The sequence below is a fragment of the Rhodopirellula sp. SH410 genome, from assembly GCF_055811895.1.
Genome location: NZ_CM147949.1, coordinates 4,898,015 through 4,955,685 on the forward strand (window position 1 = coordinate 4,898,015; position 57,671 = coordinate 4,955,685).

38 protein-coding genes and 1 pseudogene (2 of these 39 running past the window's edge) are annotated in these 57,671 nt (G+C 57.4%); 15 read left to right on the forward strand and 24 right to left on the reverse strand.

The window, feature by feature from the left end:
• Both SH410x_RS17880 and tnpC read right to left on the reverse strand, forming a co-directional pair.
• On the reverse strand, positions 1 to 1,293 hold the start of the coding sequence (locus tag SH410x_RS17880; protein ID WP_473669494.1) for a CRTAC1 family protein. It extends 1,704 nt beyond the left edge of the window; 1,293 of the gene's 2,997 nt are visible here — the first part of the coding sequence; its start codon is at positions 1,291 to 1,293; its stop codon lies beyond the left edge, outside the window.
• A 920-nt stretch (positions 1,294 to 2,213) separates the two neighbouring features.
• Positions 2,214 to 3,638 (reverse strand): IS66 family transposase, encoded by a 1,425-nt coding sequence (gene tnpC / locus SH410x_RS17885; RefSeq protein ID WP_473669496.1) that lies wholly within the window; start codon positions 3,636 to 3,638, stop codon positions 2,214 to 2,216.
• Positions 3,639 to 3,752: 114 nt separating this feature from the next.
• Here tnpC and SH410x_RS17890 point away from each other — a divergent pair, with 114 nt between their 5' ends.
• Positions 3,753 to 4,982: a DUF1559 family PulG-like putative transporter gene (locus SH410x_RS17890; protein ID WP_473669498.1), complete on the forward strand. Its 1,230-nt coding sequence runs from the start codon at positions 3,753 to 3,755 to the stop codon at positions 4,980 to 4,982.
• Between the two features lie 280 nt (positions 4,983 to 5,262).
• Positions 5,263 to 8,340 carry a CRTAC1 family protein gene (locus SH410x_RS17895; RefSeq protein WP_473669500.1) on the forward strand — a complete coding sequence of 1,026 codons (3,078 nt, stop codon included), beginning with the start codon at positions 5,263 to 5,265 and terminating at the stop codon, positions 8,338 to 8,340.
• 204 nt (positions 8,341 to 8,544) lie between these two features.
• Here the strand turns inward: SH410x_RS17895 and SH410x_RS17900 are convergent, their stop codons facing one another.
• From SH410x_RS17900 to SH410x_RS17950, 11 genes are all read right to left on the reverse strand, one after another.
• On the reverse strand, positions 8,545 to 11,400 hold the full coding sequence (locus tag SH410x_RS17900) for a BatD family protein (protein WP_473669502.1): 2,856 nt from the start codon (positions 11,398 to 11,400) through the stop codon (positions 8,545 to 8,547).
• Between the two features lie 79 nt (positions 11,401 to 11,479).
• Positions 11,480 to 12,733 (reverse strand): hypothetical protein, encoded by a 1,254-nt coding sequence (locus tag SH410x_RS17905; RefSeq protein WP_473669504.1) that lies wholly within the window; start codon positions 12,731 to 12,733, stop codon positions 11,480 to 11,482.
• Between the two features lie 110 nt (positions 12,734 to 12,843).
• Entirely contained in the window at positions 12,844 to 13,911 is a 1,068-nt protein-coding gene (locus SH410x_RS17910) for a vWA domain-containing protein (RefSeq protein WP_473669506.1), read from the reverse strand.
• 33 nt (positions 13,912 to 13,944) lie between these two features.
• A complete protein-coding gene (locus SH410x_RS17915) occupies positions 13,945 to 15,018 on the reverse strand; it encodes a vWA domain-containing protein (RefSeq protein ID WP_473669508.1) in 1,074 nt (357 codons plus the stop codon).
• Positions 15,019 to 15,032: 14 nt separating this feature from the next.
• Entirely contained in the window at positions 15,033 to 16,034 is a 1,002-nt protein-coding gene (locus SH410x_RS17920; protein ID WP_473669510.1) for a hypothetical protein, read from the reverse strand.
• Entirely contained in the window at positions 16,031 to 16,906 is an 876-nt protein-coding gene (locus SH410x_RS17925; protein WP_473669512.1) for a DUF58 domain-containing protein, read from the reverse strand. The genes SH410x_RS17920 and SH410x_RS17925 overlap by 4 nt, the downstream gene beginning before the upstream one ends.
• Before the next feature lie 154 nt (positions 16,907 to 17,060).
• Positions 17,061 to 18,068 carry an AAA family ATPase gene (locus SH410x_RS17930; protein ID WP_473669514.1) on the reverse strand — a complete coding sequence of 336 codons (1,008 nt, stop codon included), beginning with the start codon at positions 18,066 to 18,068 and terminating at the stop codon, positions 17,061 to 17,063.
• 337 nt (positions 18,069 to 18,405) lie between these two features.
• Entirely contained in the window at positions 18,406 to 19,392 is a 987-nt protein-coding gene (gene corA / locus SH410x_RS17935) for a magnesium/cobalt transporter CorA (RefSeq protein WP_473669516.1), read from the reverse strand.
• 155 nt (positions 19,393 to 19,547) lie between these two features.
• Positions 19,548 to 19,916, reverse strand: a complete 369-nt coding sequence (locus SH410x_RS17940; RefSeq protein WP_473669518.1) for a hypothetical protein — start codon at positions 19,914 to 19,916, stop codon at positions 19,548 to 19,550.
• 271 nt (positions 19,917 to 20,187) lie between these two features.
• Positions 20,188 to 23,760 (reverse strand): mechanosensitive ion channel domain-containing protein, encoded by a 3,573-nt coding sequence (locus tag SH410x_RS17945; protein WP_473669520.1) that lies wholly within the window; start codon positions 23,758 to 23,760, stop codon positions 20,188 to 20,190.
• Positions 23,761 to 23,811: 51 nt separating this feature from the next.
• Positions 23,812 to 24,747 carry a phosphoribosylaminoimidazolesuccinocarboxamide synthase gene (locus tag SH410x_RS17950; RefSeq protein WP_473669522.1) on the reverse strand — a complete coding sequence of 312 codons (936 nt, stop codon included), beginning with the start codon at positions 24,745 to 24,747 and terminating at the stop codon, positions 23,812 to 23,814.
• Between the two features lie 181 nt (positions 24,748 to 24,928).
• On the opposite strand from SH410x_RS17950, the gene SH410x_RS17955 reads away from it, so the two are divergent.
• The 3 genes from SH410x_RS17955 (at position 24,929) to SH410x_RS17965 (ending at position 28,799) form a co-directional block, all read left to right on the forward strand.
• A complete protein-coding gene (locus SH410x_RS17955; RefSeq protein ID WP_473669524.1) occupies positions 24,929 to 26,683 on the forward strand; it encodes an endo-1,4-beta-xylanase in 1,755 nt (584 codons plus the stop codon).
• Between the two features lie 269 nt (positions 26,684 to 26,952).
• Positions 26,953 to 27,543 carry a carboxypeptidase regulatory-like domain-containing protein gene (locus tag SH410x_RS17960; RefSeq protein ID WP_473669526.1) on the forward strand — a complete coding sequence of 197 codons (591 nt, stop codon included), beginning with the start codon at positions 26,953 to 26,955 and terminating at the stop codon, positions 27,541 to 27,543.
• A gap of 164 nt (positions 27,544 to 27,707) precedes the next feature.
• Entirely contained in the window at positions 27,708 to 28,799 is a 1,092-nt protein-coding gene (locus SH410x_RS17965) for an IS630 family transposase (protein WP_473668492.1), read from the forward strand.
• Between the two features lie 889 nt (positions 28,800 to 29,688).
• Here the strand turns inward: SH410x_RS17965 and SH410x_RS17970 are convergent.
• On the reverse strand, positions 29,689 to 30,786 hold the full coding sequence (locus tag SH410x_RS17970) for a DUF1559 family PulG-like putative transporter (protein WP_473669528.1): 1,098 nt from the start codon (positions 30,784 to 30,786) through the stop codon (positions 29,689 to 29,691).
• 395 nt (positions 30,787 to 31,181) lie between these two features.
• A complete protein-coding gene (surE, locus tag SH410x_RS17975) occupies positions 31,182 to 31,943 on the reverse strand; it encodes a 5'/3'-nucleotidase SurE (protein ID WP_473669530.1) in 762 nt (253 codons plus the stop codon).
• A 220-nt stretch (positions 31,944 to 32,163) separates the two neighbouring features.
• Between surE and SH410x_RS17980 the strand changes: the two genes are divergently transcribed.
• A complete protein-coding gene (locus SH410x_RS17980; RefSeq protein WP_473669532.1) occupies positions 32,164 to 33,462 on the forward strand; it encodes a metallophosphoesterase family protein in 1,299 nt (432 codons plus the stop codon).
• Positions 33,459 to 37,388 (forward strand): ATP-binding protein, encoded by a 3,930-nt coding sequence (locus SH410x_RS17985; protein ID WP_473669534.1) that lies wholly within the window; start codon positions 33,459 to 33,461, stop codon positions 37,386 to 37,388. The genes SH410x_RS17980 and SH410x_RS17985 overlap by 4 nt, the downstream gene beginning before the upstream one ends.
• A gap of 21 nt (positions 37,389 to 37,409) precedes the next feature.
• Here the strand turns inward: SH410x_RS17985 and SH410x_RS17990 are convergent, their stop codons facing one another.
• From SH410x_RS17990 to SH410x_RS18020, 7 genes are all read right to left on the reverse strand, one after another.
• Positions 37,410 to 39,131: an Hsp70 family protein gene (locus SH410x_RS17990; protein WP_473669536.1), complete on the reverse strand. Its 1,722-nt coding sequence runs from the start codon at positions 39,129 to 39,131 to the stop codon at positions 37,410 to 37,412.
• Positions 39,131 to 41,335 (reverse strand): C-type lectin-like domain-containing protein, encoded by a 2,205-nt coding sequence (locus SH410x_RS17995; RefSeq protein ID WP_473669538.1) that lies wholly within the window; start codon positions 41,333 to 41,335, stop codon positions 39,131 to 39,133. The genes SH410x_RS17990 and SH410x_RS17995 overlap by 1 nt, the downstream gene beginning before the upstream one ends.
• Before the next feature lie 364 nt (positions 41,336 to 41,699).
• Positions 41,700 to 42,845, reverse strand: coding sequence for a hypothetical protein (locus SH410x_RS18000; protein WP_473669540.1), 1,146 nt, complete (start codon positions 42,843 to 42,845; stop codon positions 41,700 to 41,702).
• 22 nt (positions 42,846 to 42,867) lie between these two features.
• On the reverse strand, positions 42,868 to 43,296 hold the full coding sequence (locus SH410x_RS18005; protein ID WP_473669542.1) for a response regulator: 429 nt from the start codon (positions 43,294 to 43,296) through the stop codon (positions 42,868 to 42,870).
• Positions 43,296 to 44,558: a serine hydroxymethyltransferase gene (locus tag SH410x_RS18010; protein ID WP_473669544.1), complete on the reverse strand. Its 1,263-nt coding sequence runs from the start codon at positions 44,556 to 44,558 to the stop codon at positions 43,296 to 43,298. Before SH410x_RS18010 ends, SH410x_RS18005 begins: the two co-directional genes overlap by 1 nt.
• Before the next feature lie 109 nt (positions 44,559 to 44,667).
• Positions 44,668 to 45,774 carry a DUF1570 domain-containing protein gene (locus SH410x_RS18015; protein ID WP_473669546.1) on the reverse strand — a complete coding sequence of 369 codons (1,107 nt, stop codon included), beginning with the start codon at positions 45,772 to 45,774 and terminating at the stop codon, positions 44,668 to 44,670.
• 320 nt (positions 45,775 to 46,094) lie between these two features.
• A complete protein-coding gene (locus SH410x_RS18020; RefSeq protein WP_473669548.1) occupies positions 46,095 to 47,744 on the reverse strand; it encodes a DUF1598 domain-containing protein in 1,650 nt (549 codons plus the stop codon).
• Between the two features lie 480 nt (positions 47,745 to 48,224).
• On the opposite strand from SH410x_RS18020, the gene deoC reads away from it, so the two are divergent.
• From deoC to SH410x_RS18040, 4 genes and pseudogenes are all read left to right on the forward strand, one after another.
• On the forward strand, positions 48,225 to 48,974 hold the full coding sequence (deoC, locus tag SH410x_RS18025) for a deoxyribose-phosphate aldolase (RefSeq protein WP_473677337.1): 750 nt from the start codon (positions 48,225 to 48,227) through the stop codon (positions 48,972 to 48,974).
• A gap of 77 nt (positions 48,975 to 49,051) precedes the next feature.
• Positions 49,052 to 50,518, forward strand: a complete 1,467-nt coding sequence (gene cls / locus SH410x_RS18030; RefSeq protein ID WP_473669550.1) for a cardiolipin synthase — start codon at positions 49,052 to 49,054, stop codon at positions 50,516 to 50,518.
• A 426-nt stretch (positions 50,519 to 50,944) separates the two neighbouring features.
• A pseudogene (locus SH410x_RS18035) lies at positions 50,945 to 52,187 on the forward strand (DUF1559 family PulG-like putative transporter).
• A 46-nt stretch (positions 52,188 to 52,233) separates the two neighbouring features.
• Positions 52,234 to 52,437 (forward strand): hypothetical protein, encoded by a 204-nt coding sequence (locus SH410x_RS18040; protein ID WP_473669552.1) that lies wholly within the window; start codon positions 52,234 to 52,236, stop codon positions 52,435 to 52,437.
• A gap of 130 nt (positions 52,438 to 52,567) precedes the next feature.
• On the opposite strand, the gene SH410x_RS18045 is transcribed toward SH410x_RS18040, so the two are convergent.
• Both SH410x_RS18045 and SH410x_RS18050 read right to left on the reverse strand, forming a co-directional pair.
• Positions 52,568 to 53,458, reverse strand: coding sequence for a class I SAM-dependent methyltransferase (locus SH410x_RS18045; RefSeq protein ID WP_473669554.1), 891 nt, complete (start codon positions 53,456 to 53,458; stop codon positions 52,568 to 52,570).
• Positions 53,455 to 54,024, reverse strand: a complete 570-nt coding sequence (locus tag SH410x_RS18050) for a DinB family protein (protein WP_473669556.1) — start codon at positions 54,022 to 54,024, stop codon at positions 53,455 to 53,457. The genes SH410x_RS18045 and SH410x_RS18050 overlap by 4 nt, the downstream gene beginning before the upstream one ends.
• Positions 54,025 to 54,398: 374 nt before the next feature.
• Here SH410x_RS18050 and SH410x_RS18055 point away from each other — a divergent pair, with 374 nt between their 5' ends.
• The 4 genes from SH410x_RS18055 to atpA all read left to right on the forward strand — a co-directional run.
• Entirely contained in the window at positions 54,399 to 54,653 is a 255-nt protein-coding gene (locus SH410x_RS18055; protein WP_473669558.1) for an ATP synthase F0 subunit C, read from the forward strand.
• Positions 54,654 to 54,754: 101 nt separating this feature from the next.
• Positions 54,755 to 55,468 carry a F0F1 ATP synthase subunit B gene (locus tag SH410x_RS18060; RefSeq protein WP_473669560.1) on the forward strand — a complete coding sequence of 238 codons (714 nt, stop codon included), beginning with the start codon at positions 54,755 to 54,757 and terminating at the stop codon, positions 55,466 to 55,468.
• 96 nt (positions 55,469 to 55,564) lie between these two features.
• Positions 55,565 to 56,185 carry an ATP synthase F1 subunit delta gene (gene atpH / locus SH410x_RS18065; RefSeq protein WP_473669562.1) on the forward strand — a complete coding sequence of 207 codons (621 nt, stop codon included), beginning with the start codon at positions 55,565 to 55,567 and terminating at the stop codon, positions 56,183 to 56,185.
• A 122-nt stretch (positions 56,186 to 56,307) separates the two neighbouring features.
• On the forward strand, positions 56,308 to 57,671 hold the 5' portion of the coding sequence (atpA, locus tag SH410x_RS18070) for a F0F1 ATP synthase subunit alpha (RefSeq protein ID WP_473669564.1). Its footprint extends 154 nt past the window's final position; only the first 1,364 of its 1,518 coding nucleotides appear in the window; the start codon lies at positions 56,308 to 56,310; the stop codon falls past the right edge of the window.

The window sequence follows — 57,671 nt, forward strand, 5'->3', positions numbered from 1 at the left end:
AGGCAGTTGCCACGGCGTCTGCACACTCAGTTCGTTGCGAATTGCCATGAAGCGCTCACGCAAGTCAGGCAGTTTTTCCTTCGGGAGTGAAACCGCGATTCGCGCCCAGCCCTCAGCTTCCCAGACACGCCCCAGATCGAACATCGCGTCGGCCACTCGCATGCATGCTGCCTGAGACTCGCCGAGTCGCTCGAGATGGATTTTGACGGCGTCGCGAAGTTCTGTTTGTTTGATGATCAGCTCGCTCACGCGGGCCGCATCTGCCGTTCGTTCCAATTGGTGCAGCGAGACCAGCAACTGCGTCAGCATCTCCGGGTGGCTGGTACCGTCGCGTCGTAGCGACTCCCAGAACGCTTTGGCAGCCTGTTCATGGTGCCCCTGCGTTTGCTCCCAGCGACCGACCACCATCCAATAGTGAGGTGAATCGAGAGCCGAGGCAGGGGCCGCAGCCTGCCAAGCGGCGAGTTCTTCCCACCGACCGAGTTCCAACAATGCTTGCCCATACAGGTTGAAGGCCGGCAGGAACTGTGGTGACATTTCCACGATAGGTGCGAGGCGTTGGGCGACCGAGGCCCAGTTTTGCTGCAGCGCATCCAACTTCGCCAAGCCGAACTCGGGGCGTCGATCTTCACCCGAAATCGCGAGTATTTGTTCGCAGGTCTCGGCATCCGGTTCCACGCGGGCGGGATCTGCCAGCAACAGCAGTGATTCAGGATCACTCTGCCCCCGCTGAACGAGCCACCGCATGGCGGGAATCGCCTTTTCAGGGACCCCGCAGGCGGCCGCCATTCCCGCGAGGTCATAGCGAGATTGCGCATCGCTGGGAAATCGCTCGCCAACCTCCTGCAGCGCGTCAATCGCATCGTAGGGACGCCCGGCTTGGAGAAGACTCCTGTACCAACTGTCCAGTAACTTTCGATCGGCCGCAGCACCCAATTCGTCGATCGCGGATTGGTAGAGGACTGCCGCAGCGGCGGCATCACCACGGCGGCTCGCCAGGTGGCCGGACAACTGTAGGGCTTGGGGATCATTTGGATCCGCCAACAAGCATTGTTTCAGCGCCTCGTCGGCCACTTCAAACTGTCCCTGAGCGATCGCGCGACGGGCGACCTCGATGCCGCCAGGAGGGGGCCCGGGAACGCTCGGACGGACCGGCTTCGCGTCAACGGCCAGTCCATTTGTTGAACCAGGACGCTCGCACCCTACCATGACCAGCAGTGCGCACAGGCCAACCCCACCCCAACCGGCGGTGATCCAGGTTGGCCGTTTGTTCGATAGAAAGTGGTTGAGCACGGAGGGACTTGCTAAGCAAAATGAACGATTGGCGTGAGTGAGGCCCCACACAGTGTACCGAAGCGTTTGGCCGGGCGTCTCTCCAAGCGTCAACACCCAACACACTAATGCTTGACTTTAGAAACATTAATACAACTGCCTGAAAATCCACAGTTCCCAACCCGCGAACGGTTGACAGCGGGGACCATTCCAACATAGACTAGGGACTGAAGCAATTTGATCTTATCTTAAATCTATGTAAAGGTGTTTTTCATGTTACGTCTTGGACTTCTTTCATGTTCGCTGTTCTGTCTAACGTTGATGGGTTGCGGCGCGGACACAGGCACCTCTGTGCCAGAGGGCATTCAGCCGCTTACCGAAGCGGAGCAAAAGGCAAATGACGATTATACAGCCTCGCAACAGATTGACCCTCGTACAGGCCAACCCAAGGGTTAGAGCTCGTCGACTCTTGACAAACGCAAATGCACTTAGCTTGCATTTTTATGAGTAATTCTGCGTGTGTTGACGATAAAGCGTTCTCAATTCTTCTACTACTTCTCTTCTTCTCTGGATTTTTGTAACCGTTCACGGCCTACGGCCATGAACGAGTAGTGTCTGATGATCCGAAGCGATGCATCGTGCTCAGTCAACGGACTGTCCTGTCAAGCTCACTGACATCTCTGCTGCGATGGATCTATATGTCGTGACAATTGTATTGATGTGATGTTCGTGATTTCCATCCACCTTAAACGCTCGTGGTCGTGAGTGGAAGGTTTTCTCAGGCATCTCTGAAGTGTCCAATGATTTTTTCAATCCGGCGGGCTGCCGTCGATGCACGCACTTCGATCGGTTGAGCCCTTTTTGCCCATTGGACGCAGGAGCCAATCCTCCGAAAATCCACCATTCTGGATCTCCACCGCTGAAACTACAGCAGAGTGAGGCTACGAACTATCACAGGAGGCTGGCAGTAGACTCGGCGACGGCTCGCCCCGAAGAAACTGGCTCACCGACTCAACCAGAAATTCAAACACGCTGCGACCTTGCTGCTCGCAGGTTACCACCACGGTGCAGATCCGTTCAAACCAAGCTTGACCATTCTCGCCACGCGTTCCTTGCGTCATCCGGCGATGAATCGCCACAAACCGAATCGCCTGCTCGGCCAGATTGTTGGTCGGGCCGATCTGCGGGTCACTGATGAAGCGAAAGTAGTCTTCGAAGTGATCGTAGAAACGCTTTGCCATGTTGGCGGCGTGTTGTGTATCGGGTTGTTCGCCAGTCGCATTCCAAACGATCTCATTGCGGATGCGTTCGAGCGACTGGCGAAACGTTGTTTCGCTGGCGAACTCATCGCGGCGAGCAATCGTCTTGAAAAGCTTGCGAAAGTCTTCACGCAACCGCTGCCCGTAAACCTGGTTGGCGTGCTCAGGGTGGCTGCACAGAAACTTGATGTCGCGAATCAGGTGAGCGATGCAGAACTGCAGCTTGACGTTCTTATCAAGTCGCATGTATTTGTGGTATGCCGAGAAGTAGTCGCAACCGATCGTGCCATCGAATTCGGCTCCCAGCGTTTCCAGCAACACCTTGCTGCCGCGACTCGGAGAAATCCTAAAAACGGTAAACAGGTAGGCACGAAAGCACCAGGTCCAGAGTTTATTGCCGTCGTCTTTGTGACCCGTCTCATCCACATTGAGATGGCTCTGCTGGGAGATCGCGTCCAGCAATTCTTGATAGGGATCGGCGATGCTCTGGCTGACCTTGCCGACGAGCTTTTGAATCAAGCCACGACTGAGCGTCACGCCGACGATATCACGGAAATACTTTCTGATCTTCGTAATTGACATGTGGCAAACGCCTTTGAGCCAACCGATCAGAGCGGTCATCTTCGGCCCTACCAATCCAGCCCGTTGAATGTCATCGGGCAAGGCACAGTGATGCGTTTTTCCGCAGTCTTGGCAGGTTTGGCCGACCCGTCGGTGCTCGGTGATCGTGATTGGTTTATCGATCAGCTCCACGCTCTGGAGCGTCTTGTAATCAAGGTCGCCTTCGCATAGCGAACCACCACAGCAGGGACACTCGTCGTAGCGATACTCAAGGATGAGATCGACTTGCTCATCCAGAAAGGATTTCCGCTCGTGGCGTTGATGGCCGAGTTGTCCGCCCCGTTTTCGTTTGGGAGGGCGGCCTGGCTTTTTTCGTTTGGGTGGTGGGTTGGTGATATCGCTCGAAGGTGGCTTGGACGATGTCGCCGAGTTTTTGCTTGCCTTGGCAAGTTGATCTTGGATCGCGGCAAGCTGCTTCTCTAGCTCAGCTATTCTGGCAGCTAATTGGACGCACTCTTGGCACTGGTTGCTTGCTTTTCCATCCATGATCTCAGCATTCTAGCCGGTGTCGCCAAATCGACCGATAGCAATTTCACTGCAGAAATCCTGAAATCTCGATGCGTTCAGGGCCGAAGGCCGTGAACGGTTACGGATTTTTTTATGAACCGAAAATTCGAATTTCGTTCGCGACAGGCATTTACGCTTGTTGAATTGCTGGTGGTGATTGCCATCATCGGCGTATTAGTCGGGCTACTCTTGCCCGCCGTCCAAGCTGCCCGTGAGGCAGCCCGACGTATGCAGTGCAGTAACAATTTCAAGCAAATTGGACTTGCGATGCACAACTATCATTCGAGTTACGACAATCTTCCCATGTTGTCTGGGGGAACGGATAATAGGGGTACTGTCAATAATAATTTTTGGTTGTCATGGCGTATTGGTCTGCTTCCGTACATGGAACAGCAGGCCCTGTGGCAGCAAATCAGCAATCCGTATGTCTATGACACCTCAGGAAACCCGACCCAGAGTTTCCCTGCGATGGGCCCCGTTCCGTGGCACCAAGGCTATGTTCCTTGGCTAACCCAAGTCGGCTCGTATCGCTGTCCCAGCGACCCCTTCACTCGAGCGAAGGGATCTAATGAAGTTGCCTATGCAAACTATTCGGCTTGTGCCGGTGATGCGACCATGGAGCAGCAGCACGGTGGTATTCAGGACAATGGATCCGCCGCGAATGATGGCACATGGGGTGATCCTGGGTCTGGCAAGTGGTCACGTGGCTTTTTCCGTGCACGCCACTTCCTCGGCTTTCGTGACATCCTCGATGGTTTGTCCAATACCATCGCAGCAGGCGAGAACGTCGTCTATCAAGGCGACCTGTCAATCAAAGGCGGCATCTACACCGCTGGAGGTAACGCCAATGGGGCGGTCAACACGCCGCCAGGAACGTGGCAGTCGACAATTGTCGACCCTGAGAATCCGCAACAGTACCTCCGTTCATTGTCCGTCAGTGGCGGCGGCGGTACCGTGGGAGTCGACCAACAGGTCCACCACCACCAAGGTCAACGCTGGACCGACGGTCGCTTGCCGTACAGCTCGATTCAAACTGTGCGTCCCCCCAACAGTTACAGTGTGCAGCAGGCTGAAGGTAACACCGGTTACTTCTCGGTCGGCAGTTATCACCAAGGTGGGGCCCATGTGCTGATGGGCGACGGAGCCGTCAAGTTCATCACGGACTCGATCGAGGCTGGTAACCAAATGTCTTATGCGATCGGCTCCGATCCGACTACGGGTGGCTATGGCACGAAGGGTGATGCGGGGCGAAAGAGTCCCTTCGGACTCTGGGGTGCCCTCGGCACGCGTAATGGTAAAGAGCCTGAAGCGTCCCTTCCTTAACGAACGCGTCCAAGTTTAAGATTGCTCGTTTTTGAAACGGGGATGGCCTATGGTCATCCCCGTTTTTTTTTGCCGTCAAGCAATGTGGGAAGATCACTCGGCATCGCTCCTCGATGCATCATGACGTTCCAGCAAGCCGTTTCCGGGATGGGTTCGCTCTGACGGGCAGCCAATGTCATCGACTTGATGGCTCACCCGACACCAGCGTGTGTCCACTATATTGGTAGGATACCTATCAGCTTCCCGCCCTCATGCGCTTCCACCGAACTCGGAGAGTATGTTGTTCCGACATTCGTTGCCCGATCGTTTTACCGTTGCTGCAGTGCGGGCATCGGTACTTCCCCTAGCGGTCGCGGTCATGCTCACCGGGTGCCACCGCGAAACGCCTGAGAACCACCAACCGATCGGGGGCAACCGGAAATTGGCGGATCAGTCGAGGGAGGAAGACGCAGCGGCTTTCGAGACGTCTCCGGCCGAATCAGATCCATTGCGAGTGGCAGTGAGCCATCTGCAGCGTGGGCAAACGCAGGAAGCGTTACAGATTGTCAGCGACGTACTCGGCAGCCAACCTGACAATGCGCAGGCACTCGATCTGGCCATCGAAATTCACGCTGGACGAGGAGACTTTGCCGAGGCCGCTGATTTTGGTGCACGGTTGGCAGTCCTCGAACGTGAAGGTGCGTCCGCGCTATTGGTGAATTGTTTTGACTGGAACCTGCGGGCAGGACGATACGATCAAGCGGAAGCCAATTTGCTCACCGCAATTGAGATGGCACCCCATGACATCGAAGCCCGTCGCTTGCTCGTGCAGCTATACAACTCACAAGGACGCCGCTTCGAGACTCGCGTGCATGTGGAGGAACTGATCCGGCGCAAAGCGGTCGCTTGGCCCGAGATCCTGAGCTTGATCGATTTGAGAGGTCCTTTCACGCTCGTGTCCTTTGATGATGTGATCGATCAAACGAAGACCTCTTTGTTCTTGCTCGGTAAAATGCGGACTGCCTATACGGGTTTCGATAGCGCACGCGATGAAGTGATCTCGACCGTCCAACGCATTGTCGCTGCCTGTCCCAACAGCACAGCGGCGGCAGCTTTTTACGGGCGTGTCCTGGTGGAGAACGGGCGAGATGAGGAGCTGGAACGATGGTTTACTAAGTTGCCCCCAGGGATTCAGCAGGAACCTGAATACTGGACCACCCTCGGGGCTTGGTTACAGCAAAAAGGACGTCACCCCGAGGCGATTCGAGCCTATGGCGAAGCGCTGCGGTTGGACTCGGGGAACCGCGAAGCGATGCGTTCGCTCATCGTGTCGCTCGACAAAGTTCAGGCCGAGCAGCAAGCCGTTGCAGTGAGAAAGCAACTGGCCATTTTGGATCAAATTTTCCGTACCGCTCGCGATGCCGATGCCGAACAGGCGATGTCAATCGCGGCAGAACTGCAAAAGCTAACCCGACCGTGGGAGTCACTCGCGTGGATGATGCACTCGGCGGAAATCAAAGGGAATCTGAGACAGATCATTCCTGAATTGAATCAGCGTGCCGCTCAGGTATCGCAGTGGGAAGCATCCGCAACACCGGATCGTATCGCTGACGCTCGGCTGAGAAAACTATTAGGATTCAATCTCGACGACTGGCCACTGCCCGAGCTCGACAAGATCTCAGCGTTCGGGCCTGAATCCATTGCGTCAGCAGAAATGGGCATTGAATCATCGGGCCTGGAATCAGATCCCCCCGCAGTCGCAGCGACACTTCGATTCGATGACATAGCTCGCGACGTTGGTCTGGCCGTTACCACTCAGACCGGTTGGTTTCGAGAACCAGACAGTTTCTACGCGTACCAGGTCGACGGCAGCGGCATCGGCATTCTCGACTATGACCTGGATGGCCTGCCCGATGTCTATGTGATGCAGTCGGACGGACCACCGAATGATCCGCTCGGCTCCAACCCCAACGAATTCTTTCGAATGCTGCCGGACCAATCCTTCCTGGACGTCACCGCGCAAACGGCAACAGGCGACCGGAACTTCGGGGCGGGTGTCGCGGTCGGTGATGTGAACCAAGACGGTTTTCCCGACCTGCTGCTTGGCAACGTGGGCGAATCCGTTCTGTTGATCAATCAAGGCGACGGAACCTTTCGAAACGCCAGTGATTTGATCCAAGAGAATCCAGCGGTCTGGACATCGAGTTTCGCGATTGCGGACCTCGATGGCGATCATTTACCGGAGCTGATTCAGGTCAACTATATCGATGATGAAACCGCGTTTGAGATCAAGTGCACCGGAGGCTATTTGCTTTGCCAGCCACAGCGATTTCAAGCCGCTTCGGATCGATTGCTAAAAGGAAACCCCGATGGAACTTTCTCAACCTGGAAATCAATTACGACCCTTGCCGATAATCCTAAGTTGGGACTCGGGGTCGTCGTCGCTAACTTCGATAGGCAGCACGGAAATGATTTCTTTGTTGCCAACGATGGCGATTTGAACCACTACTGGACCAGCATTCCCGCAGAGGGCGAAGCCGATGAACCGTTTGAATTGGTGGAATCAGCTGGCTTGCGAGGCTGTAGTATTGGACAAGGCGGGATCAGCCAAGCGTGCATGGGTATCGCGGCGGGCGATTTCAACCGTGACGGGATGTTGGACATGCACATCACTAATTTCTACCACGAACCTGTGAATTTGTTTATTCAAAATCGATTGGGTTTTTTCTCCGACCAAGCTTCGCGTTTTGGGTTGGACGCGCTTTCGATTTCTGTTTTGGGGTTTGGCACCCAGGCCCGTGACTTTGACAACGATGGCTGGCTCGATATCGCAACGCTCAATGGTCACGTTTTCGACGCCTCTGACCAACAGATTCCGTTTCGCATGAAGTCGCAATTGATGAAGGGGGCTCGGAGCGGTTTCACACTGGAGCCACCGGAGATGGCGGGCCCCTATTGGGAGCGAGAGCACTTGGGTCGCGCCCTCGCGACTTGGGACTGGAACGGCGATGGGCGCATGGACCTAATCGCCAACCATCTCGATCAACCGATCGCCGTACTGCAAAACAATTCAGCGGCGCAGAACTGGTTGCAACTCGAACTGGTGGGCACACCGAGCGAGCGAGACGCCATCGGTGCCACGGTCGTCGTGACTGCGGATTCCCAATCATGGACCGCATTTCGCACCGCAGGCGACGGATACATGGTCAGCAACGAACCCGTACTCCATTTCGGCATCGGTGAACACGAAACACTTAGTCGCGTCGAAGTGAACTGGCCCAGCGGCCAAACTCAAACCTTCGAAAATGTGGCTGCGAATGCTCGCTACCTGCTGATCGAGGGCGCTGCTGAACTGTACCCGCGGGAGCCCACGCGGTAGCGTTTGCAGCAATGTGGCGGACTGCCTCGCTACTGCAACCGAAAAATGTAAAATTCACCAACAGGAAAACGAGGCTCAACCCAACTCTCATTTCAGGCTCATCCGACCGAACTTGCGATGACGTTCGCTTCTGCGAACGCCGTCGACTTGCGTCGGATGAGCCTCCTTTTGAGGGCTCTCGCGTCACGGCGACTCCACGCTCGCTTAGGTTGCGGACACCATTTCCAGATCGCGATCAGGGATCCAGCCGGTGTGCCCTTCGACGGTGCGAATGCGTGACCATGTTCCTCGATGGCCCAATCGCTCGACACGATGCCCCTGTGCGGTGTCGAGGGTGACGACGGCGTCAAACTCGTCCCCATCACCAGCGTGCAGACTCACGTTGTCCGTCACGATGACCGCATTCCAAGGGAAATGCGGATTCGTTTTGGTCAACGACACCGACCCCAGCGACGTTAGCAATAGGACGAGCGGGAGAGCTACGCACCTCCCAATCGGAAGCGAACGATGAAAGACCCATAGGGTTAATAGCCCCCAGAAGGCAAGCGACGAAACCGCAAGCGTCCAGATCACCGTCTCTTTGCCCACAAAGTCCACCACTCGATCATTGATCGCACGGATCCCCGTCACGGAGGTTGCTTGGGAGTTGATTTGCTCAACCTTTTTGTTCGCAAAAGCGAGGTTCTTTTGCGTCTGTTGATTGGCGGGATCGAACACGAGTGCCCTCTCGTAGTTCGCGATGGCATGACCGAGTTGTCCCGTCTGCAAATCAGCGTTGGCTAAATTGATGTAGAGCTCGGCGTTGCGGATACCACTGTCCACCAACATTTGATACTTCGTCCGGGCGACCGTCAGTAACTCCTTCGCGTCGGCGGAGTCCGATTTTGACTTTGCGATCCCTTGGTCGTATGCCTCAGTTGCTTCGCCTAACAGGGTCGCCTGTTGTTCCGGCGTTAGTTGCAGGGACGCGGTCTGAACGTCCGTTGTCGCGGCGTCAGAAGTGCCACTGGCAGTAGCCACCGGAGCAGGGGCGAGCGTGCTGGGGGTGTCCCCAGCGATCGACGTCGTCGCAGCAATGCCGCCTATCGTGATAGCGAGTAGCAGACTGGCGGTGCGGTGCAGGGTGGGTGTTGTTGTTCCTGCGGCCGCTTGAGGTGGTCGTTGCAACTTCGTTCGTTTGACCCGTTTCATCTTGTTCGCACTGATCGCAGCATCCACTCGGTCGACCAGCGACTTCGCTGTCGCAGCGAGATGGTCTAAAGGTGCGGTGTCCATCGAATGACTAGGGGCCATGAACGACTCCGCTTCTCCAGCGACTTGGTACAGTCCGGCGAGCCGCAACTCGCCTACCGCTTGCGTCGCCAGAGCAACTGAACCGGCGGCGGTGTGACCTGAGCGTACACCGCTGCGCTTTAGGATGAATACGGCCACTGCATCCTTGATGTCACCCTCCTCCTGGGCGTGATCGATCGAGCTCAGGCACTTCGCCTTGGGACTGCGGAAACTCGGCATGCGAGCGATCAGCAAGGCCCAGCTATGGAATACCATGGCGCCGATCCAAATCAACGGTGGGACAATCACAAACGCCCACCACGCATTCGTCGCGGCCCGCGGCGATTGTGTCACAAGGACACTTGTTCCACTGTGATTGGAAAAGTCTGGGAGACTGCGATCCGCCGTCGCTTGCGGCGCGTCGGGTGACGCACCACGGCCACTGCTAACGATTGCGTCGAGTGCCAAGGTCTCCGACGCGTTGACCGTGATGGCGATGGGATCGCTGGTGACGGTTTCAAACTTTTCAGTATCCGGATTGAAGAAACTAAATCGAATCGATGGGATCTCATTCATTCCGGCGTGACGCGGCCGAATCGTGGTCGAAAAAAACTTGGCGTCGTCTTTGACGAATCCAGCCAATGACTCATCAGGCACTTTGAAATCTTTCGTCAATTCAGGCAGTGTCGCCAGTGGCGGTGCCTGCACCAATTCCATGGGGCCTGTCCCCTTGATGTAGATATTGAGTGTGATCGGGTCGCCCGCGTCCACCGTCGTCGGCGTTGCTTGAGTGAGAATACGGTACTGCCCCACCGCGCCGCGATAGTCGTCGGGGCGTCCCTTCGTTGGGACCGGCAATACCTCCGTTGCGTCCACGCGGACATCACCCAAGATCGGGCGTGACTCCGTAATTGCGAGGCGGCGACCAAACGGTGAACCGAAAAAATCATCGTTCATCATCCGGGACATGGGCGAGCGTCCTCCGAAAAAGTCCTCGGCAAAGGAGCCGCCAAAGGGCGAGCGTTGCTCGCCCAATGCGGTGGGATAGTTGACCACAATTTGCACGTCTTCCGCGTCAATACTTCCGGCTCGTTTCGGATAGACCGTGGCGTTGATGCGGTACAGGTAGTAGCTGCGTTCATGTCCCGTCCCGTCGTCTCGCAAGACTTCTTCGCCGCCTGGCCGTTGTCCATTTTCCGCCAGCGTTTTCATCCGATCAGTGAATCCCCCCCACAATGTGGAGTTTGAAATCGTACTCCACATGTCGCCTTCACTCAGCGTTTGACCTGTGGCTGAATCGCGAAACGGTTTGATCCAAATGCTGAGCGTCAGATCGAGCGGTTGTCCGACGAATACTTTCTGCTTGCCGCCTTCAATCTCCACGAACATCAAATCACCGGTTTCGCTCTTGGTCGCGACAAAACGCTGTGGCTTCGTCGAGATCTTCTTCCCATCGACCGTGAGTGTCATCTCAGGAATGACAAAACTCCCCTCCCGACGCGGCGTGACAAGATACTGCATCGTCACGCTACGGCTTTCACTTCGCCGTCCGTTGATAATGGTTACTTGCGACATTTCTCGAGGTGTTCCCGTCGAACGGATCTCACACCCATCGACGCTCGGCAGCTCCGGTTCGTGATAGTCGGTGGCATTGACAACCGAGACCTGCAAAACGATGGGCTGGCCCACGTAGGCCTCTCGCGTGGAGAGCTGAGTCTCGACGTCGGCGGCACGTGCTGTCACCCCCAACAATGCCAGGAGAAGAACGGAATTCAGAATAGGTTTCATGATAATTGCTTTCAAAAACGGCTGTGAATGATGCTGGCTGCCTTGTCGTGTGCGGGCCCGTTGTGGAATGAGTCGCGAATCACCAATCGCGTTCGGTCGGAACGTGTCGGCTGCGTTCGAGTTGTTCTTGACGCAAACGCCGCAGCATGTCTCGGTCTCGGACCGCTTGCAGCATCTTCAACGCCTCCTCTTTCGTCATCGGCGAGTCTTCATCGCTTGGGATCGCGACCGTACCGCCGCCTTCTTCCTGATCCTTCTGATCCTGCATCTCGTTGGCGGGCGTCAGCTCACCCGATGGGGCGGCGTTGTCTTCCTGTGGTGGTGATTCAGGCTGTTCTGCAGGGGAGGGTTCACCGGCCGATTGCGACGGGCGGTCTTCGGCACTCTGACTGGAATCCTGCGGTTGATCGGATGGTTCGCTCTTGTCGGATTGCTCGTCCTTGTCGGACTGCTCTCCCTTGCCGGACTGTTCGCGATCGTTCGCTTGCTCCTCTTCATCGGATTGCTGCTCAGACTGCTCCGACTCAGAACCGCTCTCCTCGGACTGAGAATCGGACTCCTGCTGGTCTTCCGTCTGCTCCGACTCGCCGTCCTGAGATTGAGAGTCCTGGTTCTCTTGCTCTTGCTCTTGCTCTTGCTCCTGACCTTGCTCTTGTTCCGACTCTTGCTGGGATTCTGAATCTCCGCTCTCGGAGCTCTCTTGCTGGTCCTGCTGCTCAGAACTCTTCTGGTCTTGTTCCTGACTCTCTTGTTCTTGCTGCTGTTCCTGCTGTTCCTGCTGTTGCTGTTGCTGTTGCTGTTGCTGTTGCTGTTGCTGTTGCTGTTGCTGTTGCTGTTGGTCTTCCAATTTCTTCCGCAGTTCCACTGCGAGTTCAATGTTGGCGCGGGCGTCAACATGGTTGGGATTGGCACGCAGTGACGAGCGGTAGTGTGCGATGGCTTGGTTCAGCGAATCGATTGCGGCCTGCGGGTCCGATTCGGCGTTCGCGACGGCATCGGTGTAGAAACAGTTACCGAGGTTGTAGCGAGCGGCGGCGGCCAACGAGGAGGTAGTCGCTGTCGACGCTTCGCCGAAGTGCTCCTTGGCAGCGTTCAAATCACCTTGACGGTACTGGGCAACACCGAGGTTGTATTGCACCTGTTCCCGGGTTCGTTCGGTAGGTGGAATTTCGCTGTAGTTTTCGATCGCTTGGGAAAACTCGCCGTTGCGAACCAGTTCATTTGCAGCATTGATCATGGCGGCCGGATCCACCGCTGTGGGGGAATCCGCCGCTACGGGGGAAGCAGCCGCGCAAACCAGCATCGCGATCGAGAGTCGTTTAACAGTGTTCATGTTCATAGCGTGCGTGTCTTCTGAAGTGTGATGAGAACTCAAGAGCGTGAGCGGGCGTCGAGGTCAATCTCTTGGATGAGCGAGCGACGGGGGTTCCTTCGCAAGTACGGCTAAGCAGCTCGCCCGAGTTCATCGACGACGGGCTGCGCGGCATGGTCCCGCTCGGTGCGTATTTTGGCGGACCGAGTGGACCCAAATACTTCGAGCATCAACAGCAACAGTGCGGGTACCGCAAACCATTGATATCTCGCGATGTAGGTATTGATCGTGGCATCTTCAAAATTCTCTTGCTCGACGTTCGCAACATAGCGGTGGTAGACGTCCGACATGTTGACGTGTCGCGTTCCAGCGGGGATGTATGCCCCGTCGGATTCTTCGGCGATCTGTTGCAGAATCAGTCCATTCATTTTGGACCAAACCTGTTCGCCCTTGTATCGAACATAGCCGCCACGGCCGTCCTCGGATTCCGGCACCCGAGCACCTTGGTCCATGTCGCCGAGTCCCACAGTGAAAATCCGAATGCCCTGTTCGGCGTAGAGCGTTTTCGCCACTTCGACCGGCTTGCTCTCCTGATCTTCACCGTCCGTGAAGACGATGATTGCCTTGTGATCATGAGTCTTGCTGAGAAATCCGTTCGCTGCGGCATCGAGTGCGTCGCCAAGACGCGAGCCCCCACTACGAACGGTCTGTGGGCCGACCGAGTCGAGGGTTTGCTTGAAGTCGTTGTAGTGGCTCGTCAACGGCACGGACTGTCGAGCGTCGCCAGCAAACGCAATCAACCCAACTCGGTCACCGGCCATGGCATCGACCATGTCTTTGATCTGTTGTTTGGCACGGGCGAGGCGATTGGGTGACGCATCCTCAGCGAGCATGCTGCGTGAGACATCGAGCACGAACATGACTTCAATTCCTTTTTGGGGGACTTCACGCAAGGACTTCCCCCAGCGAATGTCCGTTAACGCGATCACAAGTAGCAGCAAACTGGTTATTACGAGTGTGGCCGAGACCCAATGCCGGGCCGCATCGCCACGCGGCAGGATGCGTTTGCGAAACTCGCGGGTGGCAAATTGGTTCGCCGCGCGGTGTCGAGCGATAGTCGCCCAAGCCGTCAATGCCATGCTGATCGCAACGACGATGAGCAGGTAGAGAGCGTTTGGGTTTCCGATTTTTATATCCATGGGAGAGTTCTCATTTCAGATGATTGCTAGGAGTCACGCAGTCATCTCGCGTAACCAGGTTTGTTGAAGGAGGAGGCGAGCGGCTAGCAGCACAAACGCGATCATCAAGAGTGGTGGAAAGGAAATGGCACCGGAGTAGGACTGCACGGCCAACTCGCGATAGTCAACGAAGTGCTTGGCTTCTACGTTTGTTTTTTCGAGTTGATCGATCTCTCCGTAGATTTTGGCGAGTGAATCGGTGTCGGTGGCGCGAAAATACTTTCCACCCGTCACCTCGGCGACCTTGGTGAGCGTTGCTTCATCGATGTTCACCCTCATCCACTGCATCCTCTGACGTCCAAAGGCATCGACCACGGGAACAGGAGCCTCGCCCTTGGTACCCACACCGATCGTGTAGACCTTGATCCCCATCGTCGCCGCGAGTTCCGCAGCGGGAACGGGATCGAGCTCACCCGCATTGTTTTCACCATCGGTGAGCAGAATGATTACTTTGCTCTGTACCTTCTGTTTCTGCCTCGCATCGAGCGCGTTGAGCTTTTCAACCGCCAGTGAGATCGCATCGCCAATGGCGGTGCCATCTTCACTGCGGTCGGTGACAATCCGAGTACGGTTCAGTTGCGATGCTAGGAACGCATGATCGAGCGTGGGTGGTGTTTCGCTATCGGCATAGCCAGCGAAGGTGATCAGCCCAACGAGGTCGCTAAATCTCCCCGCGAGGTCACGAGTGTCGTCGCCTTCGACAAACTCACCGGCGACCTTCTTGATAGCCGTTAAACGATCGACGGGCTCACCATCAATTTCAAAATCCAACGCTTGCATGCTGCCGCTGCGATCGACGACCATTTCAATCGCGATCCCTTCGCTCTCGGCAATCGTTTGCTCGCGTCCTTCCCGCGGGCGAGCCACGCCCAAAATCATCAAGACGATCGCACCGAGAGTCAACGCCGAGGGCAACCATGCCATACGCTGGCGCAGCGTGGGAGTCATTTGCTGGGCGATCCGCAGGCTACTAAACCTGACAGCGTTTCGCCGCCGCGGTGCGAACAATCGCCATGCGAAAACAGGCAGAAGTAAGAGCAGTAATAAATACCAGGGTGAATACAACATAAGTGATGATCTCCTTACCTCTGCTGCGAGGATGCGATGGCTTGTACAAGTTCACGAGACTGTTCAATTGCGGTTTTGACTTCATCTTCGGTCAACTGCTGACCGGCAAATTTCGCGTCGTCCGCAAGCGAAAACAGCTCTCCCATGCGGGCGGTGATGTCCCCACTGACGTTGTGTTCGGACTCGATCCTCTGCAACACCTCGGAGGAGGTGTGCCCTGCCTCATCGATGTTGAGCTGCAACGAGAGATAACCGCGAAGGATCTCGGATAACCGCACCGTCGCCGCATCGACGCTCGCCGCACCGGCACTCATCGCGAGTTCCAAGTCGTCGAGTTCGTTCAATGCCCACGTCCTCGGTGTCACGCGACTGCGACGGCGAACGACCACCACGCCTGCGACGGCCAGCAGTACCAGGCCTGCGGCGCCGCCGAGTGCCCAGCCCACGTTACTCCGCGAACGCTCGACAGGAACACTTGCGTCGACCACCGTTTCAATATCGTGAAACCGGGTGGGGTCGGCACGATCCTCGAGCACACTGGCGACGTGGATCGCAAGTGGCTCCGAACGCGTGACATGGGATGCCTTCATGTCGACTTCATTGCCGACCTGAATATGAATTTCGAGTTCGGGGATTTGCAAATCACCGGTGTGGATCGTGTCGAGCGTCATCCGCCGGGTCCAGGTTCGGTCAGTGCTCGAGCCCGGCTGCGGAATGTCAAACTGGTCAGACGTATTGAGAATTTCGAAGTCCCCCAGTTGTTTCCCGCTATCAGGAAACATCACCTTGGAACCTGCCGGGGCCACGACAGTCCACCACACCGTAAACGGCTCGGCCACCCGCACCGCAGTTGTCGATGCTTTGATGGAGATCGTTGGCGCCGCGGCGCCGACAACGGAGGCGATCGTCGACAACGACAACACCAGGCATCCCACCGCAATGAGGGTTACCAATCGCTTGGTTGGTCGTCGGGAGTTCGATAGCCGCCGACTTTCACAGTCACGACGTAAAATCATGCTCGGTTCTCTCGTAGATGAAAATATTTATGTAACGGCTCGACGATATCCGAACCGGTTTCAAGATGAAGTGGCATCAACCGCAAGCGTCGAAAGAGATGGTCGCGCGCGTCACATTCGGCACGATACAGCTCGGTGAAATGCTTTCGATTCTTTTGACTGGCCGTGTCCAACGTGACGACTTCGCCGGTCTCTTCATCTCGCAGTCGCACCAAACCAACGTTAGGCATTTCGTGCTCTCTTGGATCGGCAATCACGACGGGTATAATGTCGTGCTTCCGAGCGGCAATCTTCAGGGCTCGCTCGTAGTCGCGATCCTGAAAATCACTGATCAGAAACACCACCGTGCGTCGCTTGCAGACCCGATTGAGGTGCTCGATGGCTTGGCGAATGTCGGTGCCCGTGCCGATAGGTTGACAGTACAGCAGTTCACGGATGAGCCGGAGCACATGCCGCGAGCCCTTCCGGGCGGGAATGCTTTTTTCAACATCATCGGTGAACAGGGTCAGGCCGACTTTGTCGTTGTTCTTAATCGCGGACATCGATAGCAGGGCACCGAGTTCGGCGACCAATTCTCGTTTGGTCTGCGTGGTGGTTCCGAGCTTTTGCGAGCCACTCAAATCAACCAGCAAGTGCACCGCCAGCTCACGTTCCTCACGAAACAATTTCACATAGGGCTGGTCGCTGCGAGCGGTCACATTCCAGTCGATGGCGCGAACGTCGTCGCCAACTTGGTACGGGCGGACCTCTTCAAATTCCATCCCACGGCCCTTGAACGCCGAATGCCAGTTACCCGCCAGCATCTCGTCGACTTGATGGGACGTGCGAATCTGGATTCGACGTATCTTTTGGAGAATTTCACGTGGGATCATGGTTGCATTGCTGTTTGGATGAGAGGTTGTCTACATACGCGCCAAGTCGAACGCAATCTTGCAGCGACGCTCGCCCGAGCGCCGCCGAGATCGCAGAATGGTTTGCGATTCCGCCCACCGTCGGGGCGACGGTGGCGACGTCAATTTGAGCGTCCTACGGGGTTGCCACATGATTTAGGATTTCCGTGACGATCGAATCGCTCGTTCGTTCTTCCGCTTCGGCTTCGTAGGTCACCATGACCCGATGCCGCAGCACATCGAGCGCGATTTCCTTGACATCGGCGGGAGTGACGTAGCCACGACCGGCCAGGAACGCGTTGGCTTTTGCTGCCAGTGCCAAATTGATCGTCGCACGAGGCGAGCCACCGAACTGAATCAAATCGCTGAGTTTCAATCCGTACGCTTCGGGTGTTCGTGTCGCCATCACCAGGTCGACAATGTAGTTCTCTACTTTTGAATCAACATAGATTTCGTCAACGAGTTCTCGAGCAGCCAGAATCTCACCGGGTGAGGTCACTGCTTCGACCTCAAACTTGGCCGACGTTTTGCTCATTCGCTGCAGAATCAGGACCTCCTCGTCGCGGTTGGGGTAATCCACGATCACCTTCAGCATGAACCGGTCCGTCTGGGCTTCCGGTAGTTGATAGGTGCCTTCCTGTTCGACGGGGTTCTGCGTTGCCATCACGAGGAACGGGTTGTCGAGCGGAAACGTCTCCAAGCCAATCGTGACCTGCCGTTCCTGCATCGCTTCGAGCAGCGCGCTCTGCACCTTTGCGGGAGCGCGGTTGATCTCGTCGGCAAGAATCAGATTGGAAAAGATCGGCCCTTTCTGAACCACAAAGGTCTGGTCCTGAGGCCGGTACACCTGCGTTCCGATCAAGTCAGCAGGCAGCAAATCGGGCGTGAACTGCAATCGCTGAAATCCCGTGTTGATTGCCTTGGCGAGACTCGCCACCGCGGTCGTCTTGGCCAAGCCCGGGACGCCCTCGATCAAAAGGTGACCGTTGGCGAGCAGCCCAATCAACATCCGATGGATCAGCCGTTCCTGCCCGACGAGCACGTGATTGACCTGCCCGACGATCCTTTGAAAAGGCTCGTTCTGCTTTTTGATTTCGTGTGTGAGTTCCGTAATCCGTTCGCGAGTGGAGGATTGTTCGAGCATGGGAAGTGCCTATGGAAAAAGTCGAATGGCTAGAAAGTTAACGTCGCGGGTTGACGGATATGGCATTAAGCACGAGCTGTGCCAATCGCGTAAATATTCCGAAAACACCGTAAAACACGCAGTATTTCGCGCGAATTTCATTTTCGCAACGGGGCAGATTTCCGGGGTGGGGAATTATGACCCACCGAGTCACCCGTAGCGATTCACTGTGCTGCGAGCACGCGAGCGGATGAGACAGGGGACCACTGTCCGGTCCGGGAAGTCGGTTCGTTGAGCGTTCCACGGTCGCTCCCTCGGGACAAGGGTCCCAAGCGACGACTCGAGTGATCCGACGTGACTACAGCCAATCCACACTACGAAAACGGATGTAGAGTACCACGCACATCAACGCCATCATCACCAGCGAGGCGGGATACCCCCACGCCCACGCGGTTTCGGGCATGTACTTGAAATTCATACCGTACAAGCCCGCGACCAAGGTGGGCACCGCGAGGATTGCGGCCCACGCGGCAAGACGCTTGGTATCATCGTTCTGGGAAACGGATATTAATGCCAAGTTACTTTCCAGAGCGGTCTGCGAAAGTTGTTGCAGACTGTCCACCAAGCCTGCGATACAGACGACATGGTCATGGATGTCTTGGAAATAGGGCCGCGCGTCAGGAGAAATGAGTTCGGAGTTCGTCCTGGCGAGCCGCGACGCGACGTCAATCGAAGGGGACACGGCCTGCATGATCGCGAGTAAATCGCGGCGGAGGTGGTAAATCCGGGCCGTCACATTGCGTTCGGACTGGCCATTGAAAATGTGGTCCTCCAATTCATCGAGCTCTGCCTCCAACGCATCGATGATCGGGAAATATTGATCGACAATAAAGTCCATCACGGCATGCGCAACAAATCCCTCACCCTTGGCGAGTAAGTTCGGTGTCGACTCGCAACGCGTCCTGACTCCCTCGTGCGACTGGAGCGAGCCATGCCTGACCGTGATCACGTAGCGTGGGCCAAGGAACATGTGCGTTTCACCGAACTCGATGCGATGTTCGCCGCCGGCCGAAAGCTTCGCGGTGCGCATGACGATGAACATCGAGTCATCGTAAACCTCCAGCTTCGGACGCTGGTGGGCGCAACGGGCATCCTCGATCGCCAAATCGTGCAGGCCAAATGCCCGCTGGATGTGTGCGAGCACCTCTTCACTCGGCTCGTACAATCCCACCCAAAAAAATCGATCCGAGTGACTCCATGCGTCCCCAAGGTCGGCAATCGGCACGTCGGCTACACGGACACCGTTATGGTATGCCGCGGAATTGATCACACTTCGAAAGGCCATGTACTGTGTCTCAGGAGCGTATCGCGGACGGGTCGGTCGCTATTGTACGACCTAACCCATCGCCGCCATACGCCCCACGGGCCACTCGTTAACGAGCAAAACAGGGCTTGCGTTGCTCGCGGGTTCGCCGATCGACAGTCGAACCCGCTCACCACTCACCAACCGAGTCCGTAGCCTGGGTTGCCGTAGCCTCCGAGTCCGCCGTAGCCTAATCCGGTCCCGAACCCAATCGACACTCCGCCACCGCGATACCCCGAATAGCCGTACGGATTGGCACCAAAACTCCTGTACTCGTAGCCGTAGCCGGGAGCCCCGTAGCCATAGCCTCCATAACCGGCGGAGTAAATCGAACCGGCCCCGTAGTAGCCCGCGTATCGCGGTGGAGCATAGTAGACGGCTACCGGTGCGCGATGCGCGTACCCGGTTGCGCAAGCGCGTCGGTGGCCATGAAATGCCTCAGCCTGTCCCGAGACGGCCCAAGTAGCCAGGGCGATAGCGGCAGTAAAAATCAACGTCCGAACCATGATAGACCTTTTTCGTGCGACCATAAATTGAAAACGAAACCCAGCCGATTGATGCATTTGTCGTGCCAAATTCTCCCGAAATCGGCTCTGTTTCTCCCGGCAGCGACAGTCTAACCTTGACAATCGCATTCCACAAATAAATCGTTGGGTCGTTCAGCCACGATTCGAACACATCTGGCCTCCGCTTCCGTCAAACCAGCCGGAGAACAGACTGCCACGCACCTAGTGGCGTGTTGATTTCACATGCCGTGTCGTGTGAGCGACCGGGTGGCTAACGTTCCTCAGGGCTCGATGTGCTATCACGCGGCCGTTCGATGGGCAGTGCCTGAGGATTGGACTCCACCTTGATGTGGACGTCCCGCTGAGGGAATGGAATGTTGATTTTAGCGATTCTCAAAGCGCGGAGAATGGACGCATTGATCTCGTGGGTGACGCCGATTCGACGGTCCAAATTGGCGAGGAAAAATCGGACGGCAAAGTTCAGTGAGTTGTCGCCGAACTGCTCCAGATTGACCAGCGGCGCGGGATCGGCCATGACATCGGGATGCAAGCCAACGACGCGTTCGAGAATGCGGCGTACCTCATCAGGGTCAGCGGCATAGTCCACGCCCACATTGATCGTCACCCGATTAATCACGTTCGACAACGACCAGTTCAACACTTTCTCGGTGATCAAATCCTTGTTCGGCACCACGAGTTCTTTGCGGTCCCAACTCGTCACCGTGGTCGCTCGCATTTGAATTCGCGAGACGACACCCGTGGTATCGCCGATGGTGACGACATCGCCCACGCGCACGGGGCGTTCGAGCAGCAAGATGATTCCCGACACGAAGTTCGCAAAGATCTCCTGCATGCCAAATCCCAGGCCTACCGACGCCGCCGCCAGAAGCCAGCCGAGTTGTTGGTAGGGCACGCTCAACATATTCATGACAATCAAAACGCCGCCAACAATCAGCACGTAGCGGAGTATGGTTGTCCAGGCATACCGCGCACCGCTGTCCAGCGATGATCGCTGCAAAACGACCATTTCCAAAGCACCGGGCAGTGTCCGGATCGCGTAGGCCGTCGCCGCGATGACAGCGGCGATGTAGAAAATATCTTTCAAGGTGAAGACATGAATCTCCTCACCCGTCCCCATGCTTCCTACCCGTAGTCGATCCAGAATATCCAGGGCGGGCAGGACGTCACTCCAGATGAGCGCGAGTCCGGCGAGCGAAATCACCGTTGCGAGTGTGGATACAGTTTGCCGGGTCTGTCGATCGAGAGTAGGGAGATCGGCCCTTTCATCTTCGACCAGTTCAATACCAACCTCCTCGGACAGCGAATCCGTCTCGCTGGTTTGTGCGGCAGCTCGTTGCCTCTCGCGTTTCTCTCTCGCTTGCTTGATCGAGATATCCCGGTACCGCAAGCTCAGCCAACGGAATACCGACGCCACCAACAGCACAACGACCACGAGTAAGATCAACGAAAACTGAATCGATTTACCCAACCGAAACGCGGTATCGAGGTAACCCAGGATCGACATCCCGATGAGCAACGTTGGCACACTGAGCATCAGGACCCACACGTAGTACCGGCTGTGGTAAAGCGTGGAATCGGGACGATCACTGCCGATCTGAGCAAACATCTCGCTGCCCGGCCGAAAGACAAAGTGGTTGAAAACGGCGAACATGGAGAACAAACAGACGGAGGTCAATCGCTCGGTCAGAGTACGTGCCTCTTGGTCTGGATTCCCATGTCCGAGCACGAGCAAAAAGGCGCCGAGGGCACCGAGAACCATGTACCATCGCAGGTGAAAACGCAACATCTTCCGCACCGCTTCGTTCCAGCCGAAGTGTGCGTCCCCGAATCCGTCCTTCCGACATACCTCACGTAGCAACGTCCGCGGTGAGACAAACAACGCCACCGAAATCAGACCGGCGCCAACGCCATCGACAAACGGATCGACGGTTACGCGATCGACGAGCAGCACGCCCATGAATAGGAAAACAGCTGGCAAGGCAATCGCTAGCAAAATCGTCGCGACGAGAGTCTCGATCGTGGGTCGAAAGGCCGCTTTGTATCGTCGTGCTTTCTTCGACGCGAGATCGATGGTTTGTCGAAGTCGTGGACGTGCCCAGAACAACGCCGCAATCGCCATCAACGCCAGGAAACAGTTCATCGGATAGCGCGCGATGTTCCCCAGCGCTTGATCGATCACACGCCTCCAGCTGTTGGGCTGAACAAACCATTGGATCGCCTGCGGCGCCGATCGCAGTTCGCCCGTGGTGAACGCTGGCGAGCTACGGATCCAAAACACCTGCTCGTCGATGAAGTGGATGTAGAGATCAATTTCCTGCAGCAAGAGCCGTCGTTGTGTATCCCCGTTGAGCAGCGTTTGTAAAACGGTATTCTGCGATAGCAGCGTCGCACTGAGCAGCTCTTTGCGAGTTTTTAAAAGCGAAACTTGATCGGGGCCCGCGTCATCGGGGATCCCCGAGGCCGACGACGCGTCTCCCGAACCGCTACGAGGCGTTAAGGAACGAGCGGAAAATGAATGGTCGACCGCGGAGCGTTCGACCACAATTTCAGACTGTAAATTCCCGCTCGTTCCTATCCCCGCAGGGACGCTCGAGAGCGATTGAGCCGCTTCGATCTGATCGTTGATACTGCTCAGTGCGTCTTCCAATTGAAACGACGCGACCTGGAGGTCCTGGATGCGATCCTTCAAGTCCTCATAAGGCAGATACTTTTGGCGGAGCTTCTCGTACTCGCTACGCCGCGTCCGAAGCATCAGTCCCAGGGCGTCGGTCAAGCCCACCGCCTTGACCCGCTCACGCGATGTTTTCAGTTCCGCCTGGGCGGCTTGAGTCGCTTCGCGAATATCGTCGAGTGCTTCGTTGGCATCGGCTGCTTGACTGATCAGCTTCTGGTGCAACTCACTGAGCTGAATGTTGCTCAGCGCGATTGACTTCAGCGGGCCGCTAACTTTGCTCAAGTCACCTCGCAGGTCGTTGGTGGTATCCTGCACCTCGGCCTTCTGTCGTTTCAGCAGCGTGGCTTGAAGCAAATCGATGCGAGCTCGGAGTGTCTCCACTCGCTGGTCGGCGAGACGCCTGCGGAGCGGCAGTAACTCTGCTGTTGACGTGTAGGCAGTCTGTTCTTGTTGCAACTCCTCGATGCGAGCCTCGGCGGCGAGCGAACGCGCTTGCAACGAAGAGACTCGAGCGTGCGTCTCAATCAGCTTCTCGTTGACGGGCGTCGATAGCGTGAGTTGTTCGGTGGTATCCGTGAGGGTTTGTTGCGCCTTGGCGAGTTCACCAGGAATCTCGGCAAGCCGCTGCCGGCGACGCAATGGTTCGCTCGCAAGGGTCACCACAAGATTGGTCGCAGCGGCTAATTCGGCGTTCGCAGTCGCCAGCGTCTGTGAAATGGAATCGGACTTTTCATCGGGCTGAATATCCAGATCCGTGCTAGCGGGACGCTGCAAATCCGCGGTGATCGTTTGGAAATCGGTTTTCGCGTCCTGCGTCATCTTGGCGAAGCGGGCTGCGTTATTCTTGCTCGCTGCTGCCGCCTGCAGATTCTGCTGGGCCGTTTGGTAAACCTGCTGGAGGGAGGATTTCAGCGTCGGGTCGAGCGTGGAGTCGGATGCAACCTCCGCTTGGCCGTTCGAAATCGCGATGGAAACGTCTGTGCCTGACATTCCGTGGTTCGGTGCAGCGACGGAAACAGCGTCTGCCGTCGTTGGAGATTCAGCGGTTGACGATTCAGCCGGAACGCTCCCCTGCCCCTCCTGCGCCCACGCAATACACGGGCTGCCGAGAATGGCAATAAACAGCAGGGTCGTGATTCGTAATTTCATCTAATCCCGATTCGTAGGTTGCAAACGCTGCCGTAGACCGCGAATGCCATGCTACGACCGCAAGCGATCGGCACCTTCGCGGTAGCGGTCCGCGGTCTTTTTGATGATTTCATCTGGTAGCGGAGGCGGCGGGCTATTGCGGTCCCAGTCCGAGGCTTGCAACCATTCTCGCACGAATTGCTTGTCAAATGAACGTTGGGCTCGGCCGGGTTCGTACTCGTCCGCAGCCCAGAACCGGGAACTGTCCGGCGTCAGAACCTCGTCGATCAGCATCAGGCTCCCTGCACAGTGCCCAAACTCGAATTTGGTATCAGCGATCAACACGCCTTTTCGAGCGGCGATTTGAGCCGCATCTTCGTAGATGACCAGGCTCATGGTGCGAAGTTGGTGTGCGGTTTCGGTGCCGAGCTGCTCGGCCATCACCTCGATGGGCACGTTCTCATCATGGCCCTCTTCGGCTTTGGTAGCCGGCGTGAAAATCGCAGTGTCGAGTTTTTCGCATTGCCGCAGGCCTGGTGGGAGTGCCACGCCGCAGATCTCACCGCAGTCTTGATATGCGAGCCAGCCACTGCCCTCGAGGTAACCCCGCACGACACATTCAAAAGGGACCACGTCGGCTTTGCGTACCACCATCACCCGTCCTTCCAACGGAGCCGGGTCGACGCGTTCGGCAACCCGCGTGGGAACCTCGGTGCCGATCAAGTGATGCCGCAGCGGCGTTCCCGCGTCAGCCAATCGCCCGCCGATTTCTCCGGCATCAATCGCGTCGAACCAAAACCGGCTCATTTCGGTCAACAGCTGACCTTTGCCGGGAATACCCGATGGGAGGATATAGTCGAATGCGCTAATACGGTCGGTACTGACAATCAGCAGACAATCGCCTAGATCGTAGACATCGCGGACCTTCCCCTGCCGGCGAGGAAAAGGCAGGCTCGTTTGCAGTAGAGATCCGGCGGGATCGAACCGGTAGACTTCTTGAGATGGCATGTTCATTCCTCAAATTTCGCATAGCCGATCGCATTTGAACAGATAGCTTCTCGATGTGCAAAAATCGGCCTCTCTCGCGACATCTCGCCGAACCGACTACCATAGAAGCCTGCCGACCGAAATGGCGGCAGCATTTTCGATTTTTCCATTCATGCACACGGCACCGAGAAATTTGACAGCCATGGGTCAGATGCACTTCCATGTCCCAGATGCGGCGGCCGTTTTTTTCCATGCGAGCCGCTGGGAGGATGCCTATCTGTGTGGAATGGAAGGTGTTCCGTGGCAAACCCGCAACGTTTTCCGCCCGCACGAGTCCTCCGGCGTCGCCGCAGTTGACTCGGCACGCAACCTGCCAGAAGACTTTCGCTCATCGGCTGAGGCGGGGGGACGCTTGACGTTGACACGCAGCGTTGACACGTCCGCCAAATTACTGATCACGTGTCCGATCGACTCCATCGGATACCGGGTATTGACGACGTGTTCACTCCGCTGCCTCGACGCTCCGCATCAATTGATCGTTGAGTTGGCGCGTGGGAGCTGCCACCGGGTACGATCGCAAGCGGATATTTGGCAGCGAGGTGGTCTGTCGCTGAGTGATCGTTTTGACGAATTGCTCACCCGCGGGACAGTCAGTTTCCTCGATGCGTTGCAACCTCGGCCGCAGCAACGTAGTAAGGACGAGGCGACCGGCCGGGCCTTGGCCGTTTGTGAAGCGGAAATCCATTCGACGCGTGCGGCAATCCAAGCGATCTCGCTACTCGAACAAGCCGCGGCGGAATTGACGAAGTTATTCGCCGCCCAGTCGATGGCGTTCCGCCGTACCCGCGAGCCACGCCTGAGCACGATGATGGCTGCGGGTGTGCTGCCGAGCGACACGACGGTACCGCCCTCGGGCAATGCAAACCAGGGCGCAGCGCGGCAACGGCCGGGGCCGGCCGTAACGAGATCGAGCTCGCCCCAATCCGTCGACAAAACACTCGTTGGCCTCGATGAGGCTCCTCAAACAATCTTCAGCGAGATCACTCAGGCGTTCAACGCGGTCGCCGTCCGAATCAGTTGGGGAGAAATTGAGAATGCGTCCGGAACACCGGACTTCGCCTCTGCGAACCGAATTCTCGATGAGTGCGCCAGCGTCGGCATGCGTGTGATTGGCGGTCCTGTGATCGATCATCGCGCGGGAATGCTGCCGGACTGGTTGGCGCTCATGGACAACCATTTCGACCAGTTGATGTCGGCGATGACAAAATTCGTAGAAGCTACGGTCATGGAGTTTCGCGGCCGTGTGCACTTATGGAACGCCGCCTCGGGACTGAACATCTGCGGGCCCCTCGGGCTCGATGATGAGCAAGTCATGCGATTTTCGATCGGCGTTCTGCAAACGATCCGCCGCTGCGATCCGCAGACGCCGGTCGTGATGTCGATCGATCAACCCTGTGGCGAATACCTGGCGCGGCACGCGGACGGCATTTCGCCGCTTCATTTCGCCGACGCGCTCCTGCGCAGTGGTTTAGGACTGGCCGGCATCGGGTTGAATTTTCGATTTGGATACAAGGAGGGTGACACGCAACCGCGCACACCACTCGAATTCGCACAGCTCATCGATCGCTGGGGAACGCTCAGCACGCCACTGCTCGTGCAGCTATCGGTCCCCGCCGCTCCAGGCATCGATCCAGGAGCGCGAATCAAGACGTCTCCGGTATCGCTGGCCCCTGAGATGAACGGTCAAGCGGCCGCCTGGGCACGCCAGCAATACGATTATGCCCGCCCCTTAATCGAAACCTTGCTCGCCAAGCAAATTGTTCACGCGGTTGTCTGGGATGGCGCCTCAGATCAACTCCCGCATGTCATGCCCCACACCGGCGTGATCGATAGCAAGGGCGCCCCGCGACCGCTGCTCGCCTACCTGGCAGGACTGCGGGACGAGTTGTTGATGTAGTTGCCGCTCGTTTGCGCCGTGCGTCCAGCGGCCCTGCGTCCCACTCTAAATCCGCCGGTCGTGGGCACGATCAAATCACCTTATCTTGATATAGCGTGTGATTATGTGTCTCAAGTTGATGCGGCACTCTCAGAAAGCGATGCGACAACTTTTTTGACGCAATGAGACGTTATATTAACGCCGTTGGTGGGTAGTTCTAAGCGGGGCGATGTGCCTCCGAGAAATCTGCTCACATTGCTCAGAACTCGTACCGCTAGGGATCACGAAAGATGATATTCAAGAACGCAAGCTGGATGGCATTGGCTGGAGTCATGTTGGCGACCTCTGTCACAATCACGGGATGTGGTGAATCTCGCCCCGAAGGGATGCCTGAGACGTACCCAACCTCCATCACAATCACTCAGGGAGGCGCCCCGCTGGCGGATGCGAGCGTCGTGCTTTTCCCCGAGGATTCGGCTTTGACGCGTTGGCCCGTCGGTGGAACCACCGATGAGACGGGAACAGCGGTGATGATGACGTCCACAAAATACGTGGGTGCTCCCGCTGGAAAATTCAAAGTGATCGTCAATAAAACCGTCACCGAAGGCGATCCCTATCCAAAACACCCGGGACAAGGTGCCACCCGTGAGCAGATTAATGAGTACGATCGCATGTTGAAAACGGGAAAGTTTGAGATGTACAAGGTCGTGGCGAAAGAGTACCGAACAGCGGGCACAACAACACTCAGCGTGGAGATCGCGTCCACGGGCGAAAACAGTTTCACCGAAGACCTGGGCGATGCTGTGAAAGACATCGATGCAGAGGCGACTGCGGCGTCCGCCGGCGAGGCGTATGCCCCCATGGGCAGTAGTCCCGAATAAGCAACCCTGCAAAATGACAATCAAAAGAGCGAGTTGGATGGACGTTTTTCGTCCATCCAACTCGCTTTCTTATTGAGTAAGCACATCTGGGTAAGTATTTCGGTATAACTGGCAAGCTTTTTGCACCCATGTTGAGTTGGGAATCCTTTCTGATTTGCTAGCAAATGCTCGATGGTCGAGATTATGCGAAGCATCATGTTTCTCCCTGTTTCACGAACCGGGAGATTCAAATGGCACGCCCCTCTACAAAATTCGCACAAATTGGCTCAGTCGAGCAAAAACAGCAACTGACGGAAATGTGGAAAAGTCATCATTGCCACTATACGCGAGTTCGTGCGCACGCAATCTTACTCAGCGACCAACAGTACGAAATAAGTTCCCTTGTCGATATCTTTGGCGTGGATCGAGATTCGGTATCCAGTTGGATTGACAGATTTTCAGAAGGCGGCCCCGACGCACTTGAAGACTCCGAGCATCCCGGTGCGCCGCCGATACTCAACGCCTCAGAGCAGCAAACTCTCCGGCGACTACTTCGAAAATACCCGAATCGACCAGCCAAGGTGCTGAAAGAGCTGAAAGAAAAAACCGGCAAGGAAATCAAGCGACCCACTCTGCGAGAATACGCGAGGCGGTTTCGGCTGAGTTGGAAACGTTATCGTCGAAGTTTGCGGCAAAAACGGGATGAAAAGAAATTTCAATTGGCCAAGGAAGAGCTAGCCGAGTTTCTCGAAGAACCGGATTTGAACGTTGTTTACTTTGACGAGGCGGGTTTCTCGCTCAAAGGAGTTGTTCCCTACGGATGGCAACCGATCGGTCGACGCTACGAAATACCCGTAACCGGGGCACACGGCAGCAACGTTCAAGCGATTGGGTTTCAGGGTCAAGACGGTGAAACCCACACCTATCTCCACAAAGGCTACGTGAACAGCGAAATGGTGATTGCAATTTTCGATGATTATTGCCAAACAATCGACGGTCCAACTGTTGTGGTCCTTGACAATGCCTCAGTCCACACGAGCGGAGCATTTCAAACTCGCATGGAAGACTGGGCAGAGAAAGGACTCTACATCTACCATCTGCCGCCATACAGTCCAGAGCTGAATGCAATTGAAATGCTTTGGAAAAAACTCAAGTACCAACTGCTCCCCGCTGGCGCCTGGGAGCGCTTCAGTACACTGCTAAACACACTTACGAAAACACTCAATGAGTTTGGAGAAGTGTCGTATATGCCTACGCTTTTTAATTATGCCGAATAAATTCACCCGACGTGCTTACCTGCTGCTAAATCGATGTATCAAGATAATCGATGTATCAACATAACAGGCCAGCGGGATTTTCCACGAGCACAGAAATAGTTGCTACCGAGTGTTGGATCGCCAGAACTGCCGCGCCCAGCGTCCCGTGTTTCTAATGCGATGAACCCTTAAGCATTCGCGTACAAGTAAGGAACGTGGGATCAATAACTGGCGTAGTGGATCTTGTTAAAGATCCATCCAGAACAGGATCTTTAACAAGATCCACTACGGTAAACCCGTCACTTATTGTTCCTGGTGTCCTAAACACTCAAAAATCCATTGAAGCAAACACTCAACAACCCGTGATATCAACGCTGTAACCGCGGACCGATACCCATGCAGTGTAAGGGGAACGACTTCCGCGTGCGTGCTTACGAACGAGCAATAAGTGGCCGAACGCTCCGCGGTCGGAATGGCCGAACGCTCCGCGTTCGACCATAATTTCAGACAGAAATTTTACGCTCGTTCTGATAACAGCATGCATGACGCATACCGGGAGCAATGGCCCAAACTCTGCGGGGACGCTGGCGTGAGCAGGGATCATCCAGCCGACAGCGTGCCAGTATCCGGCCACCCCCCCGGCAAGCAAACGCTTGCCAGGAGGCGTTTTGGATCACTCGGCACAGGAGCTCATGCCGTGAAAACCCCGCAGCCTGGAGGGCTGCCACTTAATTCCGAGTAGAACCTGTTCGGCTAGGTTTAGCCTGGTCCGCGAAATTTTTGGGGCTGCAATGCTTTTGCATTGCGCAGGTTTTCTTCTGCATCCCCGCCTCATGAAGACCAGACCCAATGGTCCAGGTTTACCCTCCGGCGCTAATGAAGCGCCAAAGAGTCAAACGCATGCTTGCGTTTAGTAATCCTGAGGCGTTTCGCCGCCCTGGTGAGTCCCCAGAGCCCCCCAAACGCCGTAGGGGCTTGCCCCTGCAACAGGTTGGGTTTGCGTGAGGTCTCCGCTGTCAATGGAATCGGTAATAAACCGCACTGAACCGTCTAACAGGGAACCGTGGACACCACCGGGATGGAAGCTATTGGGTGTAAAAATCGCCGCCCAGTAGCCCGTGGGGCTGTCCCAGCAACTTGGACCATTAGGCGGAATGACCGTATGGAAACCATTCCATGGCGTCCCCGCCTGGAAGAAGTTTCCACGCCAGCTATCGCAGGGGTTGAGGTACAACTGGCGGTTCACTGGATCAACCGCGCTCGTTACGCAAACGTCCGGATGGATGATCGGCTGAGCACCATCGGGATCGAGCAACGCGGCGTTGTAGCCGGAACTACCTTTGACTTCGAGCGAGTAGTTGCCCGTGGCAGCACTAGCGGATTCGCTGAAGGCAAGCGTGTTGCTGGTGCCATCGAGAATGTCGCGAAATTTAACCCATGACTCCAGGTGGAATGGTCCGCGATACCGGGCTTGAACGTATTTGTTATTGACGTAGTTAGGGTGGTGCCATGCCGCATCGAGTTTCAGCATGCCATCGCCCATGTTGAACATGTAATTAATTCGTGCATTGTTCGCGTAGGGCGACGGCTTGGACGAATTCGGCGACGACGGGCAGATCACCCCAGACAATACCGATTCATATTCTTCGCCATTGAACATCCGCGTGAAGGCGCTGGTGGACAGTGCCAACCGACGCTGGATCGTTTCATATCGTGCCTGCTGTTCAATGTAGGGCAGCAGAGCAACGGTTATCCCTGGGTAGTACCGAGCATAATTTTGCCCTTTGGGCAGCACGCCAGCCGCTGGGAACGTGTTGAACGAGGAATGATAGTTGTGTAATGCCAAGCTCATCTGTTTCAAGCGGTTGCTACACTGCATCCGCCTGGCCGCTTCACGAGCAGACTGTACAGCAGGCAACAGAAGGCCCACGAGCACACCGATAATTGCGATGACAACCAGTAGTTCCACCAGAGTGAACCCACGGGATCGCTTACATTGTTTCGTCATCTAATTTACTGCACTTTTGAGGGTTTAGTGAAAAATGAGATGCCTTGGGGGGGGCGGGGCAGAATGCCAAGGCACATTATAATCGCAACACAATACCGCAACGCAAACCCAGTGTAATCTATCGCCCAACGACGATCCATTGAATTACGTCGTAGGCGAGATTCTGCCCGTAGCAAAATTCGTTTACCGCGGACGCAGCGAAAATTCACTGACAAGGGCGAATTTGGGGGTCTCGGTCGGCGGATCGTTTGGGCGGTCGAAGCCCCGTACAGCGTCGGTTGCAGACGTGGAACTCATCAAGCGAACGTCGAGACGAGGGAGCCGAGAAGAGGGAGCGGTCGGGTCGGAGGCGGGCCGGAAAAAAGGGGCGGCCGAAATGGTGCGCGGGTATTTCCTTAGCCGCGGATCTGCCAACCGTTCATCTTCTCGAGCAACTCGCTGCGGGTGAGGTTGAAGTGCAGGGGTGTCAATGTGGTGTTGCCGCTGCGTAGCTGGATCACGTCAGTCATTTCCGCCGGTGGCTCGTCGGGCTCAGTCCACAATGCCCAGTAGTAGTCGCGGCCGCCGGGGTCTTGCCGTTTTTCATAGCGACGTCCGTACTGGGCCAGCCCCATCGGGACAATCTTCACTTCGCTGGCCGACTTGGTGGCCGCGGTGGGAATGTTCAGGTTGAACAACCCCCCCGCGGATTCTTCGTGCTGGATCAATTGCCCGATCACATTCCGAGCAATCACCGCTGCGGCATCGAAATCGGAGTCGTCGTCGCTTTCGAGCGAGACCGCTACACTGGTGACACCGAAGAACGCACCCTCGATCGCGGCCGCGACCGTGCCCGAGTACAGCACGTTGATTCCGGCATTCAATCCATTATTGATACCGCTGACGACCAAATCGATGGGGGCGTCGGCGAACAGTTCTGCCAGCGCGAGTTTGACACAGTCCGCGGGCGATCCTTCGACGGCCCACGCCCAGTGGCGTCCATCGCGATGAATCGACTTGGGGACAAGTGGCGTCAGGAAGGTAATCGAATGCCCCACACCACTCTGTTCGGTTGCTGGGGCAACGACGATCACCTCCCCCAGATGTCGGAGTTGCTGCCCTAACGCAGCGAGCCCAGGAGCATAGACGCCATCGTCGTTCGTCAACAAAATTCGCATGGTACCGGCGGTGTCCTACTTGTCGTTCTGGTTTGAAAAATCCCAATCTCGCAGAAAATGGCGAGATTGGCTAACCCGGCTCAGAGCGTGAGCAAAACTTCTGCGAGTTTCCCGGCAAATTGATTTTGCTAAATATTGGGAAACTCGTTAAAGTTTCACGGCATGATGCCATTTTGACGCGGTCGACTTGCCGCGACGCGACGTTTTCAGGGAGGAAACGATGTCGGGAGAATCTTTTCGCTTTATCCACGCCAGCGATTTTCATTTAGAGACGCCGCTCGGTGATTTGGATCAACTGCCACCGAATTTGCGAGATGCCCTGGCGACGGCTCCCCGAGACGCGGCGGCCGCTGTCTTCGAAGCAGCGCTGGCGACGAATATCGATTTCCTTGTTCTGAGCGGCGATTTACTGCATCCGGTCGCCGCCGGCCCGCACGGCATGTCCCTGCTGCTGGACAATTTCGAGAAGCTGCACGCGGCCAAAAAACCGGTCTATTGGGCCGCCGGAATCGCCGATGACCCCAAACAATGGCCAGAAGCGGTACCGCTTCCGCCCAACGTGACACTGTTTCCACGAGACAAAGCACTGTCGATCACCTATGAGCGGGCGGGACGGGCGATCTGCTCGCTTGTCGGCCGCTCGAGCGAAGGCCGATCGTCGCTGCACGTGCCCGGTTTCCAAGCCGAGGTCAGCGACGAATTCACCATTGGCGTCGGCTATGGCGCCGCCGATGCGAATGCATTGTCCGCCGGCCGAATGGATTACTGGGCACTCGGCGGAGCCCACAATTACAACGAAATCGAGGGTGGAGCACCAGCCGGAGCCATCCAACCGGGATCACCACAGGGCCGCGGGCTCGACGAGAGCGGGCCGCACGGGTACTGCGTTGTCGACGTCGATGCCGAGCACACGGCGCGAGTGCATCGCGTTGAATCAGACTCCTTTCGATACTGCCAAGAAACAATTGACGCCGAGGAAATTCGCAGCGTCGGTAGCCTGCGCAACCTATTGGGGCAAAAGATCGCCACACTCGCCAATGAAAATGGCGGCCGGCATCTGCTCGTTGCATGGGACGTCAGCCTATCGGACCCCGAAATGATCTCGGCGGTGGGCGACCCGGTCGAACTGCTGCGACAACTGCGCCGCGATCATGGCAACGGCAATCCCGCCGCTTGGACGACACGCCTGACGGTGCGACCGCCCAAAATTTATCCGAAGTCTTGGCGTGAAGAAGACACGATTCTCGGCGACTTTTTGCGAGCGAGTGACAAGTTCCGCAAATCCGGATCAGGGACAGCCAAGGGCGTCTCCGCCAAAGATTCCGCGGCGGGCAGCACGCCGTCTCGCCAGATCAATCTGATGCCGTTCACCGAAGAACACGCCGAACTCTCCAGCACGGCAGCGACGTTGCTCGGAGATCTGCCAGCCCAACATCGCGATGAGACGCTCGACGAAGCGACGCTGCTGGGCGTTGAATTGCTTCGCGGCGGCAAACCATCCTGGGGACGCAAATCATGAAAATCAAAGATATCCAAATTGATGGTTTCGGTGTCTGGACCGGGCTGAGTGTCGACTCGCTCAGCGAAGGCATGACGTTGTTCTACGGCCCCAACGAGGCTGGTAAGACGACGTTGATGCAGTTCCTCCGGGCGATGCTGTACGGCTTCACCCCCGAGCGGCGCTCTCGATATCTGCCACCGATCTATGGCGGCACACCCGGTGGGGCGATTCGTGTCACCGGCCCCGGCGGCGGTTATGAAATCCGTCGGCACAGCCAATTAACCGATGCGGACACGGTCGGGCGTTTGAGCGTGACGGGCACCGATGGTCTCAGCCAGGGTCAACATCGCCTGAGCATGCTGCTCGGCCAAATCGACGAGCCCATCTTTACGAACGTCTTCGCGATTGGAATTCGCGAGCTGCAGGAACTCAGTTCGCTCGATGACACCTCGGCGGCGGATGAGCTATATAAGCTCAGCAGCGGTTTGGACCGGGTCTCGCTTGTCGATGTGCTGCGCAGCCTACGCGCAGGGCGGGGCGAGTTGGTTGGCAAGGGTGCTGCCTCACCCGCCGAAGAAGATGCGGCCGTGAACCGACTCACTGGCATGCTCAACCGGCGAGAAAAGCTGCGTGATGAAATCCATAAACTCAGCGGGCAGACTCGCCGTTGGAGCGAATTGGCGACGCAGCGGCGTACGCAAAGCGAAGAGATCGACTCCCTCCGCGGCCGGATGGTTGCATGGGAGCGGGAGGCACGCTGTGTCGAAATTGCAACCAGCGTATTCGAACCATGGCAAAACCGCGCCAAGATCGATGCGAAGATCACTGCGATCCAGGGCGAAGTCAATCTGCCTGACGAGGCGCCCTCGCAGCTCGTTCAGCTGGAGGCGTCGATCGAGGAACGCAAGGCAAAGGTCGAAGAAATTCGCAGTCGCCGCCGTTCACTGCGAGATAAAGCCGATCAACTACCGGTCAATAAGCGGTTGTTTGATCTGCAGGGCCGCATCGAAGCCGCCACGCAGCAAGCCACCTGGGTCGAAGCACTCGAGGAACAGATTGATCGGATCGATGTCCAAATCGACAAGGCCCGCAAACTCGTTGCCGCCGACGCTGACCGACTTGGCTTGGATGAACACGAACGAACGCAAATCGCCGAAGGTGACCTGACCGCTCTGCCCGATCTCTCGCGGCAAACCCTATCGACCCTGTCGGGGCCAGCCAAGAACGTCAAAGAGCAGTCGTTCCTTCTCAAGCAAGCGCGGACCGAAGGCAAGACACACAAGGAACGAGCCGATAAACACGCTGCGAAATTGCAGGACATCTTAACTCGGGCCCACGCGACTGATTTGCAACAAGCGATCCGCCGCGAGAACGACAATATCTCCTCTCTCCGGCATCGCATCCAACTCGGCACGCACCTGGAAAAGCTGACGAGGCACTTTCGTGATCTCGAACGTGAGTCCATCGAGCTGACGACGGACGAGGCGCTGCCGGTTGACCAGATGTTCCAGTTGGGACTGCCGTTCATGTTCGGCGGCGTTGCCGTCGCCTATGGCTTGTTCAACGTTTGCCAAATCACGATGTTCGTGGCGCGGCCGAATCCCACCCACGGCATGTTGTGGATCCTGTTCGGCGGAATGGCATTGCTGCTGTTTTACCTCAGCCGTGAGAAGGGGCAGCGCAGTACCGAGGCAGATCTCGATGATTGTGAACGACAGATTGAGAGTGTCCGGCGACAGATCCGCGAGATCGAGTCCGAGCGAGAAGACCATAATTCACACCTGCCCGCCAGCAACGAAGCGCTCGAAGCACGACTGCGCGAATCCGAATCGCTGCTCGCTGACCTTGAAGAATCATTGCCGATCTATCACTCCCATGAAGCCGCTCAGCAAGCCTACAAGGCCTCCTATGCTCGCGCCACCCGGGCCGCAGACGATTTGAAGACGGCACGACGAGAGTGGACCCAAACACTCGATCATCTCGGGTTGTCGACGACACTGTCCCCCAAGAGCATCCGCGCGCTCGGTGATGGCTACGAAACGCTGCAGGCTAGCTTGCGACGCATGAATGACCTTCGTGAAGAACGTGAGCAACGCCGACGCGAGAGACAAACGATCGCAAAACGAATTGAAACGCTTTACGTCGAAGCTCTCGACGCGTCGGAAGACGCCGCCGCATCGGCGCGAGATGCCACTGAACCAAACGAAACGGACAAAGCACGCTTTCGAGGAACGGACTCACGCGCGACCAAAGGCGCAGCGCTCGAGAAAGACGATCACGTCTCCGGATCGCTGAAATCGCGATCGAATCCGCTCGATCAACTGAACCATCTCCACGAGGAACTCGCACGCCAGCAGCACTGGATCAAACAGCGTCGTGATTTGAAGGCTCAGGATCTGCAGCACAAGAAACAGCATGCGGTCCACGCCAGTGCAATTGAACGCGCCGAACAACAACGCCGAGCCCTGTGGGCCAAGTGCGGTGTCGCGACCGCCGAGCAGTTCTACCAAATCGTTGACCGCAGATCGACGCTCGCACAATTGCAAAGCGAACGCGACGAACTCGACAAACAGATTCGAGCGATGGTCGGGGCATCGATCCAGTACGATGATGTGGCTCGCGAAATCGAAGGTGTCAAATCGACCGACCTCGAACGCCGCTGGGAATCGCTGACAACGAGGATGAGCGAAACCGAAACCCGAATCTCCGCAATGCAAACGGCACAGGGCGAACTCGCCGCTAGCATGAAACAACTCGGTGACGATGATCGCTTGATGACCGCACGTCTCGAACTCGGATGTGTTGAACGCAAGCTCGACCAGCTCGCCCGCCGCTGGCAGACGCTTGCCATGGCGAGCAGTCTGCTGGAAGACGTGTGTGGAACCTTTGAGCGAGAGCGTCAACCAGAGACACTCCGCGAAGCCTCGTCGTTCTTGCGTCAATTGACCGACGGCAAGTACACACGAATCTGGACACCGCTGGGCACCAACCAGCTCAAGATTGACGATAGCGAAGGGAACTCACTGCCCCTCGATGTGCTCAGCCGAGGCACAGGCGAGGCGGTCTTCATCGCACTGCGTTTATCGCTGGCGGCCGCTTATGCCCGCCGTGGCGTGATGCTGCCCTTGGTGCTCGATGATGTCTTGGTCAACTTTGACGGTGCCCGTGCTGAGCATGCCGCGCGGACACTGCAAACGTTTGCTGAACTCGGACATCAGGTGATGATGTTCACCTGCCACGCACATATCGTTGATATCTTCCATAAAATTGGCGTGGAAGTCCGCGGGTTGCCAGCCCAGGGTGCCGCTGGACGCGCCCATCTCCTGGCACCACCCGAAGCCGCTGTCGAGGAACTCCAAGAGGAGGAGTACGAACCAGAAGCCGCTGAAGAAGAAGTATACGAAGAGGAAGCCGAGGCAGTCGAAGAGCCGCAACCGGTTGCGGAAATCGTTCCGGCCCCGGTCGTCGTTCCGCCTCCGGCACCCGCACCGCTGCCGGTTATCCGCCCCGCCTCACTCGTCCTCGAAAATCTCGCGTCCACTCCGGTGGCGGCCAAACCACCCAAGTCGCGATATCAGTTTGCGTTTGAACGACTGCATCGCCAACATCGCCGCCGCAGGGCGCCGCAAATTAAGTTGGAGCGAATCGAGCCGGCAAAGCCTGAACCGTTACCGCGCGTGCGAGTGATCCAGGAGCCTGTGCCCGAGCCGGTCGTCGAGACCGAAGTCGCCGAGGATGCGATCGGATGGGCCTGGTTCGAACGCGAGCCCGCCGATGGCCACATCGATGCTGATGAAGCAGCTGCCCAGGCAGCCCGCAATCAATGGCTGGCCGAAGAAGATCGCGTGTATGAAACCGAGACGGCCGACGAGCCGCTACGACATGCGCACCGCGACGACACCAACAGCGAAGAACGATCCTGGTGGCGCGCCGAAGCAAAGTAGGCGGATCGCTGAGCCGGTCGCCTATTTCAAAAAATCATCGATGTCGAACACGTCTGTGAAGTCGACTTCGTCGGGCACCTCGCCCGCTGACGAAACACCGTTCTGATCGAGATCATCGTTCTGATCGAGATCATCAGCGGCGGCTCCGGTGCGGTTCCGAATTCGCTTCCCCCACTCATCGAGCTTGCGATCGGACACTCGGGAGTCGCGTTGGATATCGATTTTGGCAGCCTTACCCAGACTGGGGATGGTCGCACAAACCTTGAGCCGGCCATTGTTCGCGTACTGAAAAACGACGTTAACTTGCGTCCCCTCCGGCAGTCCCGGCGGCAAGCCGCGAATCACACACTTGCCGATTGGCGTTGCGTGATTACCACCGGCATCGCCGCCCTCGACCACTTTCACCGCCACGCTCCTTTGCCCATCTTCGGCCGTGGTGAACGCAGCCCCTTGTCTCGCTGGAAGGGCTGTGTTGCGGGGCAGCAGGACTTTCGTGCGTTGCATGCCGGTTGCTTTTTCTAATCCCAGAACGCCGAGGTTATGCGAGTTGACATTGGTGATCTCGACGTCGTCGAGCGTCAATTTCGTACCGTTGTGCTGCGACCCGGTCAGCAGATTGGCGTAAATCGCGGCGCCGTGGGCGATGGCCTCGTCCGCAGCGAGACTGCGGTCGACTCGCATCCCACTTTCGCGCTCGAGCATTTCCGCGACCGCGGGCATTCGTGTTGATCCGCCCACCAATAGGATCCTTGTCAAATCACTCCATTTTAATCCGGCATCGCGGACGACCTTCGACGTGGTGAAGCGAGTTCGCTCGAGCAGCCCCGCGGTCATGTGTTCAAATGCCTTTCGCGTCAGTGGCATGCTGACCGAATTGCCCGCGTGTTCAAAATGGATCTGAACCTCCTGACGAGTCGATAGCGAGCGTTTGGCGTCCTCGGCATCCCGCAATAGCCGCTGCTCACCGAGGGCAGTTTCACTGGGGTCGGCGAGGTGTTCGAGGAAATAGTCCGCCGAGATCTGTTGAGCGATCTTTTGATCCCAATCGATGCCACCGAGTTGAAAATCGCCGTCGGTAGCAAGCACTCGAAAGCGTTTGGATTCAATTTGCACCACCGAGACGTCGAACGTGCCACCGCCAAGATCATAAACGAGAATCGTTTCGTCCGATTTCGCGTCCCCGCCCGCATCGAGAAACCCTTCTTCGACGCCAAACGCGATCGCTGCCGCAGTCGGCTCGTTAATAATATCGAGCACATTCAGGCCCGCGAGTCGGCCGGCATCCTGGGTCGCCCGCCGTTTCGGCTCGCTGAAGTACGCGGGGACGGTGATCACGGCATCGGAGACGGGACCGACTTTGAGCTGAGCGTCTCGTTTGAGCTTCTCCAACACGAGTGACTGGATCACTTCGGGCGGATAGCTGTCGCCGGCGAACGATTTCCAGAACATCGACTTGCCCATCTCACGCTTGACGCAGCGGGCGATCATCTCGGGTTTAACAAATGCCGCCTTGTTGGCTTCCTTGCCGACCACGCAATCATTTGCATCGAAGAACACGACGCTGGGGGTGATCAGATCGCCGTCCGCATTGGGCAGCGTTCGCGGCACACCCCGCGAGTTGACTTGGGCGACACAACTGAAGGTGGTTCCCAGATCAATTCCGAGCGGTGCAGCTTGTTTGCCGGCCGGTCGTTTGCCGGTCGCCTGTTTGCCGGTCGGTCGTGACTTTGCGAGATCAGACATCACTCGCGTCCCCATTCAATTGCAAAATACATAGGTCGAATATTGAAGTCATGCCACAGGGAACGGCCATCATAGATCGCCGCCCATGCTTCGCTTCCGTCGGGCTCGGGTTGCCCGTTGCGAGCATCCCACAAGAAAAAATACTGACGTTCATTCAGGGCGTCGTACCAGACGCCATCGCGGCGTGACATCCCGAGCATCAGCGGACGCTTCGCATTGGCGACCAAGAAGTCATGTTCGGCCTGACTGCGAACGACGACCAGACGCCCGCCCGCCTTTTGGGCGATCGCAATCGCTTTAGGTTGATTGATCATCTGGTTCGAGAACACATACCAATTGCCGTTGAAGTAGATCGCTGCGGGCGGCACACCTCGCGGGCGTTTGGGTTCCCCCTGTTCCGCGTTCGGTGTTCGCGAAATGGCAAGGTCGGAACCTGATGCGAGCTGCACCGATTCGATGCGTTTCTCGGCAGCGGCTTTGTCGAGACCCGCGAGTCCGTGAGCGATTGCCCGCCGATACAAATCAATCGCACGCTGGCGGCTCGCTCGCCCCACCAGAATCTGATCGTCGGCGGCGGCCGAGAATTCCCACCAACGGGACGCGACCTGTTCGATCTCAGTGGCGCTCGCCTGCAATTGCAGATCCGCTGCGGCGAGTTCACTAAGTACATTGTCCTCGCCGCGCTGGAGATAGGGCAAGCCCTCGTTCCACTGTGACTTTCCAAAACACAAAAATCGTCCGAGAAACTCATTCGCTTTGACGTTGTCGGGTTCACTCTCGAGCCGCTGGCGAGCCAAGATGACGGTGGGGTGTTGATCCTGAAGCGTTTCGATTTCATTCAATCGGAGCGAGAACTTAGTTGCCATGTCGCTATTTCGCAGGTCTTTCGACAACCTTTTACAGATCACGCACAACTCGCTGGCGGTTGCGTAATCGTCCTGCATCATGGCCTCATCCATCATCATTTCAGCCCGATCGGCCATCGCAACTTGATCGAGCGGTCGGTACAGCACCCGCTCGAGTTCCTGCATCGCCTGCAGGCGTTTGTCAAACGCCGGGACTTCGTAGAGTCCCTGCACCTGATCAATCGCCAACATCGCACCGTTGAAATCACCGGCCTGAATGAAGGTGTCCAGAGCGGTTTTCAACAATGCGTATCGGGCCGCCGGTGGACTGGTCTCGAGGGCGAGCTCATCGATCACTGTTCCGAGATGCTGTTTTTCATGTGGCGTTTTGGCCGCTTTGATTTGCGACGAGAAGGTGGCCTGAACTTCCGCGGTGGCGGCGGCGAGCTGCGCTTCGTCCGGGACCGGCAAACGCGCCCCCGTGTTCTGCCCGCGACTCAACATATTGCGACCACCAGTATTTGAATCGGCATTTGGACGGTCGGTAGACCCGGGTGATACGGGCGATTTCGCCAAGGCCCGGAACCCATCGAGTTGCTCGCTATCTTCCGCGGACATCGTGGCCATCGACGCGATTGGGGGCGGCGGAGTCGACGAACCATTCTCCAACTGAATCGACGGTGGGACGTCGGCCTGGTTCGCTGACGTGCGGGCATCGAACGCCAAATGATCGGTGGCTGGTCCAGACGAACGCGGCGGACGAGTGCGAGCTGCCTCGCCCGCGACCAGCGGCACGCCCGTGCGATCCATACTTGTCTTGGCCGAAATCGGAGCCCCCGTTTTGTTCGCTGTCCTGCCGCCAATCAAACCCATCATCCACGCTACCAAAATCAGCGAGCACGACATGAATGTCCCACCGATCCAGTGGCCCCAACTCGAACGCTTATGACGCGTCTTGCGATGGGTCCGGACATGCGGTGTGGCAGCGGCAGAGGTGTTGATGCTCGGAGCGGGGTTGATCGAAATCGGAGCGGCTCGTTGCGAGAGCGGCACCGCAGATGCGGTAGGTTGCCGCTGGACCTCGGACGCCTGCAATTGCTCATCGTATTGGGCCTTCGACGTCGGGTTGAGCAAACGCAAACGCGCATCAGCAACCTGGTTGATCAACTGCTCAGCACTCTCGGCGTGGTCTCCGTTGCAGCAACCTTGCAGATACGACATCTGTTTGTTCGCCGCCGCATCGATGACCTCCCGGTCGGCTTCGAAGGACTCCAACCCGAGCAACCGGTACAACGTGGGTGGCTGATCCCGCTTCGAGATCCCAAGCAGTTTGTGATACGGGTCGAAAGACTCGCTCATCAGTAGTGGGCTCCCGTCAAGGGGGTCGGATTGGAAAATGATCGCGTTTCGATGCCGCCAGGGCGCTGATGCAGTGAACGCGAGGGCGCACGTCGGCTCATGTCGAAAACCGCTTCCGTCCACGCCATTCTATCGATGCCGGGCGGTGCACCAAGACAAACCAAGAGTATACATTCCCTAGGGGGGCCTTGTCACGCCTTAAAGATATCGTGTTGCTCCTCGCGAAACGGCCCGGGTTCCCGGCCGCATACTGCCGTCCCTCTCGCGACGGAGGTTACCGACCAAGCTCCCCTCGCGGTTCAGCGACGTTTTACTCGTTAACGTGCACGCCGGTGCTTAGCAAATCAGTGGGGCTGAGCCATTCTCACAACCGGCCCACACACGGCAGGTCGAGCAGATGTGCAATCTCAGGGTCGAACGTGCCCAACAGGTCGCGAGGTTGTTCATGGACGAGCGTGGAGAGTAATCCCGCAAAATGCTCAAGATCCGGATCGAGTCGCCGCGACAGAATCTCTTCCACCTCCGCCATCACCATGCGAAGCGGATCGGAGGTGAAGGACGAAGGAGCGGCAATCTCGTCAAATTCTTCAAGAACTGCATCAAGCCAACCATCGACGGCGACGGCCGAAACACCGAGCGCAATCGTTTTGATGGAATCCGAGACACTCAGCGGTTTCTTCGCAAGCGATTTGGGTGGGGCGAGCCAGATCGGAACCTTTTGGATCGTTTCGACTCGACTGAGAAGTCGCCGGGTGAACTGAGCAAAGGCGATGCCCGCCATGCGAATTTGCCCCAACCGGATCAGAATGGCATCCGGCCCCGCTGAAATCAGATCGGCCAGGTGATCGTCGATCCATTCCGGTGTGACACTCATCACGATGGCGGCATCCGGGGCGAGCACGCGTAACTGCGCGACCTTGGAACTCAGGTAGTCGATATCCGCAACATCGGGCGGCAGGGTCATCGCCGGGATCCAACCACCTCCGGATAACGGCTGGTTTTCGGGGGTCGCTTCCCAGCGTCCCAATTGCATCGCCGAATAAGCAAAGCGTCCCGAATGATCGCGGCGTGGCGAGATTTGGACATCAACGACCATGGCGTGATCAAAATCAACATCGGCGAGACCGTACCGTTCGTTTCGATATGGCAACATCCGTGGGATGCCGAGCTCGCAGTCGGTCGGCGCTCGCTGCGCCGCTTTCGTGGCAACTGTCGATTTCGCGTGCGGCACATCCGCCGGCATCGCTGCTGTGGAAGCGACGTCAGGCTGGGATTTCCCCGTTCCTGCCACCCGCCCCAATTCACTTTCCAGGGCTGAGACGAGCAGCCCCCGCGACTGCATCGCGAGAAAGATCGCCTCCGCAACGACAGGCGGCCAGGTATGCCAGGGCGGTGAATCCCAGAACAAGGGTGAGGGAAACAGGATCGGCGACCCGGCCCGACGCGATAGCAACATGTCCGCCGGAGCAGGCGAAATACCACGGCGTACTTGCCCGATTTTCGGAGGCATCAGGCACAGCGATTCGAGCACCCTATCGCTCTTCCATTTCTTGGATGTACTGTCGCAGTCGCTCGAGTTCGTCCGTTGTGCCTTTCAGCTTCAACATGTTCTCAACCCGTTTGACCAATTCAACTCGATTGACTGGCTTACTCAGGAAATCGTCGGTCCCCGCCGCCACGGCGCGTTCGATATCACCGAGTTCACTCAGGGCCGTCACCATCAAGATCATGATCTGGCTGGTCGCCGGATTCTCTTTGATCTGCTTGCACACCTCAAATCCGCTGAGTCGCGGCATCATCACGTCGAGCAAAATCAAATCGGGATGGAACGATTCCACTTTCGCGAGTGTGTCGGCGCCATCGACGGCGGTCTCGAGTTCGCAATCGACGCGAACCAGGTAGGCCTCGAGCAACTCGCGATTGGCTGCATTATCGTCAGCGATCAGGATACGGCTACTCATCATGCAACACCACAGGTTTGACCAGCCGCAGCGGGCACCGGAAAGTTAGCACACATGTCACGAATTTCGCCGCGGATCGATTGGTGCAGGACCGCGTCATCGGGGCTGCTAAGCGACTGATGAATCCACGTACCGATTCGCTGCATCTCGGTAGCGCCCATGCCACGCGTCGTCAGAGCGGGGGTGCCGATGCGAATGCCCGATGGATCCATCGGCTTGCGTTTATCGAATGGGATCATGTTCATGTTGACCGTGATTCCGCACGCATCCAAAACCGCTTCGGCTTGCTTTCCGCCCAGCCCTACGGTCGTCACGTCAACGAGCATCAGGTGATTGTCGGTGCCACCACTGACTAACCGCAATCCCGTCGCGAGCAAGGTGTCGGCGAGCGTTTTGGCATTGTTCACAACGGCTTGCCCGTAGGCGCGATACCCATCCGTCATCGCTTCGGCAAAACAAATCGCTTTCCCCGCGATCACATGCATCAATGGACCGCCCTGCGTTCCGGGGAACACGTTGCGGTTGACCAGCGGCAGATGCTCGGACTTGCAGAGAATCAAACCACCGCGGGGGCCACGGAGCGTTTTGTGCGTCGTCGTGGTGACATAATCGGCCAGCGGCACGGGGTCGTCGTGAATCTTGGCCGCGACGAGACCGGCATAGTGCGCCATGTCGACGAGCAGCTTGGCACCGACCTCGTCGGCGATCTCCCTGAACTTCGCATGCGGGATTTCGCGTGGGTAAGCACTCGCCCCTGCCACGATCAATTTCGGTTTGTGCTCCCGAGCGAGTTTCGCGATCTGGTCAAAGTCCAACCGGTGGTGTTTTTCATCGACGCCGTAGCTGACGAAATGGTACAACCGGCCGCTCATGTTGAGCTTCATGCCGTGGGTCAGGTGGCCGCCTTGGGCCAGGTCCAGCCCCATGACGGTATCGCCCACTTCCAGGGCTGCCAGATAGACCGCTGCGTTGGCCTGCGAGCCACTGTGGGGCTGCACGTTGGCCGCCTCGGCGCCAAAGAGTTCCTTGGCTCGATCGATGGCGAGCGATTCGACCACGTCAACAAACTCACAACCGCCATAGTAGCGGCGACCGGGGTAACCTTCGGCGTATTTGTTGGTCAGCACGCTACCGGCCGCTTCCATGACCGCGGGACTGGTGTAATTCTCGCTGGCAATCATCTCCAAACCGTCTTGCTGACGGGTCGCTTCGGATTGCATGGCTTCCCACAGGACGGGATCTTGGGACTCAATCGTGCTCATCGCGTGTTTTTGCTGTTTTTTTGGGGCTGGGCGGCTTCAACGAGGGCCAAACGAAAGCCTGATTGTCGGCGCCACACCCGCTAGCGTCAATGACAACAAAAAAGTTCAGCTACCGCACCCGGCGCATGTAATTGACAAATTTCTCATCCAGTTCCGCGATCGTCATGCCGAAGGCGGACTCGATCGTCTCGATCCGCTCACGACCAGTCCGTTCTTCCAGCGCCTTGATCTTGCTGAGTTGCTGCAAGTAATCGGTGTATTGCTGCTTCATCGTGCGGAGTGCAAAGTACGTGAATGCCCACGATTCGCCATAGGCGTCTTCCGCAGTCGCGGCAGAACGGAACCGCGAGTCATCGGCAAACATCGTGACGAGTGAATCGCTGGGACGCGAAAACTGATAGCTGTGCCATCTCCGGAGGTTGACGGGGTTGACGCGGCCCACACCGCGCCAGCCTCGTGGATTCGATAAATCAGGGGACTCGAAAAACATCGCCAATCCCTCGCTCACCCACATCGGGTTGTCCGCGAATCGGGTCTGCAGACCACAGTTGTAGGCGAGCTGATGGGTCGCCTCGTGGATAATCGTTGCGATGTTGCGCTCAATGTTCGGCACCCGATACGTCGTCATCTGGTTGCTGGCGAGATGGTAGTAACCGATCAGGTTGGCAGCAGCATCACCAATCTCATCGCTGGCGTGGTTGAGGAACTCCTCGCGATCCTGGAGCACGACGGCCACGAGCGGGTACTTCGGCGCCTCAATGTCGACGTGCTGGTTCTTCCAGTACGCGAAAAACGACCGGTAAAGAGATTCGAACAATGTCGCAACATCGCGCGCATACTCGATATTCCCCTGGTGCAAGACCACGTAATGAGCGGTGCGAAAGGCCGCAAACCCAGTCGGCAGTTCGGCGAGCATCCGCCGCTCGATTTCATCCTGACTGACCGGTGGTGGTGGTGGCCCGGGTTCACGATGGGTGATTTGATCGGGCTGGATCGTCCACAGACGCCCATCATCACCACAGACCAACACGCCGCCATCGACAGCTTCGACCACCGCCTCACCATTGACGACGTGTTTCTTACCGGTGACTTTTCCATCCACAAGATCGCGGAAGACAAATTGCTCCGCCACAGCAGTTCGCGCCAGGACACTTGGGGACAGCAATAGGAGAAACGCCAACGTGAGCACTTCCGACGTGTGACTTTGCGAAGGCATGCCAACCGATGTGAGCTGAAGATGAGGTCAAAAAAAGACGTGTTCAGCAGAACCGCCAAACGTGCACTCGTATTATACCGGTCGACGTGCCCCGGGGCAGGGAGGGCAGTCAGCTTCACCCCCGCTGGTAACCGCGTCATCGATCTCTTCATCGCTGCCAGCTGAGGGACGACCGCCAACCGAGGGGCATACCAACCGAGGGGAGCACTAACCGAGGACCCACTAACCGAGGGGAGCGGGCAGAACTTTCGTGCCATCGTCCCGGACTGCGGTTTCCTGCACCGAGGTCCCGACTGAGTTTCGCCGGGGGAGATGATTGCTCATCGTTTGTCGAGTTGCCCATTCCACCACCAGCGGTCGGTCGGCCGGCCGTCGCGAATGGGCGCAAACGACTGAAGACCTGGGTAGTCCTCCAATTGAAGCGGTATCAATTCTTGGGAAGCGATTTTGACGCCGCCACTGGCCATCAGGACTTGGTGGTTCTTCCGGCCGTGCCGATAGCGGTGCAGGACTGCGATCGAGTCGACTTGACGTGGCGGCACCAACGTTCGCGCGTGCTCAGCGGCGAAATACATTACCGCTCGCTGCAGCGTTTCGTGATCAGACGTCATCGCCATGCGTCGCCATACTTCGCTGATGGCGGTGGCCATGTATACCGATTCAAGAGCACCGTAGATGGGATACTTGGACCGAATGCTGCCCCAGTTCTGATTAAAATGGTCAACGAAAGCGAGTGAGGTGGGATCGATGACGCGGTTGCCGCGAGCACCATCGAGTTGGGCTCGCTCGTTTTCTCCGCTCAAACGAATCGGCGTGCCCGCGAGCTGTACAATCCGATCACCATCCACTTCGCTGGCACGCACTTCGAGGGGATGCGAAGTGAACCACAGTCTCAACAGCAAATCCGTCGGCGGCGTCCCATCGCCGGTGGACGAAAGCATTTGCAGATAGTTACGAACCCGATTCGGCAGGGGCTCGACCCCCAACGCCAATTGTTTCATGTGCCGATCGGCTTCCACCATCACGTAGGCGACCTCGTTAGACGCCGTCGTTCCGAACACGGTGATATCCTGTCGCCCCAGAGCGCCGGCGAGCTGGTCTGCCGCACGGGTCATTGGAACGTTTCCGGCAACGATCTGTTGACCGATAGCAGCCGCAGATTTGAGACCATCCGTTGTGGGATCGATGGTGCATCCGTAGGGCGTGCGACTGCGGGCGGCTTTCACGCCAATCGCCAGCGACACGAAGCTGATCGGTGGCAATCCCGATTGACGGTCAACCCGCCAGCCATCGATGTCGTCGAATCCGGCGACGGGGCCAGCCAAAATCACGTCGTCCTGGGTCACCATCACCACGGCAACGCGTGAGAGCCCCGCCATCGCGCCGAACGCATCATCGAGTGATTCGTCAGCGACGTCCGCCGACACCGCGGCAGGGGTGGTTCGTGTTAGCGTCTGACGATTGAGAACTCGCCCGGCGAGCGCCTGCATCATGCGGCGAATGGAGACGCAACGAATGCGAGCGGGCGCCCGCCAATCAGTGCTATCGGCCGACAGGTCGTCGCCGGGGGGCTGGGCGAGCAGCGCCGCAATGGCCGCTTCGTGGCCACCTGCGGCGATGTCCTTCGTATCGATTTCGTGCAGCAACCCGCTGGGATCCACCATCACGCCTTGAGGATAGGGCGCCATGGTGCCCACACCGCCGAGAGCCTCCCAGGAATCCGGTTCAATGGTCGTTTGAACGAGACTCATCAGGGGGCCGAAATTGGCCATCGAGCCACCGCCGGCAGCATTCCCTCCACCACCCTCAATCCGGTCGTTCGCAGCGATGGCTCCTCCGCCGCCGGCGAGATTCAGGCCCGCATCCAGGGGTGAACCGTTTGCCGGTGGCTGAGCGGATGCGGGACCGGCGAACACCGCCACCCACAACAGACTCGTCAACATCACCGATTCAATTAAAATCCGACACATCACAGACCCCCACGCAGCCCCAGGCAGAAAAGTCGCGAGGCCTACCACGACGGTACGCTCGCGTCTCGCTAGTATATCAGAGACACGGCCCCGACCCCGATCATTTTTGCCCGCTATGAAGCGGGGCAGGGAAAGTGTTTCGTTCGATCCGCCGTTTTGGCGTTCGCGGTCTGCTGATTGAATAAGCATCAGTCGCGGAGGCGGCCGGATGGCGAGTGTTACCCGACGCCTTCCCCCGCATTCGGCTGACCCGGCATTCGGCTGACCCAGCATCGGTGGTACTTCGACGAAATCAACAGCCCGTTCGCCACGGTCCTTGCAATCAACATGCGGCGAAGGCCGGAACAGCCCATGGGGTGATCCAGATTGAATTTCCCCCACCGGCTTACCAACGCGTTGGACTCGAGCACGCCCCCCGCCCCTACGAGCATTCGCACCTCCCATTCCCCTGATCTGCCCACGATGCCTGACCTGCCCCCGATGCCTGACCTGCCCACGACGAGCGCCCCATACATCGAACTTGCCAAGCTGATCGATCACGCCGTGTTGGCACCCAATCTCACGACAACCGAACTGGACGCGGGCATCGAACTCGCTCGCGCCTACGACGTCGCGAGTGTTTGTGTCATGCCCTACTACGTCACCCGATGCGCCGAACGACTGCGTGGCAGCACGGTCAAAACTTCGACGGTCATCGGGTTTCCGCATGGCGTGAACACGACCGAGGTCAAGCGAGCGGAGGCCATGCAGGCGCTCGCCGACGGATGTAGCGAACTGGATATGGTCGTCAATATCAGCTGCGTCGTCAGCGGCCGTTGGGGCTACGTGCTCGACGACATTGCCGCCGTGATCGGCGTTGCCCATGAAGTCGGCCAGAAGGTGAAGGTGATCTTTGAGAACTGTTACCTCAGCGATGAACAGAAGGTGCGACTCTGCCATATCTGCTCGGAACTCCACGCGGATTGGATCAAGACATCCACGGGCTTTGGCAGCGGTGGTGCGACTCACGACGACCTACGCCTAATGCGCCAGAACGCTGCGTCAGGCGTTCAGGTCAAGGCGGCGGGAGGCGTCCGTGATCTCGCCGGACTGCGGGCCGTGCGAGAACTCGGGGTCACCCGCTGTGGTACCAGTCGCACACGCGAGATCCTCGCCCCCCTGCGTCAAGAGCTTGGCCTACCGCCGATCGAAACCACGCCAGCAACCGCGCCGACGCGCGTGGACTACTGAGGTACCGCCGATCGAGTGAGCCCCGCCCTTCCGCTACCTTCCTTTACTTCGCCTGACCACACGCTCAAGGCAATGACATGCTCGAATGGCTACTCCGCCCCGCAACGCTCATCGCGATCGTCCACACCCTGACTGTGCTGGCGGTACTGGTGAGGGTCATCATGGTCCGGCCAGCTACGGGGGTTGCGCTGGCATGGATTCTCGTTGTCGCACTGTTACCGGCAGTGGGGATCACACTGTACCTGTTGATTGGCGAACGCAGGATCGGCAAACGCAGGGCGTCACGGATCGCGAGCCTGACCAAGAGCTTTCGGGAGATCGGCGATGTGGCAATTCGTCAGCGACTGACAGAGGTGCAGTGGAACCGGCATCCGGCCACCGCTCAGGGTCTCGACAAACTGGGGCGATCCACGATCGGCAGCCCCACCGTCTGCGGCAGTCAATTCGAATTGATCTCGGACACGCAGGAGATACTCGCACACATTGCCCGGGACGTGGCCGCCGCTCAGCAAAGTGTCTTGATGGAGTTCTACATTTGGAGTCAGGGCGGATCCGCCGACGATGTCCTCGAGGCCGTGATTGCCGCCGCGCAGCGAGGTGTGCGCTGCCGGATATTGATCGACGCACTCGGTGCACGAGCGTGGTGGAACAGCAGCCAACCGGCACGCCTCCGCGCCGCCGGCGTTGAACTGCATCAAGCTCTACCCGTCGGGATCTTCCGCACGCTCGTCGGGCGCACCGACCTGCGACTGCATCGTAAAATCGTCGTGATCGACGGCGACGTGGCCTGGACGGGCAGCATGAACCTTGTCGATCCTCGATTCTTCAAGCAAGATTCTGGCGTCGGGCAATGGGTCGATGCCATGGTCCGGATCCGCGGCGCGGCCGTCGCTCCCCTGGCCGCGACAATGCTAGGAGACTGGATGGTGGAAACGGGGAAATCGATCCACCACCTGGTCGAGGACTCCGGTGTACGATTGATCGAACCGGACGGCCAAGTCGACATGCAGATCATTCCGTCGGGCCCCGGTGAAACCGCCGATGGCCTGCTGCAGATGCTGCTCGGACTGATCAACGCAGCCCAGCACGAACTGATCATGACGACTCCGTATTTCGTCCCCGATGATTCCTTGCTTCGCGCCGTCCGCGGTGCTGCTGGTCGCGGAGTTCAGGTTTCATTGATCATGCCCGAAAAAGTCGATTCGCTATTAACTCGCTACGCCAGTCGCTCGTACTATGACGAACTGATGGATGCTGGCGTGCAACTCTACCTGTACCGCGATGGCCTACTGCATACCAAGTCGATCATGGTCGATGGCTCGATGTCGATGTTTGGCACGGTCAATTTAGACATGCGGAGCCTGTGGCTGAACTATGAGGTTGCATTGTTTGTATATAACACTGAGTTCGCGACCGAATTGCGAGAACTGCAGCAATCCTACATCAACGATTCGGATCAGTTGCAGCCTGAGAAATGGGAGGCGCGAGCATTCCTACCGCGACTTTTAGAGAACACCTTGCGGCTCGTCAGCCCACTCTTGTAGGCAGCCCTTGTCTTGTAGGCAGCCCTCTCAATCACGCCATCGCGACGGGCTAAAAACGCCCTTGCCATCTTTCGATCCGGCGGCGCACCACCTCTGCACCGGGCGTGAGGTACCACGCGTTGCACCGCCTCACGCGCAGGCAATCTCCCCTCGGGACAACCCGCAACAGGGGCCGATATCCGACCACATCCCAAAGGACGCAGTCGATACCCCCCGCATATTCCGCCGAAACCTCGCAGTCGCCCTCCACGCATGAAACGCTCCTTGCGGGACTTTGCACCTCTCAAAAGTTTGACAGCGAGTAAATTTTCCGCAATACTGCGGTCAGAGGGGGGTGCTGGCCAGCACGGCCAGCAACCGTCTCCGACGCAGACAGGGTTGCTTCTGTCTGTTCGCTTTTCTTTTCTCGCAGTCGAGGGTTCTTAGATGGAATTACAGAGACAGGGCCGCGTCACACGTGGCTTCACCCTAGTCGAACTACTAGTGGTGATTGCAATCATTGGTGTTTTGGTGGGCTTGTTGCTGCCCGCCGTGCAAGCCGCTCGCGAAGCGGCTCGAAGAATGAGCTGCAGCAACAACATGAAACAGCTTGGTTTGGCAATTCACAACTACCACAGCGCGTTCAACAAGTTGCCCGTTAATGGCGGCGGCACCGACAACAAGGCTGGCAGCCAAATCACCAGTAACAGCAACAATGGGAATGGCCGCCGGATCAGCTGGTTGATTCCAATCTTGCCGTACATCGAGCAGCAAGCTCTGTGGCAGCAAATTTCCAATCCGATGGATTACAACGCCGACGGCACGATCGATTTCCCCGCGATGGGACCGCGTGCGTGGGACCGAAACTACACGCCATGGATGACGGACATCGGCGCCTACCGCTGCCCCAGCGACCCGGGCCGGGGACTGCCTGCGATGGGCCGCTCTAACTACGCATTGTAGCTATGGAGATAGCTTGCACTATGGCGATGCGGGACCGCTGGGTGCATCCGGCGGGTTCTATTACGAGGACCAAGGACGCGCCATTCATACCAATGCGTCGCTGCGTGGTTTCTTTGTGTTTCGCTCTGCTGTCAACGGCGTTCAGGGACTCGGCAACGGTCAAAGTCGGCCTGCCATGGAGTTCCGCGATATTACCGATGGACTGAGCAACACTCTGATGCTGGCCGAAATGGCCACGCATGTTGACCCCCGACGCACGACGACCGACGCCGCAGTGGGTCCAGGTTTCGTACAACTCGGAAATGACCCCGGCTGGGCGCAAACCACCGGCGCCAAAGATCCAGAGAGACCTCAATTCTGGAGCGATAGCACGCAGACGATCGTGGAGAACTTGAACTCTGGCTACGGTCGTGGGTTCCGTTGGGCGGATGCTGCCTACATCTACTCCGTGGTCACGACGATCCTGCCACCCAACGGCGAGCTGGTCATGCCGAACCGATCGGATTCCGCCTGGACGGTTGCTCCCCCGAGCAGCAACCACCAAGGTGGCGTTCAAATCGTGATGGGTGACGGTGCGGTCAAGTTCATTACCGATAGCGTGGAGGCGGGTAATCAACATGCCCAGGTGATCTGGAAGAACAATCGTCCCGGTGCCAAATCACCCTATGGGGTTTGGGGGGCCATGGGAACGCGGAGCGGAAAGGAGGTCATTGACCTTCCGTTTTAACTGACTGCCACCGCTTTTTTTCCTATCTAGATGAGACTTGAATACCATGTTGAAGCAATTCGCTACCGTCCCTCGCCTGGTTCACTCGCTGCTATTCCTAGCGTTCTTGACGATCCCCCTCGCGGGATGCGGTTCCTCCGGGAACACGGTTGTCGATCCCGGCGAGGGAACGATGAACGAGCAGGAAATGCAGGACTATAACCAGGAGATGGCAGAGAAGGACGAAAACTACGAGGACCGTTACAAGTAGCGATCCCGCCCCTGCCTCCGGGAAATCGGCAAGATTTTCGGACGGGACTTTTGTCCCGTCCAGGCCACCCCGGAGTGATCTCGAGAACACCCTTCGCTCAGGCCGCGCATGCCTTATCGCCTGCGGGGTCCTAGCCTCTGCGGAGCACGTAGACGACATCTTCGGTCGAGGCATCCACCTTGATCGGTTCTTCGATGTCGTAGCAGAAGTCGTAGGTGGCGACGCATTCCCATTTGCCGCTCGCAGCGATCAAGCGTCGCATTTGAAGCGGCGTGTAACTGCGTAGTCGCAGCACGTCGTTAATGCGAAAGCTGCCACTCGGCGTATGAACGTCGAAGCGAATACCGAATTGCTCCAGCCGCTTTTTCTTGTCTCGATCAATCGTCCACATGTGCGTGTTGATCGCCAGGTGACCTCGACGAGCTGACCAGCTTTCAGTCTCACTCGGCGGAACCGACGTGGGCGTTAGGTGAACACCGAGCAGGTAGATGCCGCCGGGCCGAACAATGTCGGCCATGCACTCTAAATGCCCGCGTGCTGCAGCTTCGCTACCGACGTGGCGAAAGCTATTGATCGTGTTAAATGCGACGCTAACCGGGCCGTGCTTGCTGCGTGACTTCGGAAGAATGCCGGCAAAATCCTTCCGCGAGAAATCGCACATATCCGCTTCAATGGCGCCAATCGGATACGAATGCCGCTGCAAACGCTCGTTGCAGAACCGAACGGCTTTCCCATTCAGATCGAGCCCGCACACGTCCAGACCACGACGCGCAAGTGCATACATCAGCCTTCCCGTCCCGCACGCAGGCTCGAAATACCAGCCCACTTTGCTGCTGCCGAACGCCTGCTCGCACGCCAGAATGAACTTAATCTCGGCAGCGACATCGGCGCCAAACACAAGATCGTAATACTTGGGATGGTCATAGATGGATTCGTCGACCGTTCGAATGCCCGGTTGAGGCGGCTCGTCGATTTGCGGGTCGCTATCGCTCGTCGATCCCATGCTGGAGTCATCGTTCATCGAATCGGCTCCAAGCCCAGTCCGCGGCGCGTCAACCCAATCTGCCCGGCGTGAAGGGTCTCGTGCATCGGGCAGAATAGGATCGCACCGAGCTTGCACGGATACACGGCGTAGGGCATTTCAACACTCTCCAGCAACGTTTCTGGCTGGACCCCCGCGACCTCCTGGAGCGCCTTGCGGTGCACCTCACTGAGTTTTTCCAACAGTTCCGCTGGGCTGGGGTGCCCTGCTGACGATTGCGGTGGTGTGGAACCGCGGCCGAACGCCTTGCGAAAGCGACCGGGTATCAGATCCAGGTCGTCGGGGTGTCGGCCCCGCATCCGAAACATCATCAAGCCGTACTGACTGACAGCGAGATGGCCAACCTGCCACGCGATATTCGTCACGCTCCCTGGTGGAATCTCATACCACCGCTCGCGCGGTGTCGCGTCAAGCAACTGCAGTGTGTATTGTCGGGCGAACTCCAACTGCCCAATCGCCGCCCGCACCATCACAAGAGCATCTTCCATGCTCGGTAGCGGAATCGGATGAGACTCGTCGGCGTCGACCGCTGTATTTGTATTCATAGGCCCTGTTTTAGTGTCCCGGAGGGGTGGTGTCACGTCCTGGCAAACGACGGCAGACTGACGAGCAAATTTGGGGCTGACATTCTAGCGAGATGGGAACCCTTTCGCGGCCCTCAGCTGTGACATATTGTCGCAGCGGCGTCAAAACCACCAAGAAAAGCGACTTCTTGGCAAATTAGACGTCTTAGCCCCATCGACGATGTCCACCGTTTCTCTCTATGCTTGGCCCCCTCATGAATCTCGGGCGGGGCTTCCACCTTACGCTGATCGAATCATCCTTCGTGTTTTTCGACGGCAGCGGAATGTTTACCGATCGATTACCTGACTACAGACCCCTGTTTTACCCGCTCAAAAATTTACGGAGCTCTTAGAAGATGTTGGAAATGGCAATGATTTTGGCCCAGTCTGTCGGAAATGACTTTGGACGCATGGGTCTTGGTATTGGTATTGGCTTGATCATCGTGGGTGCCGGTATCGGCATCGGTCGCATTGGTGGCAGTGCGGTTGACGCGATGTCCCGCCAGCCCGAAGCGGGCGGCCGAATTCAAACCGCGATGATTATCGCCGCGGCACTGATCGAAGGTGTGACTGTGATTGCACTTGTGTTTATCCTGCTCTGCCGATCCTAGTCCGGGCGATGCCCCACGACTTGGAACTCATGGTGCCGTGGTCGGCTGCGGTCGCCCCGGTTCGTTACTCCCGTCTTGAATGTTTGTCACTGAGCTGATCGATGAAACGCTTTCTCGCCCTTTGTCTGATGACCTGCTTGAGCCTCCCGGCGCTGTCGGGTTCGGCACTATTGACAGTAGGTCTCGCGGGCACCGCGATGGTTGCTGTGCCTTCGCTCGCCCATGCCGACGTGATGGAGAATGGTGAGGCTGAGACCGAACTATTCACCGAAGACGGCGAGGCGCATGCTGAGGCGGACTCTCACGACGAACGTGCGAAGACCCCAATCCTGTCCTTCGACTTCGGGTCGGCGTTCTGGAACTTGGTCGTCTTCGTCTGCGTTCTATCCGTTTTATCGGTCTTTGTGTGGCCCAGTGTCCTTGGTGGATTGCAGTCTCGCGAAGATAAAATTCGCGAGGACCTGGAATTAGCTGAGAAAGCAAACGCGGAAGCGCAAGCGATTCTCGCGGGCTACCAGTCCAAACTCGATGAGGCAGCCACACAAACCCATGCCATGCTCGCCGAGGCCCGACGTGATGCCGAAGCGACTGGCCAGCGGATTGTCGATCAAGCCAAAGCCGAAGCAGTGGCTCAGCGTGAGCGTGCAGTCGCTGACATCGAAAACGCCAAGAAAGTCGCAATGGCTGACATTGCCTCGCGAACTTCCGACATGGCGATGCAAGTGGCGAGAGGAGTCGTTGGTCGGGAATTGACCGCGGCTGATCACGCTGATCTGATCGCTCAGGCGATGCAGAGATTACCCAGCAATAATTAGACGATCCAGTACCAATGTCAGGCCGGTTCTGGGAGCACTCCTAGATTCGGGTCGACGTCCAATACTTTTCGCAGCCTTTCCTCTGAGACTTTTGAAGTGTCCGAATCTGTTTCTCAATCCACTACGCACGATGTCGGTGCCGAACAACTCGGTAAGACTTATGCCCGGGCGTTATTGAGTGCGACACAGGCGGAGGGCTCGACCGAACAGGTCATCAGCGAGCTCAACGCGTTGTGTGATGACGGGCTGGCTCACAGCGAGAAGTTGCAAGCTGCGTTTGCTTCACCGCGAATTGATGCCAACGAGAAATGTCGCGTGCTCGACCGCTTGCTCGCCGACGCCCATCCGACGCTGCTGAAGTTCCTCAAGGTGATGGCCGGCCGGCATCGGCTCGCGTACATCGGTGCGGCTCGCGATGCGTTGACCAAGTTGCACGACGAGGCAACCGGTCGCTTGCTCGCGGAAGTTCGCACAGCCGTTCCGCTGACTGACCAATTGCGTGAAGACGTTAACCGTCAACTGAATCAATATTTCAGTAAAACGGTTCGGCTGCACGAAGTTGTTGATCCCGACATCATCGGCGGACTTGTGATCAGAGTGGGGGATACCGTGTTCGATTCGTCGGTAGCCAGTCGATTGGACAAGATCGGTGATGCCGCCGCCGCTGGATTTGCTCGCCGTCTGATCGACCAGTCCAGTCAGTTCGTCGATAGCTGATCGTCGGCGGGTTCCAAAATATCGCTGCACCTCGGCCCGATGGGTTCGGTTTCAGCAAATTGTGTCCATCTAGAAAAACATCCCTCAACGTCTTTATCATTGAAAAATAACGGTACGGTCCAGTGAAATTCAACAGCGACGAAATCGCATCGGTCTTGCAAGCCGAGATCGAACAGTTTGACAGTAAGGTCGACGTCCGCGAAGTCGGCACGGTCCTGGAAGTCGGTGACGGGATCGCCCGCGTGTACGGACTCTCGGGAGTCATGGCAGGCGAAATGGTCGAATTCCCAAACGGTTCGATCGGACTCGCGTTTAACCTCGAAGAGAATAGCGTCGGGGTGATCATCCTCGGTGACTACTTGACGATCGAGGAAGGCCATGAGGTCAAAGCACTCGGCACACTGCTGTCCGTTCCCGCCGGAGACGCGGTAATCGGCCGCGTTCTCGATCCGCTGGGCAACCCACTCGATGGCAAAGGGCCCGTGCAGTCGGACATCACCCGTCCCGTGGAAATCATCGCGACAGGTGTGGCCGACCGAAAACCGGTCACGCAGCCGCTGCAAACGGGCATTAAGGCGATCGACGCCATGACCCCGATCGGTCGCGGACAACGCGAGCTGATTATCGGTGACCGTAAAACGGGCAAGACCGCGATCGCAATCGACGCCATCCTGAACCAAAAGGGTCAGGGCGTGAAATGCTTCTACGTCGCGATCGGTCAAAAGGATTCAGCCGTTGCCAGTGTCGTTGACGTGCTCGAACGCTACGGAGCGATGGAGTACACCACGGTCATCGCCGCCGGAGCGTCCGCCCCCGCACCACTGCAGTACATCGCACCCTACGCCGGGACCGCGATGGCAGAACACTTCATGTTCAACGGTGGCCACGCCCTCGTCGTCTATGACGATTTGTCAAAACAAGCGACTGCGTATCGCCAAATGAGTTTGCTGATGCGTCGCCCACCGGGCCGCGAAGCATACCCCGGCGACGTGTTCTATTGCCACAGTCGTCTGCTCGAACGCTCTTCAAAACTATGCGACGAACTCGGTGGTGGCTCGATCACGAGTCTGCCGATTATCGAAACCCTGGAAGGTGAAGTTTCCGCGTACATTCCCACCAACGTGATTTCGATCACCGATGGTCAGATTTACGTGCAGCCTGACTTGTTCTTCTCCGGCGTTCGCCCAGCGATGAACCCCGGGATCAGTGTGTCTCGCGTCGGCGGTGCAGCACAGACCAAGGCGATGAAGAAGGTCTCCGGTGGGCTGCGTCTGCAACTCGCAGCGTTCCGGGCTCTCGAAGCATTCGCTCAGTTGGGGACGGATCTCGACCCTGCCACACAGAAAGAACTCGACCGCGGCTACCGAATGGTCGAGTTGCTCAAGCAACCCCAGTATCAACCACTGTCGGTCGCCGAGCAAGTAATCAGCATCTATGCAGGCACGAATGGACTGCTCGACGATGTGCCGGTTAAAGAGGTCCAACG

Bases quoted from the DNA above. Each gene is read 5' to 3' on its own strand.
- tnpC (WP_473669496.1), bottom strand. From the start codon at position 3,638: ATGGATGGAAAAGCAAGCAACCAGTGCCAAGAGTGCGTCCAATTAGCT.
- SH410x_RS17890 (WP_473669498.1), top strand. From the start codon at position 3,753: ATGAACCGAAAATTCGAATTTCGTTCGCGACAGGCATTTACGCTTGTT.
- SH410x_RS17900 (WP_473669502.1), bottom strand. From the start codon at position 11,400: ATGAAACCTATTCTGAATTCCGTTCTTCTCCTGGCATTGTTGGGGGTG.
- SH410x_RS17905 (WP_473669504.1), bottom strand. From the start codon at position 12,733: ATGAACACTGTTAAACGACTCTCGATCGCGATGCTGGTTTGCGCGGCT.
- SH410x_RS17910 (WP_473669506.1), bottom strand. From the start codon at position 13,911: ATGGATATAAAAATCGGAAACCCAAACGCTCTCTACCTGCTCATCGTC.
- SH410x_RS17915 (WP_473669508.1), bottom strand. From the start codon at position 15,018: ATGTTGTATTCACCCTGGTATTTATTACTGCTCTTACTTCTGCCTGTT.
- SH410x_RS17920 (WP_473669510.1), bottom strand. From the start codon at position 16,034: ATGATTTTACGTCGTGACTGTGAAAGTCGGCGGCTATCGAACTCCCGA.
- SH410x_RS17925 (WP_473669512.1), bottom strand. From the start codon at position 16,906: ATGATCCCACGTGAAATTCTCCAAAAGATACGTCGAATCCAGATTCGC.
- SH410x_RS17930 (WP_473669514.1), bottom strand. From the start codon at position 18,068: ATGCTCGAACAATCCTCCACTCGCGAACGGATTACGGAACTCACACAC.
- corA (WP_473669516.1), bottom strand. From the start codon at position 19,392: ATGGCCTTTCGAAGTGTGATCAATTCCGCGGCATACCATAACGGTGTC.
- SH410x_RS17940 (WP_473669518.1), bottom strand. From the start codon at position 19,916: ATGGTTCGGACGTTGATTTTTACTGCCGCTATCGCCCTGGCTACTTGG.
- SH410x_RS17945 (WP_473669520.1), bottom strand. From the start codon at position 23,760: ATGAAATTACGAATCACGACCCTGCTGTTTATTGCCATTCTCGGCAGC.
- SH410x_RS17950 (WP_473669522.1), bottom strand. From the start codon at position 24,747: ATGCCATCTCAAGAAGTCTACCGGTTCGATCCCGCCGGATCTCTACTG.
- SH410x_RS17955 (WP_473669524.1), top strand. From the start codon at position 24,929: ATGGGTCAGATGCACTTCCATGTCCCAGATGCGGCGGCCGTTTTTTTC.
- SH410x_RS17960 (WP_473669526.1), top strand. From the start codon at position 26,953: ATGATATTCAAGAACGCAAGCTGGATGGCATTGGCTGGAGTCATGTTG.
- SH410x_RS17965 (WP_473668492.1), top strand. From the start codon at position 27,708: ATGCTCGATGGTCGAGATTATGCGAAGCATCATGTTTCTCCCTGTTTC.
- SH410x_RS17970 (WP_473669528.1), bottom strand. From the start codon at position 30,786: ATGACGAAACAATGTAAGCGATCCCGTGGGTTCACTCTGGTGGAACTA.
- surE (WP_473669530.1), bottom strand. From the start codon at position 31,943: ATGCGAATTTTGTTGACGAACGACGATGGCGTCTATGCTCCTGGGCTC.
- SH410x_RS17980 (WP_473669532.1), top strand. From the start codon at position 32,164: ATGTCGGGAGAATCTTTTCGCTTTATCCACGCCAGCGATTTTCATTTA.
- SH410x_RS17985 (WP_473669534.1), top strand. From the start codon at position 33,459: ATGAAAATCAAAGATATCCAAATTGATGGTTTCGGTGTCTGGACCGGG.
- SH410x_RS17990 (WP_473669536.1), bottom strand. From the start codon at position 39,131: ATGTCTGATCTCGCAAAGTCACGACCGACCGGCAAACAGGCGACCGGC.
- SH410x_RS17995 (WP_473669538.1), bottom strand. From the start codon at position 41,335: ATGAGCGAGTCTTTCGACCCGTATCACAAACTGCTTGGGATCTCGAAG.
- SH410x_RS18000 (WP_473669540.1), bottom strand. From the start codon at position 42,845: ATGCCTCCGAAAATCGGGCAAGTACGCCGTGGTATTTCGCCTGCTCCG.
- SH410x_RS18005 (WP_473669542.1), bottom strand. From the start codon at position 43,296: ATGAGTAGCCGTATCCTGATCGCTGACGATAATGCAGCCAATCGCGAG.
- SH410x_RS18010 (WP_473669544.1), bottom strand. From the start codon at position 44,558: ATGAGCACGATTGAGTCCCAAGATCCCGTCCTGTGGGAAGCCATGCAA.
- SH410x_RS18015 (WP_473669546.1), bottom strand. From the start codon at position 45,774: ATGCCTTCGCAAAGTCACACGTCGGAAGTGCTCACGTTGGCGTTTCTC.
- SH410x_RS18020 (WP_473669548.1), bottom strand. From the start codon at position 47,744: ATGTGTCGGATTTTAATTGAATCGGTGATGTTGACGAGTCTGTTGTGG.
- deoC (WP_473677337.1), top strand. From the start codon at position 48,225: ATGCCTGACCTGCCCACGACGAGCGCCCCATACATCGAACTTGCCAAG.
- cls (WP_473669550.1), top strand. From the start codon at position 49,052: ATGCTCGAATGGCTACTCCGCCCCGCAACGCTCATCGCGATCGTCCAC.
- SH410x_RS18040 (WP_473669552.1), top strand. From the start codon at position 52,234: ATGTTGAAGCAATTCGCTACCGTCCCTCGCCTGGTTCACTCGCTGCTA.
- SH410x_RS18045 (WP_473669554.1), bottom strand. From the start codon at position 53,458: ATGAACGATGACTCCAGCATGGGATCGACGAGCGATAGCGACCCGCAA.
- SH410x_RS18050 (WP_473669556.1), bottom strand. From the start codon at position 54,024: ATGAATACAAATACAGCGGTCGACGCCGACGAGTCTCATCCGATTCCG.
- SH410x_RS18055 (WP_473669558.1), top strand. From the start codon at position 54,399: ATGTTGGAAATGGCAATGATTTTGGCCCAGTCTGTCGGAAATGACTTT.
- SH410x_RS18060 (WP_473669560.1), top strand. From the start codon at position 54,755: ATGAAACGCTTTCTCGCCCTTTGTCTGATGACCTGCTTGAGCCTCCCG.